We start from the raw sequence: 56,697 nt of genomic DNA, 5'->3' as shown, positions 1-56,697 counted from the left end.
CCTTGAGACGACAAGGAATGAGGATGTCGCGCCCCACGCGGGGCGCGTGGATTGAAACGTCGTGTCGGGCACCGGGCTGTACCAGGTCAGTGGTCGCGCCCCACGCGGGGCGCGTGGATTGAAACTATAACGCCGACGGCAGCATTGCCGCGAATCATGCGTCGCGCCCCACGCGGGGCGCGTGGATTGAAACGCGTGCAGCAAATTGGGGTATGCACCCTTGAAGCGGGTCGCGCCCCACGCGGGGCGCGTGGATTGAAACCATCGCTCGCCTTCCGAAGCCTGCCGACCTGCAGGTCGCGCCCCACGCGGGGCGCGTGGATTGAAACGTCACAGATACTTTCAACATCATTTCGCCCGACGGTCGCGCCCCACGCGGGGCGCGTGGATTGAAACCAGAAAGTCGCTCAGTTTCTCGCTCATTTCCCAGGTCGCGCCCCACGCGGGGCGCGTGGATTGAAACTCGTGATGAACGCAGGCGACCTCGACCGCTTCTGCGTCGCGCCCCACGCGGGGCGCGTGGATTGAAACTGGATGGTCTTGGGTGCAGGTATGGAGTAACTACACGTCGCGCCCCACGCGGGGCGCGTGGATTGAAACCCTCGTTCCCCGTAAGCAATGCGCTCCCGGATGCGGTCGCGCCCCACGCGGGGCGCGTGGATTGAAACGTCAATGCGGTCGAGAGAACGCACGGCGCCGAAGTCGCGCCCCACGCGGGGCGCGTGGATTGAAACCGCTCCGATCATGGCGAGCAGGGAGGATGCGGCGCAGGTCGCGCCCCACGCGGGGCGCGTGGATTGAAACCGATCTTAACGACCGCAGCGCCGCAGCGAACAACGGTCGCGCCCCACGCGGGGCGCGTGGATTGAAACCTCGGATTGACCGGTACGGCTGGGTATGCGGCAGGGTCGCGCCCCACGCGGGGCGCGTGGATTGAAACCGGCACTTGCACAGGGCCACCGCATTCACTGCATGTCGCGCCCCACGCGGGGCGCGTGGATTGAAACACCTCGGCGCTGTTCGCGGTCGCGCGCAAGAACGCGTCGCGCCCCACGCGGGGCGCGTGGATTGAAACTCCGTCATAGTCTCGCAGCCACACAAGTTCGCGGCGTCGCGCCCCACGCGGGGCGCGTGGATTGAAACATGCGCTACTGCGCCGACAACGGCTACACGTACGATGTCGCGCCCCACGCGGGGCGCGTGGATTGAAACTGAGCGTGGCGTGCGCTGGTCGGCCAGGGCGAAGGTCGCGCCCCACGCGGGGCGCGTGGATTGAAACTTCGTAACGGTGGCCAGCCGTTACCGACTAACGGGTCGCGCCCCACGCGGGGCGCGTGGATTGAAACTGTTACCGGACGGCCGCGTAGGTCACCGGTATGCAGTCGCGCCCCACGCGGGGCGCGTGGATTGAAACATGCACTGCGTCACGCGCCCGTTCGTGCGGCAGCTGTCGCGCCCCACGCGGGGCGCGTGGATTGAAACATGCAGGCGGTCGCCAAGATGAACGAGGGAACGGCGGTCGCGCCCCACGCGGGGCGCGTGGATTGAAACATGCACTGCGTCACGCGCCCGTTCGTGCGGCAGCTGTCGCGCCCCACGCGGGGCGCGTGGATTGAAACGCTGCCGACCTGGCCGAGATGCAGGACCAGTTGCCCGTCGCGCCCCACGCGGGGCGCGTGGATTGAAACACTCAGTGCATCCCGGTATCCGCGAAGGCGGGCAGTCGCGCCCCACGCGGGGCGCGTGGATTGAAACCGGCGCAGAGCTTGCGGCCTAGCATCGCGTCCCGGTCGCGCCCCACGCGGGGCGCGTGGATTGAAACTTGTTGCCGCTACTGTCGGCTGGCAGCTTGATCGTCGCGCCCCACGCGGGGCGCGTGGATTGAAACGTTAGGAGCCACTGAGAATGCCGAGCTTTCTGGAGGTCGCGCCCCACGCGGGGCGCGTGGATTGAAACAGCAGGGTGCCGACTTGGATCGGCTTGAGAAGCTGTCGCGCCCCACGCGGGGCGCGTGGATTGAAACAGCCATAGGAGTGACTGCCATGTCATACGCGCCAGCCAGTCGCGCCCCACGCGGGGCGCGTGGATTGAAACGATCTTCGCGAAGCGGCCCGCGTGCAGCTCAAGGGTCGCGCCCCACGCGGGGCGCGTGGATTGAAACGTGCGCAGGGGGGCTTGGTAATGAGCAGCATCACTGTCGCGCCCCACGCGGGGCGCGTGGATTGAAACCTGAACTGGCGAATCGCAATCCGTGCCATCGCCGCGGTCGCGCCCCACGCGGGGCGCGTGGATTGAAACATTCAAGCCGACGCCTTCATCGCGGCGTCGATTGCGTCGCGCCCCACGCGGGGCGCGTGGATTGAAACTTCGGCATTGCTTTGACCGTCTTTGCCACCATCCCAGTCGCGCCCCACGCGGGGCGCGTGGATTGAAACGCGTGCCGCAGCCGCAATACCAGCGGCACGCTGTCGTCGCGCCCCACGCGGGGCGCGTGGATTGAAACCCCCAGGCCCTCGTCCCATATGATCGGATAGACGGGTCGCGCCCCACGCGGGGCGCGTGGATTGAAACTCGCCCTTGGCGCGCTCGGCCTCCAGCGCCTTGGCGTCGCGCCCCACGCGGGGCGCGTGGATTGAAACCACGCCCTCTGGACCAGCACCGGCGGCGACTGGGGTCGCGCCCCACGCGGGGCGCGTGGATTGAAACTGGGCACAACGGCTTGTTGTGCTTGTGCCATTCGGGTCGCGCCCCACGCGGGGCGCGTGGATTGAAACTTCATGTCAGGCCCTAAAAAGGAATCGAATCAAGGTCGCGCCCCACGCGGGGCGCGTGGATTGAAACACCGGCCTGGCAGCCAAGGGCCGCGGCATCGCCCGGTCGCGCCCCACGCGGGGCGCGTGGATTGAAACAACACGACGGGCACGAGTACGAGATCCAGGCGGTTGTCGCGCCCCACGCGGGGCGCGTGGATTGAAACTGCGGAGGGCCGACGAGCGTGCACTGTGTGAGCGCGTCGCGCCCCACGCGGGGCGCGTGGATTGAAACTTCCGTCCAATACTGCCGGATGCGATTCCATGCGGGTCGCGCCCCACGCGGGGCGCGTGGATTGAAACAAGGCCATGGCCCTCGCTGTCGTGGACAAGGGCGAGGTCGCGCCCCACGCGGGGCGCGTGGATTGAAACATGCTGCCCGAATCCTGCGCAGGACGATAGTGATGGTCGCGCCCCACGCGGGGCGCGTGGATTGAAACTTTGCGCAACTTGAGATTGCCGGCAGCAAGATCAGGTCGCGCCCCACGCGGGGCGCGTGGATTGAAACGCGTTTGCCGGCTTACAGGATCACACGGCAGACAGGTCGCGCCCCACGCGGGGCGCGTGGATTGAAACACGCCAGCCTCTGGTCTCGGTCGATGGCTGCCAGGTCGCGCCCCACGCGGGGCGCGTGGATTGAAACGACGTAGTGGACGCGGTGGTGGGCGTCATCGCAATGTCGCGCCCCACGCGGGGCGCGTGGATTGAAACGATTAGTGCCGGCTTGGTCACACCCCGCCGGCGGGTCGCGCCCCACGCGGGGCGCGTGGATTGAAACTTCACCCCGACGCCAGGGGGCTGGACGCAGAAGCGGTCGCGCCCCACGCGGGGCGCGTGGATTGAAACCTCCGCCCGTCTCTTGCACTCGTCCAGGTCCGTAGTCGCGCCCCACGCGGGGCGCGTGGATTGAAACGCCATGTATCGGCTGATCCTGTGTGGGGATCGCGGTCGCGCCCCACGCGGGGCGCGTGGATTGAAACGTGCTCGGTGACCTCGGCATTGAGCGACAGCAGCGCGTCGCGCCCCACGCGGGGCGCGTGGATTGAAACCACAACCCATCCGAGATCCTCACACGCATACGCATGTCGCGCCCCACGCGGGGCGCGTGGATTGAAACTCGCAGACCCCGCACATCGCGCAGGTCTACGTGGGTCGCGCCCCACGCGGGGCGCGTGGATTGAAACGTCTTGAACAGCTCGTCGGCGGTCAGCAGGCCCGTCGCGCCCCACGCGGGGCGCGTGGATTGAAACCATATTGTTGTAAAGGCGGTGGTGGGATGAGCGAGGTCGCGCCCCACGCGGGGCGCGTGGATTGAAACTCTGCCGCCGGGGCTGCCCTTGCCCTTGTCCTGGTCGCGCCCCACGCGGGGCGCGTGGATTGAAACACCTACTACCCGGGCGCTGAGAACTGGGCCAACGTGTCGCGCCCCACGCGGGGCGCGTGGATTGAAACAAGCAAGCCGCGCGCAATCTTGAGATGGCCCTTTCGTCGCGCCCCACGCGGGGCGCGTGGATTGAAACCTGACCACGGCGCAGCTTGCACGGGTCGATGCGCTGTCGCGCCCCACGCGGGGCGCGTGGATTGAAACATCGTCATCCCGCGGGCCCATGTCGCAGCGCTGATGTCGCGCCCCACGCGGGGCGCGTGGATTGAAACGAGAGAGAACAGCACCCACCATTGCCGCACCGCTGGTCGCGCCCCACGCGGGGCGCGTGGATTGAAACCAATTGGTTCGCGGCGGAGCGAACGCCCCGCGCCCAGTCGCGCCCCACGCGGGGCGCGTGGATTGAAACCATGTCCAGCGCCGTGGCCAGCGCCATCACCCGGAGTCGCGCCCCACGCGGGGCGCGTGGATTGAAACCAGTCCTCCGCGGCGACGCGATCCTTGATGTACGCGTCGTGCCCCACGCGGGGCGCGTGGATTGAAATGCCCACAAGATCGCGGGGTTCGAAGCTGAGCGCGCGTGGATTGAAACGGCTTCTACCACGCGCTGGCCGCGGTCGAGTGGCGTCGCGCCCTCACGGGCGCGTGAAACATCTCTGCGACCTTGAGCTACGTGTCCACGGGCGCCAAGCTTGAAACTGACCGAAGAGACCGCGAACCATAGGAGATGATGGTCGCACCCTCATGGCGTTGGCTAAACCCGCGTGCGCTCCGCAATGGCATCGAAGATGGTGCGCCCGGAGGGATTCGAACCCCCGACCAATGGCTTCGGAAGCCACTACTCTATCCGGCTGAGCTACGGGCGCGTAGGACACGCATTCTAGCGGCAAACGCGGCGCAGGTCTGCCCCCGTGGACGAGTCCGGAGGGACTGCTACCCTTTTGCCATGCCCATCCCCTCCGCCCTGCCCGCCGCCCCGCGCTGGCGCCTCTACTGGAAACTGATGCGCGCCGACCGCCCGATCGGCACGTTGCTGCTGCTGTGGCCCACCTGGTGGGCGCTGTGGCTGGCCGCCGACGGGCTGCCGCCGCCGTGGACGCTGTTCGTGTTCACCGCGGGGGTATGGCTGACCCGCTCGGCCGGCTGCGTGGTCAACGACTACGCCGACCGCTGGCTGGATCCGCATGTCGAACGCACGCGCGAACGCCCGCTCGCCACCGGCGCGGTGTCCGGGCGCGAGGCGCTGGCCCTGTTCGCCGCGCTGATGCTGGCGGCATTCGCGCTGGTGCTGACGATGAATGGGCTGACCATCGCGATGAGCGTGGTCGGCTTGTTCCTGGCCGCGAGCTATCCGTACCTGAAGCGCTATACCCACCTGCCCCAGGTGTACCTGGGGATGGCCTTCGGCTGGGCCATCCCGATGGCCTTCGCGGCCGTGCAGGGCCACGTGCCGGCGCTGGGCTGGCTGCTGTACGTGGCCAACATCCTGTGGTCGACCGCCTACGACACCTGGTACGCGATGGTCGATCGCGAGGACGACATCCGCATGGGCTCGCGTTCCACCGCGATCCTGTTCGGCGAGATGGACCTGGTGATCCAGGCGGTGCTGTACGCGCTGGTGCTGCTGGCGCTGGCGCTGGTGGGCCAGCGCGCCAGCCTCGGCCCGGCGTACTGGGCCGGGCTGGTGGTGGCCGCCGTGCTGGTGGCGTGGGAATTCCGCATGGCCCGCCAGCGCCAGCGCGAGGCCTGCTTCCGCGCCTTCCTGCACAACAACTGGGTGGGCATGGCGGTGTTCGCCGGCATCGCCGCGGCGACGATGCTGCGCTGAGCCGCGCCCGGGCCTAGACCAAGGTTCAGCAGACGTCCCCGCGCGCATTGCGCAGAATCCCGGCTTCCGCAACCGGGAGGAGAGACCCATGCAGACCGAAGCACCCAGCGGCAACGGCTGGATGGCGCGCGCGGCATTGCGCTGCGCGGCCTGGGCCGAAAGGTGGTTCCCCGACGCCTACATCTTCGCCGTGCTCGGCGTGGTGATCGTGGCGCTGGCCGCCATGGGGTTCGGCGCCACCCCGGCCGCGACCGCAGACGCCTTCGGCGAGGGCTTCTGGAGCCTGATCCCCTTCACCATGCAGATGGCATTCGTGGTCATCGGCGGCTACGCGGTGGCCACCGCGCCGGTGGTGGCGCGCTTCATCGACCTGCTGGCGCGGGTGCCCCGGACCGGACGCGGCGCGGTGGTGTACGTGGGCCTGGTCAGCATGCTGGCCTCGCTGCTGAGCTGGGGCTTCTCGCTGGTGTTCGGCGGCCTGCTGGTACGGGCGCTGGCGCGGCGCGAGGACCTGCGCATGGACTACCGCGCCGCCGGCGCCGCCGCCTACCTCGGCCTGGGTGCGGTCTGGGCGATGGGCCTGAGTTCCTCGGCCGCGCAGCTGCAGGCCAACCCGGCCAGCATGCCGCCGGGGCTGCTGCCGATCACCGGCGTGCTGCCGTTCACCGAGACCATCTTCCTGTGGCAGTCGATCCTGCTCACCGCGATCCTGATCCTGGTCTCGCTGGCGATCGCCTGGCTGACCGCGCCGAGCGGCAGTGCGGCGCGCACCGCCAGGGACTTCGGCCAGGCGACGGGCGCGGCGGCGGCGCCACCGGCGCGGCGTACCCGCCCGGGCGAATGGCTCGAGTACAGCCCGCTGCTGACCGTGCTGCTGTCGCTGCTGGCCTTCGGCTGGCTGTTCGCCGAGTTCGCGCGCAAGCCGGCGGTCACCGCCATCGCCAGCCTCAACACCTACAACTTCCTGTTCATCTCGCTGGGCCTGCTGCTGCACTGGCGCCCGCGCAGCTTCCTCGACGCGGTGGCCAAGGCAGTGCCGAGCACGACCGGGGTGCTGATCCAGTTCCCGCTGTACGGCGGCATCGCGATGATCCTGACCCACGCCGGCGGCGCCGACGGGGTCACGCTCTCGCACCGGCTGTCCGAGCTGTTCGTCAAGGTGGCCACCACCGACACCTTCGCCCTGGTGATGGGCGTGTACTCGGCGGTGCTGGGCTTCTTCGTGCCCTCCGGCGGCGGCAAGTGGCTGGTGGAGGCGCCCTACGTGATGCAGGCGGCCAACGAGCTGCACGCGCACCTGGGCTGGGCGGTGCAGGTCTACAACGCGGCCGAGGCGCTGCCCAACCTGATCAACCCGTTCTGGATGCTGCCGCTGCTGGGCGTGCTGGGGCTGAAGGCGCGCGACATCGTCGGCTTCACCTTCATGCAGTTGCTGGTGCACATCCCGCTGGTGCTGGGCCTGCTGTGGCTGCTGGGCATGACCCTGACCTACGTGCCGCCGGTGATGCCGGCGATGCCGTAGCCCGGACGGAAGCGGCAAACGAACGAAGGCCCGCGCGGCCAGACCGCGCGGGCCTTCTCATGCGGCAATCGTGCAGGCGGTCTACACCGGCTTGAACAGCTTGCGCACCTTGAAGCCGCCGACGATCTGCAGCACGCCGTAGACCAGCGCGCCGACGCCGATCCAGATCATCATGGTCAGCAGACCGGCGATCGGGAAGACCGCGATCAGCACGCCCAGCACGATGGCCAGCACGCCGGACAGCGCGATCAGCCACTCGCCCTGGATCTCCCGGCGCACGCGGATGGCGAACACGATGCGGAAGATGCCGGCCACCACCAGCCAGGCCGCCAGCAGCAGCAACAGCGCCCCGGCGGTCGCCACCGGGTAGAGCACGGCGAGCACGCCGAACACGATCGACGCCAGCGCATACAGCGCCAGCCAGCCCTTGGACACGCCGGCGTCGCGACTGAACAGCGCGACCACGCTGATCACGCCTTCCACCAGGGCCATGATGCCGAAGGCCCAGGCCAGGGCCACGCCGGCCTGGAACGGCTGGACGATGGCGATCACTCCGAAGATCACCGAAATCACGCCGTACACCACCAGCACCCACCAGCTGCGTCCGACGCTGGCCAGCAATCCCGTACTCATTGGCTCCACTCCTGGTTGGGGGTCATCGCCCCGTCCGCGGCATGATCGCCCCCCGTGGCGTCAACGGGCCGTGCATGGTCACGGCACCCGCGCGCAGACCCAGGCGTCGACCCGGGCGACCCCGGCACGGCGCAGCGCACGGGCGGCGGCGTGGACGGTGGCCCCGGTGGTCATCACGTCGTCGACCAGCGCCACGTGCGCGGGCAGCGGCGCGGCCGCCGCGAAGGCGCCGTGCAGGTTGCCGCGGCGACGGGCGGCATCCAGCCCGGACTGGGCCTCGGTGGCGCGCACCCGCCGCAGCCCCGCCAGGCACGGCAGCGCCAGCGCGCGGGCCAGCGGCCGCGCCAGCTCCAGGGCCTGGTCGTAGCCGCGGGCGCGCAGGCGGCTGCGGTGCAGCGGCATCGGCACCAGTGCCTGCGGGCGCGGCCAGTCGCCGGCGGCCCGGGCCATCGTGGCCGCCAGGGCGCGGCCGGCAGCCAGGTCGCCGTGGAACTTGAAGCGGCGCGCCAGGCGGTCCACCGGGGCGGCATAGACGAACGCGGCCCGCACCGCCTGCAGCGGTGGCGGACGGCGCAGGCACTGGCCGCACGGCACCGTCGCATCGCTCCCGGCCGGCAGCGGCAGCGCGCACTGCGGACAGGCGGGCCCGGACCGCGGCAAGGCGGCCTCGCAGGCCATACACAGGCCCTGCGGCCCGGCGCCGGCGTCGCAGACCACGCAGCGTGGCGGCAGCAGCCAGTGGCCCAGCCGGCCCGCCCATCCGTAAACCTTCATGAAATGCATGTTGTTGACAGGGATCGGCATGCTGTCCAGACTGCCGCGCGCTTCCCGCCGCCGCCGTCAGGAGAACCCCATGCCTGCTGTCATCCGCCACGACTGGCGTGCCGAGGAACTGCACGCGCTGTTCGACCTGCCGCTGACCGAGCTGCTGTACCGCGCCGCCGGCGTGCACCGCGAGCACTTCGACCCGGGCGAGGTGCAGGTCTCCACCCTGCTGTCGGTCAAGACCGGCGGCTGCCCGGAGGACTGCGCCTACTGCCCGCAGGCGCAGCGCTACGACACCGGCGTCGGCGCGCAGAAGCTGATGGAGACCGAGGCGGTGGTGGCCAGGGCGCGCCAGGCCAAGGCCGCCGGCGCCTCGCGCTTCTGCATGGGCGCGGCGTGGCGCTCGCCCAAGGACCGCGACATCCCCAAGGTGGCGGCGATGATCCGCGAGGTGAAGGCGCTGGGCCTGGAGACCTGCGCCACCCTGGGCATGCTCGACGACGGCCAGGCGCGCGCGCTCAAGGACGCCGGGCTGGACTACTACAACCACAACCTCGACACCGCGCCGGACTACTACGACGCGATCATCCACACCCGCCAGTACCAGGACCGGCTGGACACGCTCGAGCGCGTGCGCGATGCCGGGCTGAAGACCTGCTGCGGCGGCATCGTCGGCATGGGCGAGACCCGCGCGCACCGCGTCGGCCTGCTGCTGGCGCTGGCTAACCTGCCGGCGCATCCGGACTCGGTGCCGATCAACCGGCTGGTGCAGGTGGCCGGCACGCCGCTGCACGGCGCCGCCGAGCTGGACCCGTTCGAGTTCGTGCGCATGATCGCGGTGGCGCGCATCGCCATGCCGGCCTCGATGGTGCGGCTGTCGGCCGGGCGCGAGGCGATGAGCGACGAGCTGCAGGCGCTGTGCTTCCTGGCCGGCGCCAACTCGATCTTCTACGGCGAGAAGCTGCTGACCACCGGCAACCCGGACACCGAACGCGACCTGGCGCTGTTCGCGCGCCTGGGCCTGCGGCCGATGCAGGTGACGGTGGACGCCGGCGAGCACGACCACCCGCACACCGTCCACGCCGACATCACCGCCCCCGGTCCCAGCACCCGCGCCGCCTGACCGTCCGTCGCGGCCCCGGTCCGCGCTGCTACGCTACGCGTCCCCCGCCCCGGACAGGACGCCATGGCACGCGCCGATCTGCACGACCGCATCCAGGCCGAACGCCGCCTGCGCACCGCGCTCGGCCGCGCCGGCGCCCCCGCCCCGGTCGAGCGCCGCGACGGCACGCGCGTGCAGGTCGGCGGGCGCTGGCTGGCCGGCTTCAGCGGCCACGACTACCTCGGCCTGGCGCAGCAGTTCGAGGTCGCCGCGGCGCTGCAGGACACCGCCGCGCGCGAAGGCGTCGGCGCCGGGGGAACCCCGGCCGCCGGCATCCGCCACGCGCTGCACGTGCAGCTCGAGCGCGAGATCGCCGACTGGCTGGAATACCCGGCCGCCCTGCTGTTCGCCGATGCGTACCTGGCCAACCTCGCCGTGCAGCAGGCACTGCTGGGCGAGGAAGGCGACGTGTGCGTGCACGACCGCCTCAACCGCCCCAGCCTGTTCGATGCCACGCGCCTGGCCGGATGCCGGCTGCGCCGCTACCCGCATCGCGATCCGGAAGGTGCGCTGCGCCAGCTGGAACTGGCCGGCACCGGGGCCGCGCTGCTGGCCAGCGAGGGCGTGTTCGCCATCGACGGCGAGATCGCGCCGTTGCGCGCGCTGACCCTGGCCGGGCAGATGCAGCGCGCGCTGGTCTACGTGGACGATGCCCACGGCATCGGCGTGCTCGGCCCGCAGGGCCGCGGCAGCGTCGCCGACGCCGGCCTGGGCGTGGCCCAGGTGCCGCTGCTGGGGATCGCGCTGGATACCGCGCTGGGGGGCGCGGGCGCGGTGGTGGTCGGCGAGAGCGCGCTGATCGAGCACCTGGCCGAGACCGCGCGGCCATGGCTGCTCGGCGGCGCCCCCGCGCTGCCGATGGCCGCGGCCATGCGCGTCGCGGTGCGCCTGGCCCGCCGCGACGACTGGCGCCGCGAGCGCCTGGCCGAGCGCATCGCCGGCTTCCGCCGCCATGCCCAGCGCCTGGGCCTGCGGACCGCGGCGGGCGACACCCCGATCCAGCTGCTGGCCTTCGGCGACGAAGCGCGGCCGGACGCGATCGCCGCGCAGCTGGACGAGGCGGGTTACCGCGTCACCGCGATGCGGCCGCCGGCGGTACCCGAAGGGCACGCCCGCCTGCGCATCACCCTGTCCGCCCTGCACACCGAGGAACAGGTGGCGGGCCTGGCGGAGGCGATCGCCCGGGTCCGCGACCGCCTGCCGCTCGCCGCGGCCGGCTGAGCGCGCCGGGATGCACATCCAGGTCACCGGCCGCGGCCCGGCCCTGGTCCTGCTGCACGGCTGGGCCCTCAACGCGGCGGTGTTCGCGCCCCTGGTGGAGCAGCTGTCCGACCGCTTCCAGCTGCACCTGGTCGACCTGCCCGGCCACGGCCACAGCCGCGGCGACCGCCTGCCGCTGGCGCTGGAACCGGTGGTGGCCACGCTCGCGGCGGTGCTGCCGCCGGCACTGTGGCTGGGCTGGTCGCTGGGCGGCCTGTTCGCCCTGCATGCCGCGGCCACGCGCCCACAGCGCGTGCGCGGCCTGGCGATGGTCGCCTCCAGCCCGCGCTTCGTGCGCGGACCGGACTGGACGGACGCGATCGCCCCGCAGCAGCTGCGCCGGTTCGCCGCCGAGCTGGCCGCCGACTTCCCCGCCACGGTGGACCGTTTCGTCGCGCTCGACCTGATGGGCCGGCACGACGGTCCGGCGACGCTGCATACGCTGCGCCACGCCATCGTCGAGCGCGGCGCGCCCACGGCGGCGGCGCTGCGCGACGGCCTGGACCTGCTGGAGACCTGCGACCTGCGCGCGCGCCTGCCGGACATCGCGGCGCCGGCGCTGTGGATCGCCGGCCAGCGCGACCGCCTGGTCCCGGCCGCCGCGATGCGCGTGGCGGCAGCGGCCATGCCCGACGCCGTCGAAACCACCCTGGCAGGCACCGGCCATGCGCCGTTCCTCGCCCGACCCGCCCAGGTGGCCGCCCTGCTCGACGCGCTGCAGGCGCGCACCGCGGGTCAACGGGACTAGCCGCCGCGATGCCGGCGCCGTGGATCGCCGGCCAGCGCGACCGCCTGGTCCCAGCCGCCATGCCCGACGCCGCCGAGGCCACCCTGCCGGGCACCGGCCATGCGCCGTTCCTCTCCCGATCCGCCCAGATGGCCGCCCTGCTCGATGTGCTGCAGGCGCGCGCCGCGGGGCACCGGGACTGCCGCCGCGACGCCGGCGCCATGGATCGCCGGCCAGCGCGACCGCCTGGTCCCAGCCGCCATGCCCGACGCCGCCGAGACCACCCTGCCGGGCACCGGCCATGCGCCGTTCCTCGCCCAACCCGCCCAGATGGCCGCCCTGCTCGACGCGCTGCAGGCGCGCGCCGCGGGACACCGGGACTGGCCGCCGCGACGCCGGCGCCCGATCATGGCCGCCGGTTTCCCACGGGACACGCGACATGGATCTGGGCATCGCCGGACGCTGGGCGCTGGTATGCGGCGCCAGCAAGGGGCTGGGGCTGGGCTGTGCACAGGCGCTGGCCGCCGAGGGCGCGCACGTCGTCATCGCCGCGCGCCACGCGCCGGCGCTGGAACAGGCCGCCGCCCGGCTGCGCGCCCTGCCGGGCGCCGGCCAGGTCCGCGCGGTCGTCGCCGACGTGGCCACCGAGGCCGGGCGCGAAGCCGCGCTGGCGGCCTGCCCGCAAGTGGACATCCTGGTCAACAACGCCGGCGGCCCGCCCCCGGGCGACTTCCGCGACTGGACCCGGCAGGACTGGCTGGCCGCGATCGACGCCAACATGCTCGCCCCGATCGCGCTGATCCGCGCCACGGTGGACGCAATGTGCGCGCGCGGCTTCGGCCGCATCGTCAACATCACCTCCAACTCGGTGAAGGCGCCCATCGACATCCTCGGCCTGTCCAACGGCGCCCGTTCCGGCCTGACCGGCTTCGTCGCCGGGCTGGCTCGCAACCCGCGCATCGCCGGCAGCGGGGTGACCATCAACAACCTGCTGCCCGGGCGCTTCCTCACCGACCGCCTGCGCCAGACCTTCCGCATCCGTGCCGAGGCCGGCGGCGGGGACGAGGCCGCCATCGCCGCCGCGCAGCGGGCCGAGGTGCCGGCCGGGCGCTTCGGCACCGCCGAGGAATTCGGCGCCGCCTGCGCCTTCCTGTGCAGCGCGCACGCCGGCTACGTCACCGGCCAGAACCTGCTGATCGACGGCGGCGCCTACCCCGGCACGTTCTAGGCACGCCGGCGGCCGGGACGCGGAACGCCGGCCGGCATTGCCCGGCGGCCGGCCTGCCTCCGAAGCGTCCGCCGGTGGCCGCGCCGCAAGCCGGGAAGCGGCGCGAACGCAGGCCGCCGCGACATGCCCCTCCGGTCCGACGGGGGCTGCCGCCCACGCGTCGTGGCCCGGCCACCGCGGTTCGCGGTGCCGCCGCCAGGCCGCCGCGCTCGCCGCCGGCCGGCGCAGCCGCGACAATGCACGCATGACCGAGATGTTCGACCTCCGCCAGGTGCGCCGCGCCGCCGACCGCGCCGCGGCCACCTACGACGGCGCTGCCGCGCTGGCCCACGAAGCCCGCACCCATCTGCTCGAATCGCTGGCCTACCTCGACGACCGCGTGCCCCGCGTGGTCCTGGACCTGGGCGCCGGCACCGGCCAGGCCAGCGCGGCGATGAAGAAGCGCTGGCCGACGGCGCAGGTGATCGCCCTGGACCTGTCGCCGGCGATGCTGCGCCAGGCGAAGCGGCACGCCGGCTGGTGGCGCCCGTTCGCGCGCGTGGCCGGCGACGCGCGCGCCGTGCCGCTGGCCGACCACAGCGTGGACGTGGTGTTCGCCAACCTGTGCCTGCCGTGGACCGACGACCTGCCGGCACTGCTGGCCGGCCTGCGCCGGGTGCTGCGCCCGGGCGGCCTGCTGCTGTGCTCCACCTACGGCCCGGAGACGCTGCTCGAACTGCGCGAGGCCTTCGCCGCCGGCGACGACGCGCCGCACGTGCATCCGGCCACACCGATCGCCCAGCTCGGCGACGCCCTGCTGATGGCCGGGTTCCGCGACCCGGTGCTGGACCGCGACCTGTTCACCCTGACCTATGCCGACCTGCCGGCGCTGCTGCGCGAACTGCGCGCCACCGGTGCCGGCAACGCGCTGGCAAGCCGGCGCCGCACGCTGACCGGCAAGGGCCGCCTGGCCGCGGCGACCGCGGCCTACGAACCGTTGCGCCGGGTGGACGGCAAGCTGCCCAGCACCTGGGAGGTGATCTACGCCCAGGCCTGGGCGCCTGAACCGGGGGCACCGATCCGCGACCAGGGCCAGGAGATCGCCGCCGTCCCGCTGGCCTCGATCCCGATCCGCCGGCGGCCCGGCTGAGCCCGCCCGCCGCACCGCTGGCACCGAAGCAACGAGGGTGACCGTACGGAGAAGGCGCGCGACGCAGCCGGAAGCACGCCGGGGGAATAGCCGCGCCCGGCCGTTCCCGTCCCGGACCGGGAACCTGGAACGCCGGCTGGCCTCAGCCGGCCTCGACCTGCGCGATCCAGTCCTGCAGGTTGTAGTGGTCGCTGACCCGGGCGATGCGTCCGTCGCGCACCTCGAAGAACGTGCCGCCGGGCAGCACGTACTGCTGGCCGTGGGCCTTGGGCAGGCCGGACTCGCTGCGCAGATATTCGCCGTGGACCACATGCTCGGCCGCGACGCGGACGCCGTCGTCGCTGGCCATCACCACCACGTCTTCCAGCCGCTCGCGGTAGCTGGCGTCCCTCCGCGCCAGGAACGCGGCGAAGGCATCGCGCCCGCGCTCGCGCGCGCCCTGGTTGAGATCGTGGACCACGTCCCCGGCCAGCAGGCCGAGCATGCCGTCCCAGTCGCCGCGGTTGAAGGCCTCGTAGTAGTCGCGCACCAGGGCGATGGCCTGCTGGCGGGCGTCGGCGGTGTCCTGGCTCATGGTCGCTCCCGGTGTCGTCGAGCGGCCATGATAGCGGCCGCTCAGGTGCTGCCCAGCAGCAGGTCGTGGTGGAAGTAGTAGACCTCCTGCAGCAGGAAGCGCCAGCTGGTGCGCAGGCTGCGGAAGCGCGTGCTCGGCGTGCCCGAGGGCACCGCGGCGATGCCCAGCTCGCGGCACAGGCGCATGGCGCGGGCCATGTGCAGCGGGTCGGAAACGACGATGGCGCTGTGCAGCCCGTGGCGCTGCATCAGCGTGCGCGCCTGCACCAGGTTCTGGCGCGTGGTGCGCGAGGCGGTCTCGATCAGGATCGCGTCGGCCGGCACGCCATGGCGCAGGGCATAGCGCCGCGCCACCTGCGATTCGGAGAAGCGCGCGCCGCTGCCGCCGAAGCCGCCGGTGAAGATCAGCGTCGCGGCATAGCCGCGCCGGTACAGGTCCAGGCCGTGGCGGATGCGTTCCTCGAACACCGGCGAAGGCCGCGCATCGTAGGCAGCCGCGCCGAGCACGATGATCGCGTCGGCCGGCGCGGCCTGGTCGCGCCAGCCTTCCCAGAAGATCCAGCCGACCACGCCGGCCAGCCACAACACCACCGCCACGCACAGCCAGGCCAGCCAGCGCCAGCGCGGGCGGACGTGCGCCGCGCTCATCCCACGGGCGTCCAGGGCAGGGCATCGATGTCGATGTTGCCGCCGGACAGCAGCAGGCCCACGCGGTGGCCGGCGAAGCGCGCCGGCTCGGCCAGCACCGCGGCCAGGACCGTGGCCGAGGACGGCTCCACGGTCTGCTTGAGTACCTGCCAGAGCAGGCGCATGGCCGCCACCACGGCGGCATCGTCCACCACGATCACCTCGGCGGCATCGCGCAGCAGGGCGAAGTTGGGTTCGCCCAGGGTGCCGCGCAGGCCGTCGCAAATCGTGTCCGGGACGAAGTCCACCAGGCGCCGGCCCGCGGCCAGCGAGCGTGCGGTGTCGGCCGCTCCGGCCGGCTCGGCCAGCACCAGCCGGCTGTCCGGCGCCGCCCCGCGCAGCGCCAGCAGGGTGCCGGCAGCCAGGCCGCCGCCGCCGACCGGCACCACCAGGGTGTCCAGGCCGGGCTGCTGGCCGAGCAGTTCCAGCGCCGCGGTGCCCTGCCCGGCGATCACCGCCGCGTCGGCGTAGGGATGCACCAGCACCGCGCCGGTGCTGGCCTGCACCTGGGCGCACATGGCCTCGCGCGCGGCGATGTTCGGCGCGCAGCGCCACAAGGTGGCGCCATGGCGGGTGATGTTGGCCAGCTTGGCCGCCACCGCGCCCTCGGGCACCACCACGTGGCAGGCGATGCCGCGGGTGCGCGCGGCCAGCGCCAGCGCCGCGCCGTGGTTGCCGGAGGAATGGGTCACCACCCCGCGCGCCGCCTGTTCCGGGGGCAGCGACCACACCGCGTTGCAGGCGCCGCGGAACTTGAAGGCGCCGCTGCGCTGCAGGTGCTCGGCCTTGAAATGCAGCTCGGCCCCGGCGAGGGCGTCGAGGCTGTGCGAATGCAGGACCGGCGTGACGTGGGCATGGGGCGCGATGCGCACCGCCGCCGCCAGCACGTCGTCGTGGCTGGGCAGGGAGGAAGCTTCCATGATGCAAAGGGTAGCGCAGCGCCCCGCCGTCCGAGCACCATGGCGTATCGCCGGCGCGTGCCGGGGCGAATCCGGTCCAATTAAGGACGGATTCAATGCCCGGCGCCGAAGCTGGCCACATGCACGGAGAGGGGGCCCGATGAAAAAGCACCTGATGATCGCCCTGGCGGCCGCTGCCCTGTTGGGCGGTTGCGCCACCTACGACTACACCGGCGCCGGCGGCGGTTACTACCGCGGCACCGGTGGCGGCACCTATTACCGCTACGACGGCTACTACGGCGGTTACGGTGGCTGGGACGGCTACACGCCGTTTTACTACGGCTACCCGTACTACGACTACGGCGGCCGCCGCTATTACCGCCAGCCGCCGCCGCCCCGGCCGCGCCCGCCCGACGGCCATCCGTACCCGCCGCATGCCGGCCCGGGCCCGGGGCAACGTCCGCCGCAGATGGGCAACGGGCCGCGCCCGAACCGGCCGCCGCCGCAGCAGCGCCCCACGCCGCCGTCGGGCAGGCCCACCGCGCCGTGGCGCAACATGGGCCGGATGCGTTCGGGGGATACCGACAAGTGACGGGTTGGGCAAAACCGGACGCGGTACTTGCACAACGGCGCGCATGCCTGCATCCTGCGTCTCCGGAATGACCCATCGCGTCCAAAAGTGACACGTTCCGGTCGGCCACGCTTTCTATGCCGATGTCCGGCGGGATATCTGGATCCCCCCTGTTCCGGCCCTGGCGGGCATCGGCACCCATCCAGCAAAAAGCCCCGCGATCGCGGGGCTTTTTGCTGGGCGCCTGTGCGGGGAGATGCCCGCCGATGGCCCATGATCGGCGGCAGGTGCTTCCCCGGGGTGCGCCATGGCCGTCCCCTGTTCCAATGCCGGCCCGCGCACTGCGCGCGGCCACCCCGGGTGCAAGGGATTATCTGCATGAACCGTGCCAACGTCGGCCGCCGGGCCGGCCGGCATAGAATCCCCACCTCGCCGAGTCCCGCGGACGCCGCCATGTCCTGTTTGCCGTTCCTCCCCATTGCGCCTCGCGCCCGGTCCCCGCGGCCGGTACCTGCCCCCGCCAGGCGCGCTGCCGGCGACAACGACGCCATGGCCGGCAGCCGGCGACAGACCGTCGCCCGGGCGGGCGTTTGCCGGAACCTGCCGCGATGAACCACGCCTTCCACCGCTACGACGTGATCGTGATCGGCGGCGGCCATGCCGGCACCGAGGCCGCGCTGGCGTCCGCGCGCGCCGGGGCGCGCACGCTGCTGCTCACCCACAACATCGAGACGGTCGGGGCGATGAGCTGCAACCCGGCCATCGGCGGCATCGGCAAGGGCCACCTGGTCAGGGAGATCGATGCCCTCGGCGGGGCGATGGCGCACGCGGCCGACCTGGCCGGCATCCAGTGGCGCACGCTCAACGCCAGCAAGGGCCCGGCGGTGCGCGCCACCCGCTGCCAGGCCGACCGCGGCCTGTACCGCAGCGCAATCCGCCGCATCGTCGAGCACCAGCCCGGCCTGACCGTGTTCCAGGCGGCGGTGGATGACCTGGTGATCGAGGGCGATGCCGTGCGCGGGGCGATCACCAACACCGGGCTGCGCTTCGAGGCCGCGGCGGTGGTGCTGACCGCCGGCACCTTCCTGGCCGGCAAGATCCACATCGGCCCCACCCAGTACACCGCCGGGCGCATGGGCGACCCGCCGGCGACCACGCTGGCCGCGCGCCTGCGCGAGCGCCCGTTCGCCATCGACCGGCTCAAGACCGGCACGCCGCCGCGCATCGACGGGCGCACGCTGGACTACGCGGCGATGCAGGAGCAGCCCGGCGACGATCCGCTGCCGGTGATGTCGTTCATGGGCGAGGTGGCCGAGCATCCGCGCCAGGTCAGCTGCTGGATCACCCACACCACCCAGCGCACCCACGACATCATCCGCGCCGCGCTGGACCGCTCGCCGCTGTACACCGGCCAGATCGAGGGCATCGGCCCGCGCTACTGCCCGTCGATCGAGGACAAGGTGGTGCGCTTCGCCGAGAAGGCCAGCCACCAGATCTTCGTCGAGCCCGAAGGGCTGGACGTGGCCGAGATCTACCCCAACGGCATCTCCACCTCGCTGCCGTTCGACGTGCAGCTGGAACTGGTGCGCAGCATCGCCGGCTTCGAGCACGCCCACATCACCCGTCCCGGCTACGCCATCGAGTACGACTTCTTCGACCCGCGCGGGCTCAAGGCCACGCTGGAGACCAAGCTGGTCGAGGGCCTATTCTTCGCCGGCCAGATCAACGGCACCACCGGTTACGAGGAGGCCGCCGCGCAGGGCCTGCTGGCCGGCCTCAACGCCGCGCGCTTCGTGCATGGCCGCGAGGGCTGGTCGCCGCGCCGCGACCAGGCCTACCTGGGCGTGCTGGTGGACGACCTGATCACCCACGGCACCAGCGAGCCGTACCGCATGTTCACCAGCCGCGCCGAATACCGGCTGCAGCTGCGCGAGGACAACGCCGACGCGCGCCTGACCGCCATCGGCCGCGAGTTGGGCGTGGTGGACGATGCGCGCTGGACGCGCTTTGCCGCCAAGCAGGAGGCGGTGGAACGCGAGACCCAGCGCCTGCGTGGCCTGTGGGCGACGCCAGGCAACGCGCTGGGGCGCGAGGTGGAAGCCACGCTGGGCGTGGCGGTCAGCCGCGAGACCAACGCGCTGGACCTGATCAAGCGCCCGGAGCTGGACTACGCCAAGCTCGCGTCGGTGCCCGGCATCGGCCCCGGCGTGGACGATGCACAGGTGGCCGAGCAGGTCGAGATCGGCATCAAGTACGCCGGCTACCTGGACCGCCAGCGCGAGGAGATCGCGCGCCAGCAGCGCCACGAGGGCACGCCGATCCCCGCGGAATTCGACTACGCGTCGGTGCGCGGGCTGTCGGCCGAGGTGCAGCAGAAGCTCGAGCGCGTGCGCCCGCAGACCGTGGGCCAGGCCCAGCGCATCCCCGGCATGACCCCGGCGGCGATCTCGCTGCTGCTGGTGCACCTGGAGCGCGCGCGCCGCAGCCGGGTGGCGTAACGACTGGCCCGGTCGGGCAAGCGTGGCCCAGGCAAGCACAGCGCCCCGGGACACTGGATGGCATGCGACTGCCCCGTGAAGGCCTTTGGCCTGGCCGGGGTTGCACGTTGAATCGCGCCCGGCGCAGCCAAGGACAGGGATACTTCGGCTCTTTCCTTCCTCCCTTGCGAAGCAGGGGGCGAGTACGAGCGCCTGCAAGCCACTGGCTTGCGCTCGCCGCAGCGACCACTGGCTGCGCCGGGGTCCGGTCAGTCGGGGAGGGGTGCCGTTGCTGTCGCCTGGGCTTTCGACCTATCCGCTTGTTGATGGGCTACCGACGATCAGGCAATCAAGAGCAAAAGCACCCCTCCCCTGCGCTGCGCGCAAGGGAGGGGGAGAAGATCAATCGTTCTCTTCGGCCGCCTCGCGCCCCTGCTGGCGGATGAGCGCCTCCTGGCGCGCATCCTCGATCGAGGCCTGCACCGCGCGCACGTCGGCGCGATGGGTGTCGAACACGAAGCGGCCGGTCAGCGCCGTATCGGCGCGCAGCTCGCCCTTCTCGAACAGAGCCCACATCTCCTCGCCGTGGTGCAGTTCGGCCAGTGCCGGGGCGAAGCCGGCCAGGTAGTCGCGGATGCGGTGCACGTCGTGCAGCAGCAGCGCGCGCGCGGAATTGTTGCCGGCGGCGCTGACCACCTGCGGGAAGTCGATGATCACCGGCCCGTCCGGCGCCACCAGCACGTTGTATTCGGACAGGTCGCCATGCACCAGGCCGAGGCTGAGCATGCGCACCACGTCGGCGACCAGCGCGGCGTAGTACGCCTCGGCCTGGGCCGGTTCCAGCTCGATCTCGCCCAGCCGCGGCGCGCTGTGGCCGTCGGCATCGGTCACCAGCGCCATCAGCAGCACGCCGTGGAAATAGCCGTGCGGCCGCGGCACGTGCACGCCGGCATCGGCCAGCTGGTAGAGCGTGGTGGCCTCGATGTCCTTCCACGCCTCCTCCTGCTCGCGGCGGCCGAACTTGCTGGCCTTGCCGATCGCCCGCGCCTGGCGGCTGCCGCGCACCTTGCGGCCTTCCTGGTAGACCACGCGCGCCTGGAAGCTGCGCTGCGCCATGTCCTTGTAGAGCTTGGCGCACAGCACTTCCTCGCCGGCGCGCACCACGTAGACGGACGCTTCCTTGCCGCTCTTGAGCGGTCGCAGCACCTCGTCGATCAGGCCATCGTCGATCAGCGGCTGCAGGCCCTGGGGAGTTCTCATGGAAAAAGCGTTGGCGGGAGGAAAGGAAGTATGACCCAACGCCACCAAAACCCGCCGTGACCGGCGCACCGCCGCCGTCCGGCGGGGGCGTACAGTGGCCTGGACGGCCCGCGACGGCGCCGTCGCACGTTCCCACCGATCCACCACGCAGGCGAGGGTGTCATGAGCAAGGGAATGAACCAGAAGAAGGGCGAGAAGAAGCAGCCGACCAAGACGCTCAAGGAAAAGCGCGCGGCCAAGCAGGAAAAGAAGAAGCAGTCATGATCGGCAGGTGGCCGTGCCGGTATCGGCGCGGCCACTGACGGCGTCCACGCCCGTCACCGTGACCGGACAGGGACGGTTCCGCGGCCGTCACCCCTCGCTCCCGGCAACTGCGGAACGCAGCCTCGCCGTCCGGCCCCGCGTCCTCGCAAGATCAAGACAGGACGGCGCCGGCAAGGGCGACGCCGACCGCGAAAACGGCCAGCCGCCCGCGCCGGCGCCGATCCCTCAGCGGGCCGGCACGGCCGGTCCGCGTGCACGCTGCAGGAAATCCACCACCGACTGCACCCAGGCGGCATGGGTGTCCTCCACGTGGGCGACATGGTCGGCGGCCGGCAGCGTCACCCAGCTGCGGTCCTCGGTGCCCAGGCGCAGGTACAGGTGGTCGTTCTCCTCCTGGGTGGCCAGCGGGTCGCGCGCGCCGCGCAGCAGCAGCACCGGCACGCGTACCTGCTCGGGCACATAGCGGAATTCGGTGGAGGCGCGCCAGTCGGTCCTGACCGGATCGGCCGCCAGCGCCTGGGCCACGTAGGCCTCGCGCACCGCCGCCGGTGCCGCGCCGGCGACGACGAAGTCCGAGGCCGCCGCCTCGGCGGTGGTGCGCAGGCGCGGCGGTTGCGGGGCGTCCGAGCCCGGCTCGGGGGCCACCGGCACCGGCAGGGCGACGTCGTCGGGAAAGCCGTACAGCACCGCCGCCGAGATCGGGGCGCCGGGGCGCTGCGCCGCCAGCAGCGCCAGTCGCGCGCCGTTGGAATAGCCCAGCAGCGCCGGCGGCGGCAGCCCCGGATGGCGGCGGGCGATCCAGTCAAGCACGGCGTCCACGTCCGCCAGCGCGCGTGCCGGCGTGTCCCAGCCGCTGGCATCGCGCGGGGTGGCGCCGTAGCCGCGCAGGTCCACGGCGTACGCGGCATAGCCGGCCCGGGCCAGCGCCGCGAGCACCGAACGCGAATCGGCCGGCTCGCCCGGCACCTGCAGGTCGAAGTTGGGCCGCGCGCTCCACGTCCGCCCGTGCACCAGCAGGACGGTGCCGCGCGGATGCGCCGGCGCGCGCGCCCACAGCGCCAGCGGCAGGCCATCGTCGGCGGTGACGGTGAAGCGCTGGGTCGCCGGTACCACCGGCCGCGCCGGCGCGGCGAAGGCCGGCACCAGGGCCAGGCACAGCAAGAGGCGCAACAGTCGCGACATGCGCGTACTCCGGTCGGGGACCGGGGCATCTTCGCGCGGAAACGGCACCGACGTCATGATCGTCGGGCATATGGGCCGGTCGCCCGTGTCGCGATGCAACCTCGCCGCGGCAGGCCGCGGCCGGATATCGCCGGACTTACAATCCGGCGACCCACGCGAGATGCCCGCCATGACCCCGTTCCCCGACGACACCGCGCTGGTCGTGGTCGACCTGCAGCCGGACTTCATGCCCGGCGGCGCCCTGCCCTGCCACGACGGCGACGCGATCGTGCCGGCGATCGACGCGCTGCTGCGCGCGCGCCGCTACCGCACGGTGGTGGCCACCCAGGACTGGCACCCGGCCGACCATGCCTCCTTCGCTTCGCAACACCCCGGCCACGCGCCGTTCGAACGGATCGACCTGCATGGCCAGCCGCAGACGCTGTGGCCGGACCACTGCGTCCAGGGCACGCCCGGCGCCGCGCTCGCTCCGGGCGTGGACTGGGACGCCGCCGACCTGATCCTGCGCAAGGGCACGCACCGGCAGGTCGATTCCTACAGCGCCTTCCGCGAGACCCTCGGCCCGGACGGCACCCGCCCCGCCACCGGGCTGGCCGGCTGGCTGCGCGAGCGCGGCATCGCCGAGGTCCACGTGTGCGGGCTGGCGCGCGACTACTGCGTGCTGTGGACCGCGCAGGACGCGGCGGCCGCGGGCCTGCGCGTGCGCTTCCTGTGGGAGCTCACCCGACCGGTCACGCCCGACGGCGATGCCGCCACGCGCACCGCACTGGAAGCGGCCGGCATCGCCCCGGGCTGAGGGCGCCGTCGCCTCGGGGAGACCCGGCGGCCAGGCAGGGGCCATCGTCTCAGGTGCCCTGCCCGATCACGTCACGCCCCGCCATGGGGCTTGCCGGCCTGCTGGCCTGCGGCGAGGCTGGATGTGTCCGCGCCATCCCCGCCGCACGGCGACCGTGGCACCGGCCACGGTTCGGCGCCCGGCCGGTTCCCTCAACGCGCCGCGTCCACGGGTGCCGTCGTGCCCGACTGCGCGTCGGCACCGCCGCCGAGCACCTTGTACAGCGTCACCCGGTTGCTGGCCTCGCTCAGGCGCAGGGTGATCAGGTCCTGCTGCGCGGTGTACAGCGAACGCTGCGAATCCAGCGCGTCGAGGTAGCTGTCCACGCCGTTGCGGTAGCGCGCCTCGGCCAGGGTGTAGCTGCGCTGGGTGACCTCGACCAGGGCGCGCTGCGCATCGAGCTGCTCGTCGATGTTGGCGCGCGCGGCCAGTGCATCGGCGACCTCGCTGAAGGCGGTCTGGATCGCCTGCTCGTACTGCGCCACGGTGATGTCCTTCTCGATCCTGGCCGCGTCCAGCGAGGCCTTGAGCGCGCCGGCGTGGAAGATCGGCAGGGTGATGCTGGGCACGAACGACCAGGTGCGGGTGCCGGCGTCGAACAGGCTGGACAGCTGGTCGCTGCTGCGCCCGGTCGAGGCGGTCAGCGCGATGGTCGGGAAGAACGCCGCGCGCGCCGCGCCGATGTCGGCATTGGCGGCCTTGAGCGTGTGCTCGGCGTAGAGCACGTCCGGGCGCTGCAGCAGCACGGTGGAGGACAGGTCCGCCGGCAGCGGCGCCAGCGCGACCGCATCGCCGGTCGCATCGGTGCCGGGCAGCAGGGTATCGGCCACCGGCGCGCCGACCACCAGCTGCAGCGCGTTGCGCGCCTGCGCCAGCGCGGTGGTGTAGGCGGCCACGTCGGCGCGCGCGCTCTCCACGCTGCTCTGCACCTGCGCCAGGTCGACGCCGGAGACCACGCCCTGCGCGTGCCGGGCCTCGGTCAGCTTGAGCGTCTCGCGCTGGCTGGCCAGGGTCTGCTGCGCCAGCGCCAGCCGCTGCCGGTAGGCGCCGACGGTCAGCCAGTCGCCGGCGACCTCCGCGACCAGGCTCATGCGCGTGTCGCGCTGGGTCTGCGCGGTGGCCAGCCAGGTCTCCAGCGCCTCGTTCTTCAGGCTGCGGATGCGCCCGAACAGGTCCAGCTCCCAGCTGCTGACGCCGACCTCGGCCGAGAGGCTGCGGCTGACCTGCGAGGTGCCGCTGCTGCTGGTGGCGGCGCTGCTGCGCGCGGCGCTGTGGCTGGCGCTGGCGTCCACGCTGGGCAGCAGGTCGGCGCGCTGGATGCGGTAGCTGGCGCGCGCCTTCTCGATGTTGAGCATGGCCACGCGCAGGTCGCGGTTGTTGTCCAGCGCCAGCGCGATCACCTGCTGCAGCTGCGGGTCCAGGAATACCTGGCGCCAGTCCAGCTCGGCCACCGGCACCGCGGCCGCATCGGCCGCCGGCAGCGCGCCGAAATCCTGCGGCACCGGCGCGTCGGGCCGCGCGTAGCGCGGTGCCATGCTGGCGCAGCCGGACAGCACGGCCAGGCAGGCCGCGGCCAGCACGGCCCGCGCGACTGTGGGACGACGGCTCATGGGGTCACCTCGGGGGCGGGGGCCGCCGGCGCGCGGCGGCGACCGGGGAACAGGCTGCGCACGATCACGTAGAACAGCGGGACGAAGAAGATGCCCAGCAGGGTCGAGACCAGGGTGCCGCCGAACACGCCGGTGCCCAGCGAATGGCGCCCGCCCGAGCCGGCGCCGCTGCTGACCACCAGCGGCAGCACGCCGAGCAGGAACGCCATCGAGGTCATCAGGATCGGCCGCAGGCGCATGCGCGCGGCGTGCAGCACCGCCTCGACCAGCGGCTGGCCCTTTTCCTCCAGTTCCTGGGCGAACTCGACGATCAGGATGCCGTTCTTGGCCGCCAGGCCCACGGTGGTGAGCAGGCCGACCTGGAAGTAGACGTCGTTGTTGAGCCCGCGCAGGGTGGTCAGCAGCAGCGCGCCGACGATGCCGATCGGCACCGCCAGCATCACCGAGAACGGGATCGACCAGCTCTCGTACAGCGCCGCCAGGCACAGGAACACGAACAGCAGCGACACCGCGTAGAGGAACGGCGCCTGGTTGCCCGACAGCCGCTCCTGGTAGGACAGGCCGGCCCATGAATAGCCCATGCCGTTGGGCAGGTCCGCGACCAGCTTCTCCATCGCGGCCATCGCGGTACCCGAGCTGGTGCCGCTGGCCGCCTCGCCGCTGATCTCCATCGAGGCGCTGCCATTGAAGCGGGTCAGGGTGGCCGGCGCGTAGCTCCACTGGCTGCTGGAGAAGGACGAGAACGGCACCATCTGCCCGTCGCTGTTGCGCACCGACCAGCGGCCGATGTCGTCGGGCAGCATGCGCGCGGCGGCCTCGCCCTGCACGTAGACCTTCTTGACCCGGCCGCGGTTGATGAAGTCGTTGACGTAGGTGCCGCCCATCGCGGTGGACAGGGTGGCGTTGATGTCGCTGGTGGCCAGGTCCAGCGCGCCGGCCTTGGCGTCGTCGATCTGCACCTGGAAGCTGGGCGCGTCCTCGACCGCGGAATAGCGCACCTTGGACAGGGCCGGGTTCTGGTTGGCCAGCTGCAGCAGTTGCTGGCGCGCGGCGACCAGCGCATCGTGGCCGGCACCGCCCAGGTCCTGTAGCTCGAAGGTGAAGCCGCCGGTCTGGCCCATGCCGGGGATGCCCGAGGGCGTCACCGCGAAGATCTGCGCATCGGGGATGCCGGCCATGGCCTTGGTGATGCGGGTGCCGACCTCCTGCGCGCTGGCCTTGCGCTGCGACCAGTCCTTGAGCCGGATGAAGGCCTGGCCGCCGCTCTGCGAGCTGTTGCCGCCACCGCCGCCGGAACCGGCGTTGGCCATGATCGTGGACACCTCCGGCTGCGCCATCGCGTAGCGGGTGAGCTGGTCCATCGCCGCCTGGGTGCGCTGCATCGTGGTGCCGGCGGGCAACTTGATCTGCACGATCAGCGTGCCCTGGTCCTCCTCGGGCAGGAACGAGGTCGGCAGGCGCCAGAACAGCAGGCCCATCAACGCGATCAGCACCAGGTAGAAGGCCAGGCCCAGGCCGCGCCGGCCGAGCAGGCGCTGCACGCCGTGGTGGTAGCGCTCGGTGCTGCGGTCGAACAGGCGGTTGAAGCCGGCGAAGAAGCGCCCCAGCGCGCCGCGGTGCACGGCATGGCCGTCCGGGCCCGGCGGCCGCAGCAGGCTGGCGCACAGCGCCGGGGTCAGGGTCATGGCCACCAGCACCGACAGGATCATCGAGGCGGCGACGGTCACCGAGAACTGGCGATAGATCATGCCGGTGGAACCGCCGAAGAACGCCATCGGCACGAACACCGCGGTCAGCACCAGCACGATGCCCACCAGCGCGCCGGTGATCTGGTCCATCGACTTGCGCGTGGCCTCGCGCGGCGACAGGTGTTCCTCGCTCATCACCCGCTCGACGTTCTCCACCACCACGATGGCGTCGTCCACCAGCAGGCCGATGGCCAGCACCATGCCGAACATGGTCAGGGTATTGATCGAGTAGCCCATCACCGCGAGCACGCCGAAGGTGCCCATCAGCACCACCGGCACGGCGATGGCCGGGATCAGCGTGGCGCGCCAGCTCTGCAGGAACAGGTACATGATCAGCACGACCAGCACGATCGCCTCGATCAGGGTCTTGACTACCTCCTCGATCGAGATCTTCACGAACGGGGTGGTGTCCATCGCCACCTGGTACTGCAGCCCGGTCGGGAAGAACGGCTTGAGCTGCTCCAGCCGCGCCTGCACCGCCTCGGACACCTGCATGGCGTTGGCGCCGCTGGCCAGTTCCACGCCCATGCCGGCGGCCGGCTTGCCGTTGAAGGTGGAGTTGACGTTGTAGTTCTCCCCGCCCAGCTCGACCTTGGCCACGTCGGACAGGTGCACCACCGCGCCGGCGGCATCGGACTTGACCACGATCGCCCGGAACTGGTCCGGCGTCTGCAGCCGGCTGCGCGCGGTCACGGTGACGTTCAGCGCCTGGCCGTCCACCGCCGGCAGCGCGCCGAGCTGGCCGGAGGACACGTCGTTGTTCTGCGCGGTGATCGCGCTGGTGACGTCGGAAGGCATCAGCGAGTAGGTGCGCAGCTTCTCCGGGTCCAGCCAGATGCGCATGGCGTACTGCGCGCCCATCACCTGGACGTTGCCCACGCCGTCCACGCGGCTGATCGGGTCCTGGATCGAGGACACCATGTAGTCGGCGATGTCGGTCTTGGCCATCGAGCCATCGCTGGAGCTGAAGGCCAGCATCATGAAGATGTTGCCCGAGGACTTGGTCACGGTGACGCCGGTGCTCTGCACCGTGTCCGGCAGCTTGGACTGGGCCTGCTGCAGCTTGTTCTGCACCTGCATCTGGGCGGTATCCGGATCGGTGCCCGAGGTGAAGGTCAGGGTGACCGAGGCGGCACCGGAGGAGGTGCTGCTCGAGGACATGTACATCAGGTTGTCCAGCCCGGTCATGCTCTGCTCGATGACCTGGGTGACCGAGTTCTCCACGGTCTGGGCCGAGGCGCCGGTGTAGGTGGCGCGGATCGACACCGAGGGCGGGGCGATGTCCGGGTACTGCTCCAGCGGCAGCGTGCTGATCGACAGCAGGCCGGCCAGGGTGATGACGATGGCGATGACCCAGGCGAAGATGGGCCGGTCGATGAAGAAGCGGGCCATGGCGGTTCCTTACTTCGCCTGGCCGCCGGCCGCAGGCGCCTGCGCCTGCGCCTGGCCGGTCGCCACGTCCTGGACCTCGACCGTATCCCCGGCCTTGACCTTGCTGCCGCCCTGGACGATCAGCTTCTCGCCGGCCTTCAGCCCGGCGCCGATCACCCACTGGTCCTTGAGCGCGGTGTCGGCCTGGACCACGCGCTGCTCGACCTTGTTGTCCGCCCCGACCAGCAGCACCGTGGCCTCGCCCTTGGTGTTGCGGGTGACCGCGCTCTGCGGCACCAGGATGGCGTTGTCGTCCACCGCCATCGGCAGCACCGCGCGCACGTAGGTGCCGGGCAGCAGCAGGGCGTCCGGATTGGGCACCACCGCGCGCAGGACGACGTTGCCGGTGCCGGTATCCACCGAGGTGCCGACGAACTCCAGCGTGCCCGGATGGGCGTAGGTGCTGCCGTCCTCGAGCACGATCTGCACCTGGGCCTTGCCGTCGATGGCCTTGAGCGCGCCGCTGGCCAGCTGCTTGCGCAGCGCCAGCAGCTGGGCGCTGGTCTGGGTGACGTCCACGTAGATCGGGTCGAGCTGCTGGATGGTGGTCAGCGCGGTGTCCTGGCCGGCGGTCACCAGCGCGCCCGGGGTGTAGGCCGAGGTGCCGATGCGCCCGGAGATCGGCGCGCTGATGCGGGTGTAGTCCAGGTTGATCTTCGCGCTCTGCAGCGCGGCGCGGGCCGCCAGCACCGCCGCCTCGTTCTGGCGCAGGGTGGACACCGCGTTGTCGGCGTCCTGCTTGCTCACCGCGTCGAGCTTGACCAGGGCGTCGTAGCGCTGCACCTGCGGCCGCGAGGCCAGCACCGCCGCCTCGGCCTCGGCCAGCTGGCCCTTGGCGCTGTCGTAGGCGGCCTGGTAGGTGGCCGGATCGATCTGGTAGAGCACCTGCCCGGCCTTGACCTCCTGGCCCTCGGTGAACAGGCGCTTCTGGATGATGCCGCCGACCTGCGGGCGCACCTCCGAGACCATGTGGGCCACGGTGCGCCCGGCCAGGGTCTGCTGCTTCTCAAGGCGCTGGGTGGCGACGGTCTGCACGCCGACCACGGCCGGGGTGGCGGTTTGTTCGGCGTGGCGGGAACAGGCGGCCAGCGCCACCAGCAGGGCCAGCGCGCAGCCGCGGGCAGGCAGGGAATAGGGGCGGGAAACAGGCATGGGGGGCGACCGCTTCGGTTCTCCGGAGGCCGCCATGCTCGGCGGCGAATGTGCAGCAAATTTGAAGATTACACGTGACGGCCGGTTTGCCCTTGCCTTGCGCCCCCGCCTGGACCGCTAATGATGCCTTCTTCCACCTGCCCCGGGCCCGCGGATGAAACCCGGTCTGACCGCCAAACTGTTCCTGGCCGTGCTCGCCGCCTGCGCGCTGGTGCTGCTGGTCAACGGCGTGGCCGCGCGCATGTTCTTCCAGCGCGCGTTCTTCGGCTACCTCAACGACCAGGGCGTGGAGCGCATGCAGGAGGTGCTGCCGCGGCTGGGCGCGGAGTATGCCACCCACGGCAGCTGGGACTTCGTCCGCGACAACCCCTCGGCCTGGTTCGCGCTGATGCGCCCGGAACGGCGCGCGGACGCACGCCCGCGGGCGCCCTCGATCTCCGACCAGACCGGCGCGGTGCCGCGCTTCGCCGTGCTCGACCGCGACTACCGGGTGCTGGTCGGCAATCCCGCCGCCGGCCGCGATTCCATCCTGCGCCCGATCGATGCCGGTGGGCGCGTGGTCGGCTGGATGGCGATGGTGCCGTTCCAGCGCGCGCTCGGCGCCGGCGACGCCCGCTTCTTCGCAGCCCAGGTGCACGCCTGGTGGATGATCGGCAGCGCCTCGGTGCTGGTGGCCGCGCTGCTGGCCTGGCTGCTCTCGCGCACCCTGCTGCGGCGCATGCGCGGGCTGGCGCTGGCCACCCACCGCCTGGCCGCCGGCGACTACACCATCCGCATCGATGCCGGCGGCCACGACGAGCTCGGCCAGCTGGCGCGCGACTTCAACCAGCTCGCCGCCGCGCTCGAGCACAACGAGCGTGCCCGGCGCGGCTTCATGGCCGACATCTCGCACGAGCTGCGCACCCCGCTGGCGGTGCTGCGCGCCGAGCTGGAGGCGATGCAGGACGGTATCCGCCAGCCGACCGCCGACACTCTGGCGGCGCTGGACCAGCAGGTGCGCCAGCTCGGCAAGCTGGTGGACGACCTGCACGACCTGTCGCTGACCGACGTCGGCGCGCTGGCCTACCGGCGCACGCCGATCGACCTGGCCACGGTGCTGGAGACCGCCGTGTCGGGCATGCGCGGGCGCTTCGCCGATGCCGGCCTGGTGCTGCAGGCCAATGCCGGCGGCGGCCCGTTGCCGGTGCTCGGCGACGAGCGCCGCCTGCACCAGCTGTTCGCCAACCTGCTGGAGAACGCGCTGCGCTACACCGACGCGCCGGGCCGGGTGCACGTGGGCTGGCGCCGCCAGGACGGCCAGGCCGACGTGCGGGTCGAGGACACCGCGCCGGGCGTGGAGCCGGCGCGGCTGCCGCACCTGTTCCAGCGCTTCTACCGCGCCGAGGACTCGCGCAACCGCGCCAGCGGCGGCAGCGGGCTGGGGCTGGCGATCGGCCGCAACATCGTCGAGGCGCACGGCGGCCGCATCGACGCGACGCCCTCGCCGCTGGGCGGGCTGCGCATCACCGTGCACCTGCCGCTGCGGGAGACGCCATGAGCGTGGACGACGCCGGCCGGGTGCTGATCGTGGAGGACGAGCCGCGCCTGGCCGCGGTGCTCGGCGAGTACCTGCAGGCGGCCGGCTACCGCCACGACTGGATCGACGACGGCGCCCGCGCGGTGGAGGCGGTACGCACGCTGCGGCCGGACCTGGTGCTGCTGGACCTGATGCTGCCGCACCGCGACGGCGTGGAGATCTGCCGCGAGCTGCGCGGCTTCAGCGACGTGCCGGTGATCATGGTCACCGCGCGCGCCGACGAGGTGGACCGCCTGCTCGGCCTGGAGATCGGCGCCGACGACTACGTGTGCAAGCCGTTCAGCCCGCGCGAGGTGATCGCCCGGGTCAACGCGGTGCTGCGCCGCCACCGCCATGCCCCCGGCATGGCGCCCATGGCCGGCCTGCGCATCGACGAGGACGCCTTCCGCGCCAGCGTCGACGGCCGCGACCTGGACCTGACCCTGGTCGAGTTCCGCCTGCTGCGCACCCTGGCCGCCACCCCGGGCCGGGTGTATTCGCGCGAGCAGCTGATGGACCGGCTCTACGCCGACCACCGCATCGTCACCGACCGCACCGTGGACAGCCACATCAAGAACCTGCGCCACAAGCTGGCCGCGGCCGGCGGCGAGGACTGGATCCGCTCGGTGTACGGCGTCGGCTACCGCTTCGACGCCTGACGCCTGACGCCGGCCGCGCGGGCCGATAGGCTAGGCGCACGGCCGTCGTCCCGCCGCGGCCCTCCCTCCCCTATCCGTCGCCCTCACCCATGAAATTCGCAGGCACTTCCCGCTACGTCGCCACGCCCGACCTGATGCAGGCGGTCAACGCCGCCATCGCCCTGCAGCGCCCGCTGCTGATCAAGGGCGAGCCCGGCACCGGCAAGACCCTGCTGGCCGAGGAGATGGCCGCCGCGCTCGACGCGCCGCTGCTGACCTGGCACGTCAAGTCCACCACCCAGGCCCAGCACGGCCTGTACGAGTACGACGCCGTCAGCCGCCTGCGCGACTCCCAGCTCGGCGACCCGCGGGTGCACGACATCGCCCACTACATCCGCAAGGGCAAGCTGTGGGAGGCGTTCGAGAGCGAGCGCCGCGCGGTGCTGCTGATCGACGAGATCGACAAGGCCGACATCGAGTTCCCCAACGACCTGCTGCACGAGCTGGATCGCATGGCCTTCGACGTGCACGAGACCGGGCAGACCGTGGCCGCCGTGCACCGGCCGGTGATCGTGATCACCTCCAACAACGAGAAGGAGCTGCCGGATGCCTTCCTGCGCCGCTGCTTCTTCCACTACATCGCCTTCCCCGACGCCGACACGCTGCGGCGGATCGTCGACGTGCACTTCCCCCGCATCGACCAGGCCCTGGTGGGCACGGCGCTGCGCGTGTTCTTCGAGCTGCGCGAGGTGCCGGGGCTGAAGAAGAAGCCCTCCACCTCCGAGCTGATCGACTGGCTGCGCCTGCTGATGGCCGACGAACTGGTCGCGCGCCAGCTCGCCGGCGCCGGCGCGTCCAAGGCGCTGCCGCCGCTGGCCGGCGCGCTGATCAAGAACGAGCAGGACCAGCAGCTGTTGGAGCGGCTGCTGTTCCTCGACCGCCGCCAGGGGCGCTGAGGCATGCACGCGCCGGACGGGATCGGGATCGCCTTCGCCAAGGGCGAGAAGGCGCGGCGGGTGCACCGCCAGCAACGCTACTTCGATGCGGAACCGGGCCCGCCGCTGGGCCAGTCCGATGCCGGGTTCCTGCCGGACTGCCTGCCGCGGGAAACGGGCGCGCACGGGTACAACCGCGGCGTGCGCGCCGCGCAGGTGGTGCTGGCGGCGAGGCTGGACGACGTGCAGGACGCGCCGTGCCCGCGAACAGCCCGTGGAGGGCGGCCGGTGCACGCGACCGGCACCGCGCGCGCGGCCATCGCCGCGACGGCCGGCTGAAGGGCGCGCCGCATGTTCCTGCGCCTGTTCCAGGCCCTGCGCGCCGAGCGCGTGCCGGTCACCCCGCGCGAATGGCTGGACCTGCTCGGCGCGCTGCAGGCCGGCATCGCCCCGGCCACGCCCGAGGCGCTACACGCCCTGGCACGCACGGTGCTGGTCAAGGACGAGCGCCACTACGACCGCTTCGACCGCGCCTTCGGCCGCTACCTGCAGGACGTGGCCACCGCCTCGCCGGAGGACCTGAAGGCGGTGATTCCCGAAGACTGGCTGCGCGCCGCGTTCGGCCGCGAACTGAGCGAGGACGACAAGGCGAAGCTGCAGCAGGTCGGCTCGCTCGACGAACTGATGAAGAAGTTCGCCGAGCGCCTGGACGAGCAGCACGAACGCCATGCCGGCGGCAACCGCTGGATCGGCACCGGCGGCACCAGCCCGTTCGGCAACGGCGGCTACCATCCGGGCGGCATCCGCGTCGGCAGGGAGAGCCGCAACCGCAGCGCGGCCAAGGTGTGGGAGCAGCGCGCGTTCCGCGAACTGGACGGCGATGCCGAGCTGTCCCCGCGCAACCTGAAGATGGCGCTGCGGCGGCTGCGCCGCTTCGCCCGCGAGGGCGCGGCCGAGGAGTTCGACCTGGACGGCACCATCGCCGCCACCGCGCGCGAGGGCGGCCTGCTCGACGTGCGCATGCGCCCGCAGCGGCGCAACGCGGTCAGCGTGATCCTGCTGCTGGACGTGGGCGGCTCGATGGACGAGCACGTGCACGCCGCGCAGGCGCTGTTCGGCGCCGCGCGCGCCGAGTTCAAGCGGCTGGAGACGTTCTACTTCCACAACTTCCTTTACGACACGGTGTGGCGCGGCGCGCGCTTCGACCCGGCCGGGCAGGTGCCGACCTGGGACCTGCTGCACCGCTACCGCCCCGACCACCGCGTGATCGTGGTCGGCGACGCCTCCATGCACCCGTGGGAGATCACCCAGCCCGGCGGCGCCACCGACCACTGGAACGCCGAGCCCGGCGCGGCCTGGTTCGGCCGCCTGGCCGCGCAGTTCCCGCACCTGGCCTGGATCAACCCGGTGCCGCGCCAGCGCTGGGACCACACCCTGTCCATCGGCATGGTGCGCGAGCTGGCCGAGGGCCACATGCACCCGCTCACCCCCGACGGGCTGGCCGCGGCGATGACGGCGCTGGCGCGCTGATTGCTCTCCGCCAGGGAAGCGGCGACCAAGCAGGCCCGGCCACCCTGGCGGGCCTTTCCCGCCAGGAGGACCCGGCAGGATCCAGGATCGGGCGTAACCCCCAGCCTATCGGTGCGGACGGAGTTTCCGTCCCGTGCCGGACGCGATGCACGCAGCCGGCCGCAGCGGTCCCTGCCGCGAAGCGTCAGGAAAGGACGAAGAATCCCGTGCCCTCGTCCCGCGGCTCAGCCCGGCAAACCCCGGCCGCCGCCGCCGCAGTCGCGCAGCCCGGCCCGCAGCATCCGCTGCTGCATGAAATCCACGAATACCCGCAACTTGGGCGCCATGTGCCGGCCGGAGGGCCACAGCAGGTGGTAGCTGTTGCAGAAATCCATGCAGTCCTCGAGCACGCTACGCAAGCGTCCGGCGGCCAGCGCCGCGGCGGCCGAGAAGTCCGGCACGCAGGTGATGCCCTGCCCGCGCTCGGCGAAGCACAGCCGGCTCTCGATGTTGTTGCACACCATCGACACCGGCAACGCACACGCCTGGTCTTCGGGCCAACGCAGCGGCCACGGCTCCAACCGGCCGCTGGTAGGAAAGCGGTAGTGCAGACAGCGATGGCCGGCCAGGTCCGCCGGCTGCCGCGGCACGCCGGCCTGGGCCAGGTAGTCCGGCGAGGCCACCAGCAGCAGGCGGAAGTCGCCCAGATGCCGTGCCACAAGCCGCGAATCGCGTGGCGGCCCCAGCCGCACCACCGCGTCGAAGCCCTCCTCGACCACGTCGACCATGCGGTCGCTGAAATCCAGGTCGAGCTGGATCTGCGGATAGGCCGCGGCGAAATCCGACAGCACCGGCAGCACCAGCGAGCTGATCAGCGGCAGGCCGACCCGCAGTCGCCCGCGCGGCGCGCCGGCGCTGCTGCACAACTCGGCCTCCACCTCCTCGATCTGGCCGAGGATGCGGCGGCTGCGTTCCAGCAGCAGCTGGCCCTCGGCGGTCAGCGCCAAACTGCGCGTGCTGCGATGGAACAGCCGCACGCCCAGCCGCTCCTCCAGCCGCGACACGCGCTTGCCGACCGCCGAGGCGGAGGTGCCCAGCAGCCGCCCGGCAGCGGCGAAGCTGCCGGTCTCGGCCACCTGCACGAACACGTTGAAACCGGCCAGGCTGTCCATGATCCTCTCTTGTCAATTGCCGCTGCCGCCAACAGCGCTGCGGGAGCGACCAGTAAGAGCGACTTCCGTCGCGATGGGGCTTTCCCGGTAACGCGCCATCACGACTGAAGTCGCCCCTGCCGGACGGTCCCCCCCATGGGCTCAACTTAGCCTCTGATTGCGGATATTGGCGTCCTGGCAGCCGCAACCTATGCCCATCTTTTTCCGCGATGGCGCAATGCCTAGCTTGGAGATCTCCCGTTCCGCCGAGATCCCCATGTCCGATGTTCCTGCCGCCACCGACGGTTCCCGCCGCCGCTTCCTGCGCGACGCCACGCTCGCTGGCGCCGCGCTGGCCCTTCCGCACGCCGCCGCTGCCGCCGCGCCGATCGATGCCGCGATCGACCGCGCCCTGGCCGAGCGCCGCCTCGTCGGCACCGTGGTCCTGGTCGCCCGCGACGGCCGCACTGTCCATCGCCGCGCCGCCGGCTTGGCCGACCGCGAGGCCGGCACGCCGATGCGCGAGGACACCCCGTTCCGGCTGGCGTCGGTCAGCAAGCCGGTGGTGACCACCGCGGCGATGGCGCTGGTCGCGCAGGGCCGGCTCGAACTGGACGCCCCGGTGACGCGCTGGTTGCCCGGCTTCCGCCCGGCGCTGGCCGACGGCAGCCGCCCGCCGATCAGCCTGCGCCAGTTGCTCAGCCATACCTCCGGGCTCGGCTACCGTTTCCTGGAAGCGGACGCGGCCGGCCCCTACGCCCGCGCCGGCGTCTCCGACGGCCTGGACCTGCCGGGCTTCGACCTGGACGAGAACCTGCGCCGGCTGGCCTCGGTACCGCTGCTGTTCGCCCCCGGCAGCGCATGGCACTACTCGCTCGGCGTGGACGTGGTCGGCGCGGCGATCGAGCGCGCCGCCGATGCGCCGCTGGCGGACGCGGTGCAGGGGCTGGTCGGCGCGCCGCTGGGCTGGCGCGACACCGCGTTCCACGCCCTCGACCCGGCACGGCTGGCGGCGGTGTACGTCAACGACACCCCGGCGCCGCACCGCATGCAGGGACCGGAGACCGTGGCTTTCATGCCCGGCAGCGCCGGCGTCGCCTTCGACCCGGCACGCGCGCTCGACCGCAGCGCCTACCCTTCCGGCGGTGCCGGCATGGTCGGCACCGCCGACGAACTGCTGCGGCTGCTGGAAACCCTGCGCCAGGGCGGCGGCGACGTACTGCCCGCGGCCAGCGTGGCCGAGATGGCGCGCAACCAGACCGGGACGATGGGACCTCCCGACGCCCCCGGCAGCGGCTTCGGCCTGGGCTTCTCGGTGCTGCGCGACCCGGCCGCGGCGGCCTCGCCGGAAGCGCCCGGCAGCTGGCGCTGGGGCGGTGCCTACGGCCATGCCTGGTCCGTCGATCCGGTGCGCCGGATCAGCGTGGTGGCGCTGACCAACACCCTGTTCGAAGGCATGTCCGGCGCCTTCGTCGGCGAACTGCGCGATGCCGTGTACGCACAGCTGGTCGCGACCGGGGAGCGCGCATGAGCAGCCAGGACGGTTGCATGGCGGCCATCCCGGCGGCCGCCACGCGCCTGCCGGTCGCGCGCCTGCTGGTGCTGGCCAGCGGCGCCTTCGTCACCATCCTCACCGAGGCCCTGCCCGCCGGCCTGCTGGCCGACATCGGCGCGGGACTGCAGGTATCGGAGGCGCTGGCCGGGCAACTGGTCAGCGTCTACGCGCTCGGTTCGCTGCTCACCGCGATCCCGCTGGCGCGCGCCACCGCGCACTGGCCGCGCCGGCGCCTACTGCTGCTGGCGCTGGCCGGCTTCACCGTGGTCAATGCGATCACCGCGGTGACCACCAGCTATGCGCTGGCGCTGGTGGTGCGCTTCCTGGCCGGGGTCAGCGCCGGCCTGCTGTGGGCGCTGCTGGCCGGCTACGCCAGCCGCATGGCACCGCCGGCGCTGCAGGGCCGGGCGATCGCGGTGGCCACGGTCGGCACGCCGCTGGCGCTGGCGCTGGGCATCCCGGCCGGCACCGTGCTCGGCCAGGCCGTGGGCTGGCGCTGGACCTTCGGCCTGATGTCGCTGCTCAGCGCCGCGGTGCTGCTGTGGGGACGACTGGCGCTGCCGCCGATGCCGGGCCTGCCCGGTGCGCGCGGCTTCGGCATCGGCCAGGTGTTCCGGCTGCCCGGGGTGCGCCCGGTGCTGGCGGCGATGTTCGCCTTCGTGCTGGCCCACAACCTGCTCTACACCTACATCGTGCCGTTCCTGGACGATGGCCTGGGCGTGCCGGTGGACAAGGCGTTGCTGGCCTTCGGCCTGGCCTCGCTGGCCGGGATCGGCGTGGCCGGCGCCGGCGTGGACCGGCACCTGCGCGCCCTGGTGCTGGGCGGCACCGTGGCCTTCGCCGCGGCCGCACTGGCACTGGCCTGGAACGGTCGCCCGGTCGCGGTGACCTACGCGGCCTGCATCGTCTGGGGCATCGCCTTCGGCGGCGCCGCCACGCTGTACCAGACCGCGCTGCTGCGCGCGGCCGGCGAGGCCGGCGACATCGCCCAGTCGATGACCGTCACCAGCTGGAACCTGGCCATCGCCGGCGGCGGCCTGCTCGGCGGCGTGGCGCTGGCGGCATGGGGCGCCGCATCGCTGCCGTGGACGCTGCTGCTCCTGCTGATGGCCTCGCTGGCGATCGCGGCCGGCGCCCGGCGGTACGGTTTCCCGCCGGACAGACCAGGCAGTGACGCATCGGCGCCTGGGGAGCAACCAAAGGTCGTCTGACGCCGGCTCGCACTTCCAGCAAATACCCACGGGGTGCGGCCACGAACCACCCGGGTCGTCATCGCCGTCGCGACCCGGCTGGCGCGCCCGCGCGGCTGCGCCAATACCTCCATGCCGGCCCCCTTCGCGCATCGGGCGCGCAGCGCCGCCAGCCGGTCGCCCGGCATCCGGCGTGCACGGATACCGCGGCCGCCTGCGCCGCGACGATCACCCCGGCTCGGCCCGGCAAGCCGGAGCAAGACCGGCGCGATCGGGACGGACAGGCCGACGGCGCCGTGAAAGGCTCGCGCCCATCTTGGCGGTGCCCGCGGCAATGGTCGCATCCGCATCCATCCCTTAATTCGGATGAAGCGATGGACTATGCTTGCCGTTCCCCCACGCCACCACGATCGCATGGCCTGCTATCTCGGTATCGATGTCGGCCAGCAGGGCGCCAAGGCCGCCCTGCACGCCGCCGACGGCACGCTGCTGGCCGAAGCCAGCCACGCCCATCCGATCCATTTCCCGCAGCCCGGCTGGGCCGAGATCGAGCCGGAGGACATGCTCGACGGGGTGGTCGCGGCCATCGCCGAGGTGGTGCGCCAGTCCGGCATCGACCCGGCCGAGGTGCGGGCCATCGCCGCCAGCGGCTTCATCTGCACCACGCTGCTGGTCGGTGCCGACGGCCGCGCGGTGGCGCCGTGCCTGCCGGCGGTGGACCAGCGCTCCACCGTGGAACGCGATGAAGTCCGCGCGCTGCTGCGCGAGGCGTGGATCGACCAGAGCGGCAGCTCCACCGTGGACTGCTACGAGATGCCGGTGGCGCTGCGCTGGATCGCCCGCCATCGCCCGGACTGGCTGGAAAAGGCCGAGCGCCTGCTGCCGCCGGCGGTGTACGTCACCTGCCGGCTGGGCGAGTTGGACGCGGCGCACAGCTACATCGAGCCGACCCAGCTGTCGGGCTGGATCTTCGGCTTCGACGCGGCCGCCCGCGGCTACGCGCTGGACCAGCTCGACGCGCTCGGCGTGCCGCGCCGGCTGCTGCCGCGCATCGTCGAGTGCGACACGATCGTCGGCCGGCTCAGCGCCGAGATGGCCGCGCGCACCGGCCTGCGCGCCGGCACCCCGCTGGCCGCCGGCGCCGGCGACATCCAGCAGTCGGCGCTGGCCGCCGGGCTGACCGAACCGGGCTGCGCGGTGGACGTGGCCGGTACCTCCAGCCTGTTCTGCGTCGGCGTGGACGGCATCAACCCGCGCCTGGCGCGCACCGGCGGGCTGCTCAACATGCTGGCCACGCTGCCGGGGCAGTCGTTCTACTTCGGCTACAGCCTCACCGGCGGGCTGGCGCTGCGCTGGTTCCGCGACGAGGTCTGCGAGCACCGCGACGAGCCGCTGTTCTACGCCGAGCTGGACCGGCTGGCCGAGCAGGTGCCGCCGGGGGCCGAAGGGGTGCTGTTCTTCCCGTACCTGGGCGGCTACGGGCCGGAGCTGCCGGGGGCCTCGGGCACCTTCGTCGGCCTGGCCGGCGGCCTGGGCCGGGCGCAGATGTGGCGCGCGGTGCTGGAATCGATCGCCTTCGAGTACCGCCTGTTCACCGAGCAGTTCCGTGCCGCCGGCGTGGAGATCCGCCACGCCAGCGCGGTCGGCGGCGGCGCGGTCAGCCCGGTGTGGAACCGGATCAAGGCCGACGTCGCCGGCCTGCCGTGGCAGACCCTCACCCGCAACGACGGCGCCACCCTGGCCGACGCCGCGCTGGCGATGCTGGCGGTGGGCGACACCGACGACCTGGCCGGCACCGTCTCGCGCTGGTCGCAGGTGCGCCAGCGCTACCTGCCCGAGCCGCAGGCCTGCCACACCTACGCCCGCCTGGCCCGGTTGCGCGGCGCGCTGGTACATGGTCCCCTGCGCGAGACCTTCGCCGCGACGCTGCAGGCGCGCCGGATCTCCCAGGGACAGGAGCAAGCATGATCCAGGCCATCCTCACCGACATCGAGGGCACCACCAGCTCCGACCGCCACGTCAAGACCGGCATGTACGCCTACGCCAGGGCGCGGCTGCCGGCCTACATCGCCGGCCACCGCGACGAGCCGGAGGTCCGGCAACTGCTGGAGCAGACCCGCCGGCTCGGTGAACTGCCCGCCCAGGCCGACGAGCGCGCCCTGTACGAGCAGCTCATGCGCTGGCAGGACGCCGACCTGAAGGTCACCCCGCTCAAGGCCTTCCAGGGCCTGGTCTGGCACCAGGGCTACGAGGAAGGCGCCTTCCAGGGCCACGTCTATCCCGACGTGCCCGATACATTGCAGCGGTGGCGCGAGCGCGGGCTGGCGATCTACGTGTTCTCCTCCGGCTCGGTGTTCGCCCAGACCCAGTTCTTCCGCTTCTCGCCCTGCGGCGACCTGCGCCCGCTGTTCGACGGCCACTTCGACCGCGCCGTCGGCGCCAAGCGCGAGCCGCAGGCCTACGCCCGCATCGCCGCGGCGATCGGCCGGCCGCCGGCGCAGGTGCTGTTCCTGTCGGACGTGGCCGCGGAGCTGGACGCCGCGCGCGGAGCGGGCCTGCGCACCTGCGGGCTGGACCGCGGCGAGGCGCCGCCGCCGCAGGGCCACCCGCGGGTGCAGCGCTTCGACCAGATCGACCTGCAGGCCCTGGCATGAGCGTGCGCCTGGCACGCGACCCGGCCACGGCGCTGGCGCGCGAGTACGACCTGGCCATCGTCGGCGGCGGCATCAGCGGCGTGAGCATCGCCCGCGAAGCGGCCGGGCACGGCCTGCGCGTGCTGCTGCTCGAGCAGGACGATTTCGGCAGCGGCACCAGCGCGGCCACCACCAAGTTCCTGCACGGCGGCATCCGCTACCTCGAGCACGGCGACGTGGCGCTGGTGCGCGAGTGCCTGCGCGAGCGCCGCTACCTGGCCCAGGCCGCGCCGCACCTGGTGCGCCGCGTCGAGCTGATCATGCCGGCCTATGCCGGGCGCGACCCGTCGATGGCCAAGCTGGCGCTGGGCTGCAAGGCCTACGACCTGCTCGGCTGGGACCGCAACCGCGACCTCCCGCCACCGTTGCGGCTGCCGGCCACGCTGCGCCTGGACGCCGACGCCGTGCGCCGCGACGCGCCGTACCTGGACGGGCGCAGCCTGCACGGCGGCTGGGTCACCCACGACTACCAGAACCTGCACCCGGAGCGGCTGCTGCTGGAACTGCTCAAGACCGCGGTGGCCCACGGCGCGGTCGCGCTCAACCACACTCGCGTGCTGGCGCCGTTGCTGGAGGACGCCGGCGGACGCCGGGCGATCGCCGGGCTGGAGGTGGAGGACCGCCTCGACGGCCGCCGCCGCCGCGTGCGCGTGCGCTGCGTGGTCGATGCCGCCGGCCCCTGGACCGGCGAACTGCTGCGCCGGCAGGGCCTGCCGCTGCCGTTCTCCATCCGCCGGGTGAAGGGCATCCACATCCTGGTGCCGCGGCTGGGCGGGGACGACCTGCGCGGCGTGTACACGCGCGTGCCCAGCGGCAAGCACGTGGTCATCGCGCCCTGGCAGGGCATGCATTTCATCGGCCCCACCGACAGCACCTACGACGGCCCGGCCGACGCGCTGCACCCGGTCCAGGCCGACCTGGACGACCTGCTGGCCACGCTCGACGCCGCGCTCAGGCAACCGCTGGATCCGGCCCGGATCCGCAAGATCACCATCGGCGTGCGCCCGCTGATCGACGAACCGGGCCGCGACAGCGCCGCGGTCTCGCGCCGGCACCGCGTCTACGACAGCGCCACGCTGGGCGTGGGCGGCCTGTACGCCGCCGCCGGCGGCAAGTGGAGCGCCTCGCGCGCGCTGGCGGCCGACGTGCTGGCCGCGCTGCGCCGCGAGCCGCGCCTGGGCCATGTCGCCTGGCGCGGCTACGACTCCACCCGCGATGCCATCGCCGACGGCTACGGCTGGGCCTGCGACCCGGCCGACGGCATCGCCACGATGGCGGCCACCCTGCAGGCCGCCGGGCTTGCCGCCGGCACCGCGCAGCGGCTGGCGACGGTCTACGGCCGCGCCGGCCATGCCCTGGCCGCGCTGCTGCATGCCGATCCCGCGCTGGTGCGCACGATCGGTCCGGACTCGCCGGAGATCGCCGCCCAGGTCCGCCACGCGGTGGAGAACGAGGCCGCCCGCCGCCTGGAGGACGTGCTCGACCGGCGCCTGCTGGTCGGCACCCTGGGCACCCCGGAGGTGGACACGGTGCACGCCGTCGCCGCCCAGGCCGGCGACCTGCTCGGCTGGGACGCGGCACGCACCGCGCAGGAGATCCACGACTACCACGCCCGGCGCTGGCTGCCGCCCCTGCCGGCGGCGTAGCCGGCCGGGGCGGGGCATCCGCTTCCGGCCCCTGCCCGGGACCTGCCCGGGAATCGACGAACGTCCACGGCTCCGGCGCCATCTTCCGCCGGCGCCATGCGCCCTACGGCGACGCCGCCGTGGCCACCGCCTCGCGCAGGAAATCGATGAACACCCGCAGCTTCGGCGCCATCTGCGCGCGCGCCGGGTAGTACACGTACCAGCCGGGGAACGGCGCCTGCCAGTCGTCCAGCACCGTGCGCAGGCGGCCGGCCGCCACGTCCTCGCGCACCTGCCAGGCGAACACCTGGCCGAGCACGACGCCGCTGCGCAACGCCGCCAGCCCGACCGCGGTGTCGTTGACCACCAGCCGGCCGTCCACCTCCACCTGGAAGTCGCGGCCGTCGCGGGTGAATTCCCAGGGCTGGATGCGTCCGTCGCTGCGCCGCCAGCGGATGCAATCGTGGCCGACCAGCGCATCCGGCGTCCGCGGCACGCCCTGGCGCGCGAAATAGGCGGGCGTGGCGGCGATCACCTGCCGCTGCGACGGCCCGATCGGCACCGCCACCATGTCGCGCGCCAGGCATTCGCCCAGGCGGATGCCGGCGTCGAAGCCCCCGGCCACGATGTCGGCCAGCGACCGGTCGGCATACAGCTCCACCGTCACCTCCGGGTAGCGCGCCAGGAATCCCGGCAGGTGCGGGCAGACCAGCTGCTCGGCCGCCACTGCCGCCAGGTTGATGCGCACCGTGCCGGCCGGGCGATCGCGCAGGAAATCCAGGTCGGCGAACGCGGCATCGATCTGCTGCAGGCCCGGCGTGATCCGCTGCAGGAAGCGCTCGCCGGGCTCGGTCAGCCCGACCCGGCGGGTGGTGCGGTTGAGCAGGCGCACGCCGAGCTGCACCTCCAGCGCGCGCACCGTCTGCGACAGCGCCGAGGTGGACACGTCGAGCTCGGCGGCGGCGCGGGTGAAACTGCCGTGGCGCGCCACGTGGGCGAAGGCGACCACCGCGGGCAACGGGCTGGGCCGGGTCATGCCGCCTCCCTGCCGGGGCGGCGGCGCGCCGCCGGCGGGACGCGACCGACCGTCCCGGCCGGAAGCCGGGGACGCACGGCGGTTCGGTGCCTGGCGCTCCGGCACAGGCAGGCGCGGGTGCGATCGGCAGGCATCACGGGCACTCCATTGTTTAGCACTTCTTCAAGGTCGATCCCGATCTTACGTATTTATCCACCCTGGCGCCGCCCCTAGCATGGCCTCCCTTCCCTGCGGAGACCTGCGATGCAGCTCGACGACTACCGCCTGCTCGGCCGCTCCGGCCTGCGCGTCAGCCCGATGTCCCTGGGCACGATGACCTTCGGCAAGGACTGGGGCTGGGGCGCGGACGAGGACGACGCGCGCCGCCAGTTCGACCTCTACGTCGATGCCGGCGGCAACTTCATCGACACCGCCAACCTCTACACCAACGGCAATTCCGAGACCCTGCTGGGCAGGTTCGCCGCCGGCCGCCGCGACCGCCTGGTGATCGCCAGCAAGTACACGCTCAACCCGTTCCCCGGCGATCCCAACGGCGGCGGCAACCACCGCAAGAACCTGATGCAGTCGGTCGAGGCCAGCCTCAGGCGCCTGGGCACCGACTACCTGGACCTGCTCTACCTGCACATCTGGGACGGCACCACCCCGGTGGAGGAGATCATGCGCGGCTTCGACGACCTGGTGCGCGCCGGCAAGATCGTCTACGCCGGCATCTCCGACACGCCGGCCTGGCAGGTGGCGCGGATGCAGACCCTGGCCGAGCTGCGCGGCTGGTCGCCGCTGGTGGCGCTGCAGATCGAGTACAGCCTGGCCCAGCGCACGGTCGAGCGCGAGCTGGTGCCGATGGCCGATGCATTGGGGCTGTCGGTGCTGGCGTGGTCGCCGCTGGCGATGGGCATCCTCACCGGCAAGTACACCCGTGCCGACCTGGAGCGTGCCCGCGCCCAGGGCGCCGGCAACGCGCCCGGCGGCGACGGCGGCCGCGGCGCGGTCGCCTATTCGCACGACATGCTCGACGAGCGCACCCTGGGCATCGGCGAGGTGGTCAAGGCGGTCGCGGCCGAGAGCGGCCACTCGCCGGCGCAGGTGGCGCTGGCGTGGCTGCTGCAGCGCCCCGGCGCGCCGATCCCGATCGTCGGCGCGCGCACGCCGGCGCAGTTGCAGGACAACCTCGGCGCGCTGGAGGTCACGCTCGACGCCGCGCAGCTGCAGCGGCTGGAAACGGCCAGCGCGGTGGAGCTGGGCTTCCCGCACGATTTCATGCGCAGCCCGATCCCGCAGCAGCTGGTGTTCGGCGGTACCCGCGTAGAGTCGGCTCGCGCCTGACCCGCGCCACGGCCCGGCCGGCACCGCCTGCCGGGACCCGCAGCCAGCCCCGGCAGGCGCCCGGCCGGTTCCCGGTCCGGGCCATGCGTTCCGCCGTCCCCCTGCACCCCCGTTCCATCGATGAAAGGAGATTCCGCATGAAGACCCGCACCCTCGGCCGCAACGGCCCCGTCGTGTCCGCCCTCGGCCTGGGCTGCATGGGCATGAGCGCGTTCTACGGGCCGGACCAGCGCGACGACGCCGCGTCCATCCGCGTGATCCATCGCGCCCTCGACCTGGGCGTGAGCCTGCTCGACACCTCGGACATGTACGGCCCGCACACCAACGAGGTGCTGGTCGGCAAGGCGATCGCCGGGCGCCGCGACCAGGTGTTCCTGGCCACCAAGTTCGGCATCAAGCTCGATCCGGCCGACCCGTCGGTGCGCGGCGTCGACGGCCGCCCCGAATACGTGCAGGCCGCCTGCGAGGCCAGCCTGAAGCGCCTGGGCGTGGACCACATCGACCTGTACTACCAGCACCGCGTCGATCCCAACGTGCCGATCGAGGACACCGTCGGCGCGATGGCGCGCCTGGTCGAGCAGGGCAAGGTGCGTTTCCTCGGCCTGTCCGAGGCCGCGCCGGACACCATCCGCCGCGCCCACGCGGTGCACCCGGTCACCGCGCTGCAGACCGAGTACTCGCTGTGGACGCGCGACCCGGAGAGCAACGGCGTGCTCGCCACCGTGCGCGAGTACGGCATCGGTTTCGTGCCGTATTCGCCGCTGGGCCGCGGCTTCCTGACCGGCGCGATCCGCACGCCGGACGACTTCGCGGCCGACGACTACCGCCGCCGCTCGCCGCGCTTCCAGGGCGAGAACTTCGCCAGGAACCTGGCGCTGGTCGAGCAGGTCGAGGCGCTGGCCGCGGCCAAGGGCTGCACCCCGGGCCAGCTGGCCCTGGCCTGGGTGCTGGCCCAGGGCGAGGACCTGGTACCGATCCCGGGCACCAAGCGCATCGACCGCCTGGAGGAGAACCTGGGCGCGCTCGACGTGGTGCTGGACAGCGCCGACCTGGAGGCCATCGACGCGGCATTCCCGCCCGATGCCGCCGCCGGCACGCGCTACCCCGAGGCGATGATGGGCTCGGTCAACCGCTGAGCCCGCGGCCGCCGCCGGCCGGGCACGGACGGCGGCGCCTTACACTGGGCGCCGTCTTCCGCCACCGGTCCGCACCGCCATGTCCCAGCCCCTGCGTCCCTACCTCGGCAAGCGCCCCGTGCTGGGCGAGCGCGTCTACCTCGACCCGGCCTGCACCGTCATCGGCGACGTCGTGCTCGGCGACGACGTGTCGATCTGGCCGGCCGCGGTGATCCGCGGCGACGTCAACTTCGTGCGCATCGGCGCGCGCAGCAACATCCAGGACGGCACCATCATCCACGTCAGCCACCACAGCCCGTACAACAAGGCCGGCTACCCGACGATCGTCGGCGAAGACGTCACCGTCGGCCACGGCGCGATCCTGCACGCCTGCACCATCGAGGACGGCTGCCTGATCGGCATGGGCGCCTCGGTGCTCGACGGCGCCACGGTGAAGAAGTACGGCTTCGTCGGCGCCGGCTCGCTGGTGCCGCCGGGCAAGGTGGTGGGCGAGGCCGAGCTGTGGATCGGCAACCCGGCGCGCTTCGTGCGCCGCCTCGACGACAAGGCGATCGAGGGCCTGCTGTACTCGGCCGCGCACTATGTCCAGGTCAAGGACGACTACCTGCGCGCGCCGGCGGGCTGAGCCGGCCGATCATGCCGCCCGCCGCCCGCCGCCGGCATGATCCACGGTCCCGCGGGCGGCAACGCCGGGACCGCATCCTGCTATAGGCTGCGCCGGAGCGGCCGGTTGCATCGCCGGCCTTTCCTCCATCGACCAGGAAGACCGCCATGTCGGCAATCGAACTGACGGAATCGGCATGCTTCGTGCCCGGCCTTGCCGGCCTCGCCGTGGGCTACTCCCGCAACAGCCGCAACCTGCTGCTGGCCTCGGCGCTGCTGGCCATCGCCGGCCTGGGCCTGGGCGATTTCGCCAGCGGGTTCGAGGCTGGCCTGCGCGGCACCCCGCCCGCGGCAGGCGCGCCCGCCCGTTGATCGCGCGGCCGGCGGCTCAGCTCAGGGCCGGGTCGCCGCTTCCAACCCGTCCAGCAGCGCCATCGCCTCCTGGCGCGTGGCGCCGCACATGTCCGCCCCCGGGCGCAGCGAGGCGCACACCTCGGGACGCTCGGGCTGGCCGAACAGGCGGCAGCGCATGGCCGCATCCAGCTGCACGCAGCGCACCCCGGCGGGCTTGCCGAGCACCATGCCGGGGATCGGCGAGCTGATCGAGGGGGCGATGCAGCAGGCGCCGCAGCCGTCGCGGCAGGCGCTCACGGCCACAGGACGATGCCGAACGGCCGGAGCAGGCGCGCGAACAGCGCGAAGCACGCCGCGGTGAACAGCACGCACACGCCCAGCGCGGGCCAGAAGCCCAGCCGCGGCAGCAGCACCGGGAACAGCAGGAACATCGGCAGGGTCGGCAGCACGTACCAGAACGTGTACCAGGCGTGGTTGGCCAGGCGCGCCTGCGGCTGCCGTTCCAGGTGCAGCCACACCAAAGTGAGCAAGGTCACCAGCGGCAGCGCCGCCACCAGCCCGCCGAGCCGGTCGTTGCGGCGCGCGAACTCGGAGACCAGCACCACCACCGCGGCGGTGGCCAGGTATTTGACGATCAGCCAGGCCATCGGTCGGGGCATCCACGGCAGGGAACGCCGATGATGCACGCCGCCCCGGCCCTGCGCACGCGGCTCAGGCGTAGAGCACCGTCGGCGCACCATCCTCGACGATGGCGTGCGGCACGAAGCGGGCGCCGTCGCCGGTGATCGGGCCGTCGTCCTCGCGGATGCCGATGCCGCAGGCCGCATCGCCGACGATCCAGCTGCCGACCAGCGCGTAGCCGCCGTCGAAGCGCGGCAGCGCATGCAGGCGCTGGCGGATGCACGGCCCGGCGTAGGGACCCGCGCTGGCGACCCGGCGACCGTCGTCCAGGCGCATTTCCACGTTGGCGCCCTCGCGCGAGTGCAGCGGCTTGCGCACCCAGCCCGGCGGCAGCTCGCCGCCGTCGTCGAAATGCGCCTCCAGCAGGTTGGGATGGCCCGGATGGCGCTCCCACAGCAGCGGCAGCAGGCCCTTGTCGCTGAGCAGCGCCTTCCACGGCGGCTCCAGCAGGCGCAGGCCGGACCCCGGCAGCGCCTGGCCGAAGTCGTCGGCGAACATGTCCTCCAGCGGGTAGAGCTTGAACAGCGCGCCGATCACGGTGTCGTCCAGCGCGGTGAAGCGCCCGTCCGCGGCCAGGCCGATGTCCTCCAGGGCGATCGCCTGCCCGTGCAGGCCGGCCTGGGCGGCGCAGTCGCGCAGGTAGTCCACGGTGCCCTGGTCCTCGTCCGAATCGCGCGCCGCGGCGAAGTACAGCGGCGGTGGCAGCTGCGCGGCGAGCTGGCCGAAACGCGCCACCAGCGCCTCGTGGATCGAATTGAACTGGTCGGCCCCGGCCGGCAGGCGCCCGGCCTCGCGCTGGTCCTCCAGCCACCGCCATTGGAAGAACGCGGCCTCGAACAGCGAGGTCGGGGTGTCGTAGTTCAGCTCGTACAGCTTGGCCGGCCCGGTCCCGTCGTAGGCCAGGTCCAGGCGCCCGTACAGGTGCGGCTCGCGGTGGCGCCAGCTGTCGGCGATCCAGTCGCGGAACGCCGCCGGGATCGCCAGGCGCTCCATCAGCGCCTCGCGCGCGACGATCTCCTCGACCAGGTCCATCGCCATCGCATGCAGCTCGGCCGACGGATCCTCCAGGTCGTCCTCGACCTGGCGCAGGCCGAAGGCGTAGTAGGCGCGCTCGTCCCAGTAGCGCGTCCCGTCGATGGTGTGGAAGCGGAAGCCGCACTCGGCCGCCTGCGCGCGCCAGTCGCCGCGCTCGACGATGGGAACCCGTTTCATGCCGCCGCGCCGGCCTCAGCCGCCGAAACTGCCGCGCGCCCGGCTGGAACCGCCGAAGCCGCCGCGGCTGACCGTGACCGCGCGATCGGGCACCGCGGTCACCGGCGCCAGCCCGGCCCGGCCGGTGCCGATGCGGCTGGCGGTGTTCAGCCCACCGGTACCCGACGGCGCGGTGGCCCGGCCCCACTGGTCGTTGCGGTCGCGCCACGCCGGCGCCGACTGCGGCGCCAGTCCGGCCGCACCGCCGCCAAGCATGCGCGACATGAAGAAGCCGGCCATCATCGGGCCGATGAAGGAGTGCCCGGCGGAGGTGTGCTGCTGCGCACACTGGCCGGCCGGGTAGTCGCGCTCGCAATCCTCGCGGCTGGCATACTGCGGCGCGCTGTCGGCGGCCTGCGCCTGGGCCTGCGCGGCCGCCTTGCGGCAGCTGTCGATGTCCTGGGTCTGCTCGGCACAGGCCTGCACCGAGGTGAACAGCCCTTCCTGCACCTGCTCCTCGCGCTGGCACGCGGCCAACAGCAGCGGCGCGGTGCCCATCAGCAGCAGGGCGGTCTTCCTGGATCGCTTCATGGCGGCATGTGTCCAAAGATGGCTGGCCATGATAGCGGCCGCGACGGTTGCAGCAGCAACCGCGCAAACGGACCACAATCGCCAGTCCGTACCGCCGCAAGCCACGCGCCAGCGCCACGCCATGCCCGAATACCGCTCCCGCACCTCCACCGCCGGCCGCAACATGGCCGGCGCCCGCGCGCTGTGGCGCGCCACCGGCATGAAGGACGGCGATTTCCATAAGCCGATAGTCGCTATCGCCAACTCGTTCACCCAGTTCGTGCCCGGCCACGTCCACCTGAAGGACCTCGGCCAGCTGGTGGCGCGCGAGATCGAGCGCGTCGGCGGGGTGGCCAAGGAGTTCGACACCATCGCCGTGGACGACGGCATCGCCATGGGCCACGACGGCATGCTGTACTCGCTGCCCAGCCGCGAGATCATCGCCGACTCGGTCGAATACATGGTCAACGCCCACTGCGCCGACGCGCTGGTGTGCATCTCCAACTGCGACAAGATCACCCCGGGCATGCTGATGGCCGCGCTGCGCCTCAACATCCCCACCGTGTTCGTCTCCGGCGGGCCGATGGAGGCCGGCAAGACCCGCCTGGCCGACCACAAGCTCGACCTGATCGACGCGATGATCATGGCCGGCAACCCGGACGTGTCCGACGAGACGGTGGCGGCGGTGGAGCGCAGCGCCTGCCCGACCTGCGGCTCGTGCTCGGGCATGTTCACCGCCAACTCGATGAACTGCCTGACCGAGGCGCTGGGCCTGGCGCTGCCGGGCAACGGCACCGTGGTCGCCACCCATGCCGACCGCGAGCAGATGTTCCTGCAGGCCGGGCGCACCGCGGTGGAACTGTGCCACCGCTGGTACGGCGCCGAGGACGCCGGCGCGCTGCCGCGCGGCATCGCCACCTTCGCCGCGTTCGAGAACGCGATGACCCTGGACATCGCCATGGGCGGCTCGACCAACACCATCCTGCACCTGCTGGCCGCCGCGCAGGAGGCCGAGGTGCCGTTCACCCTGCGCGACATCGACGCGCTCAGCCGGCGCGTGCCGCAGCTGTGCAAGGTCGCCCCGAACACGCAGAAGTACCACATCGAGGACGTGCACCGCGCCGGCGGCATCATGGCCATCCTCGGCGAGCTGGCGCGGGCCGGCCTGGCGCACACCGACGCGGCCACCGTGCATGCGCGCACCCTGGGCGAGGCGATCGCGAAGTGGGACGTGACCGCCACGCCGGACACCGCCGTGCACACCTTCTACCGCGCCGGCCCCGCCGGCATCCCCACCCAGGTGGCCTTCAGCCAGTCCGAGCGCTGGCCGGCGCTGGACACCGACCGCAGCGAAGGCTGCATCCGCGACCTGGCGCACGCCTATTCGCGCGAGGGCGGCCTGGCCGTGCTCCACGGCAACCTCGCCGTGGACGGCTGCGTGGTCAAGACCGCCGGCGTGGACGATTCGATCCTGGTGTTCGAGGGCCCGGCGCGGGTGTACGAGAGCCAGGACGCGGCGGTGAAGGGCATCCTCGGCGACGAGGTGCAGCCCGGCGACGTGGTGGTGATCCGCTACGAAGGCCCCAAGGGCGGCCCCGGCATGCAGGAGATGCTGTACCCGACCTCGTACCTGAAGTCCAAGGGCCTGGGCAAGCAATGCGCCCTGCTCACCGACGGCCGCTTCTCCGGCGGCACCTCGGGCCTGTCCATCGGCCACGCCTCGCCCGAGGCCGCCGCCGGCGGTGCCATCGGCCTGGTGCGCGACGGCGACCCGATCCGCATCGACATCCCGGCGCGCACCATCGAACTGCGGGTGCCCGAGGCCGAACTGGCCGCGCGCCGCGACGCCCAGGACCGCCTCGGCTGGAAGCCCGCGCAGCCGCGCGCGCGCAAGGTCAGCACCGCGCTGAAGGCCTATGCGCTGCTGGCCACCAGCGCCGACAAGGGCGCGGTGCGCAACCGCGAACTGCTCGGGGATTGAGCCGGCGAACGGTTGAGCCCCCTGGCATCGCGGGTCTGCCCGCCGCGCCCTGGCAGGTCACCCAGGCCAATCCGTCGCCACACCCGGTAACCGGTCCAGGGGGCTGGCCACCGCCGAGGCGCCGCGCCCCAGCACATGCGTGTAGATCTGCGTGGTCGCCACATCCTTGTGGCCCAGCAGTTCCTGCACCGTGCGAATGTCATGCCCAGCCTCCAGCAGATGCGTGGCGAAGGAATGCCGCAACGTGTGGCAGGTGGCCGGTTTGACGATGCCGGCCGCCACGCGGGCCGTCCTGACTGCCCGCTGCAGGACTTCCTCGGCCACGTGGTGGCGGCCTTCGCGCCCGCTGCGCGGATCGGTGGAACGGCGCGCAGCGGGGAACAGGTATTGCCATCCGGTTTCGGCATTGGCATTGGGATACTTGCGCGCCAGCGCATGCGGCAGAAAGACCCGGCCGCCACCTTCGCCCAGGTCGGCGGCGTGCAGCAGCAGGGCCCGTTGTCGCTGCCGTTCAAGCGCGCCGCGCAGTCGGGCGGGCAGGGGTACGCGCCGGTCCTTGCCGCCCTTGCCATCGCGCACCACGATCTCGCTGCGTGCGAAATCCACATCCTTGATGCGGAGCCGCAGGCATTCCAGCAACCGCATCCCGGTGCCATACAGCAAGCTGGCCATCAGCCAACAGGGTCCTTCCAGCATGGCGAGCAGGCGCGCCACCTCCTCGTGCGACAGCACCACCGGGATCTTCCGTGCCCGCTTGGCGCGCACCACGTCCTCCATCCATGGCAACTCGATTCCCAGCACCTCCCGGTAGAGGAACAGCAAGGCCGCCAGCGCCTGATTCTGGGTGCCGGCCGAGACCCGGCCACGGGTTGCCAGCGTCGTCAGGAAGGTTTCGACCTCTGTCCGGCCCATCTCGCGCGGATGGCGCTTGCCGTTGGCCACGATGAAGCGGCGAATCCAGCCCACGTAGGCCTGCTCGGTCCGCAGACTGTAGTGACGGAACCGCAGGCGATCGCGCACCTGGTCCAGCAATCTCGGGGAATTGGGTCCCGTTACGCCTCTGTCCGCGCGGGTGTAACCCATACGCCTGCCTTGGTGTCGGATAACACAGGCAGGCTTCGCCTTCCGCAGCATACGAACCATCCGGCAAGGCCATGATCTGCGGTAAGATTTTCCCTATTGGCTGTCGCTTGGCGATGCAGGATACTCGGCACAACACCGCGTTTAGGCGGTCCAATAGGCGTTAGGCGGCACAGGAGAGTTCGCAGGTGAGTACAGCGCTGTTCGTCATTGGGTCAATTGCTCTCATCGCGCTCATTGCATGGGCGAGCAACAATCTTCTTTATCGCGCCGCAAAGCCCCTTTCGCGCGTGGATCATCTAGTTAGCTTTCCGCCGCTAGTCACACTTTCCATTACTCGCAAAGAGGTTCCAGCCCTAGCTCATGCTGGCGTCTATGACTCTGTAGCTGTACAACGCAATCCATACGCACTTGAGTTGCGCCTTACCAATTCAACCGACCCAAAATCGTTAGACCCATTTTCGTTCTACGTACCTTTGGATCAAACCTCATTGCGCCAACTCGCATCGGTTCTAACCAGTGAGGCGGATCGGCTAGACGAGGTTGGTAGTCCATACTGGCGGTAGTGTGCCGCCTAACAATTCATTCAAGCCGACGCCGCTTCGCGGCGCGGCTTAATTCAGGCGTTAGGCCGCTAATCAAACTATGACGAAGACCATCAATTTATCTTGGTCCCGCTTCTGCTTCTGCTTCGCGGCCATCGGTATCTTTCCTGTTCTGCTGATCATCTCTGGCATCAACGACAAAGACTCACCTGATTAGCACGATCTTTCAGCGCAGTCGCAAGTGGTGAGAGCGTTACGCAGCATGTTGGGGTCATCGCTCTCGGGAGATCAGAAGATGGCCATGAACCGTGTGCAGTTCCAGCCGGGCCTGTCGTTGCCGGCGTTCCTCAAGCGCTATGGCAGCGAGCGCCAGTGCGAGCAGGCGCTGGAGGCCTCGCGCTGGCCGCATGGCTTCGTCTGTCCTCGTTGCGCCGGTACGGCGCACAGCCGGTTCCAGCGTCACGGTGCCACGTACTGGCAGTGCACGGCCTGCCACCGCCAGACCAGCCTGCGCTCGGGTACGGTGATGGACAACAGCAAGCTGCCGCTGCGGACCTGGCTGCTGGGCATGTACCTGCTGGGCCAGAGCAAGACCAACCTGTCGGCGCTGGAGCTGATGCGGCACCTGGGCGTGAGCTACCCGGCGGCGTGGCGGATGAAGCACAAGCTGATGCAGGCGATGGCCGAGCGCGAGGCGGGCCGCAAGCTGGGCGGGATCGTGCAACTGGACGATGCCTACCTGGGTGGGGAACGCAACGGCGGCAAGGCCGGCCGTGGCTCGGAGAACAAGCGCCCTTTCGTGATCGCCGTGGAGACCACTGACGACGGTCGCCCACGGCACGCAGCGATCGACCTGGTGCCGGGTTTCACCAAGGCGGCCCTGTCGGACTGGATCGGGCAGCGCTTGCATCCGGGATCGGATGTCTACAGCGACGGACTGGGCGCGTTTCGGGCGCTGGAAGCCGAGCATGCGCACACCGTCATCGAAGGCCATGGCCGCGGCCGCTGTAAGGAAGAGAACGCCCGTTGGGTCAATGTCGTGCTGTCCAACCTCAAGCGCTCGCTGGACGGGGCGTATCACGCCTTCAAGTTCGCCAAGTACGCCCAGCGCTACCTGGCCGAGACGATGTGGCGGTTCAACCGTCGCTTCGACCTGACTCGGCTGGTGCCGAGTCTTTTGGCCACGGCGGCTACTGCAAAGCCTTGGCCGGAGAGAACGTTGCGCGATGTGCCGCTGTTCTCGACTGAAAGTGCGTGCTAATCAGGAAGACTCATGGTCCGCGACAGCGGCAGTCTGTCTCTTTTTCATTTCACTCATGGGCTTCTTCTCACTCGGCTGGGGCCGGCTCCGGCGAGCAAACGCCATCCAGCCAATTTCCATGGCAGAGACTGATCGCATCCTTCAGTTACTTATCGGCCCTATTTTTCCAGCTGTGGCTTGGTTCGTCGGCACTATTTTCGTCATCATTGCTTTCGTGGTCGCATCTACCCTCTATGGGTACGCGGCCTAACAATTCATTCAAGCCGACGCCGCTTCGCGGCGCGGCTTAATTCAGGCGTTAGCACTCATATGCAGGATTTCGACGACCCCGAAGTAGAAGCTCAATGGCTCGCCGAGCGACGCGAGGAAATTCGTAAGTATTTGCGCGGCGAGGGTATTCCTCATGGCTCTGTCGGCGATGTACCTGCCTGGCATGTTTCACCATATGTTTCAGTGTGGGCCGTCGAGTCTTTCGCTAAACCGGGCTTAATTGGTTGGTGGGCAATCTGCGGCGACCTCCCAAACGACTATGTCTCAGCCAATGAAGCAAAGAACCCGCGTGAGGCAGTGCGCGCTATTGCTTCAATTTGGCAGGAGGCAGCACAGTACATGTCCCGTGGCATAAGGCATCCAACTTTTGTCATTGGCTCCGGCGACCGCGATGAAGAGCTTGCCCCGATGCTTGCCTCAAGAGCTGAGTTACTTCTTGATTGGGTTGCTGATGCCGATGCATGGGACACCGATGAGGGCTAACAATTCATTCAAGCCGAACCCGCTTCGCGGGTCGGCTTAATTCAGGCGTTAGGCGGGTGAACAAAGCATGCTTCGTCCACCCAACCTTATAGATCAGCCTTCCGAGCTCGGAATGATCGTGATGCACCCATCAGCAATATTGATGCTCACTTTTTGGCCAACGGCAAAGCCAGCCTGTCGCAACCAGTGGCCACGCAAGCGCAGGTACGGAACGGCCGGCGGTGGCGGTCGGTGATCGCGCTTGAGGGTATACGGGCTGTAGCCGACGGTGAGCACACGACGAGCGGGGAGAGTACGAGCTTGAGCAGCCATGATGGCCTCCTAGTAGTTTGTTCAATACGCCCCTTGTTCAGAGGGGCGGCCGGGTACTTGAACACCGCTACTAGACGGCCCGCAGCTTTTCCCTTTCGGGTCTTGTATGGCTGCGCGCTACCCGGCCATAGTCATAAACTACAGGCACAAAAAAACCGCGATCTTTCGGGTACGGTCAGTCCGCTAGTAGAGGTGTGTTCAGCACCGGTGGTCAACGTAGCGGTTTCAGCGGGCGTCGTCAACCAATGTCGGCGCCCGCCTAACAATTCATTCAAGCCGACGCCGCTTCGCGGCGCGGCTTAACTCAAGCGTTAGGCCGCTAATCAAACTATGACGAAGACCATCAATTTATCTTGGTCCCGCTTCTGCTTCTGCTTCGCGGCCATCGGTATCTTTCCTGTTCTGCTGATCATCTCTGGCATCAACGACAAAGACTCATGGTCCGCGACAGCGGCAGTCTGTCTCTTTTTCATTTCACTCATGGGCTTCTTCTCACTCGGCTGGGGCCGGCTCCGGCGAGCAAACGCCATCCAGCCAATTTCCATGGCAGAGACTGATCGCATCCTTCAGTTACTTATCGGCCCTATTTTTCCAGCTGTGGCTTGGTTCGTCGGCACTATTTTCGTCATCATTGCTTTCGTGGTCGCATCTACCCTCTATGGGTACGCGGCCTAACAATTCATTCAAGCCGACGCCGCTTCGCGGCGCGGCTTAATTCAGCAACTGTCTTCCGACCAGCGGTCAGGCAGGCACTGCGGCTTCCCGCAGCAACTCATCGCGTCGCCGCGCATTGACGATCGTCAGCAGCTTGCGCATGCAGGCGACCAGCGCGACCTTGGCCAGCTTTCCGCGTGCGCGCAGTTGCCTGTAGTGCGCCTTCATCGTTTCGTCCCAGCGCACCGCCGACAGCGTGGCCATGTACAGGGCCACGCGCACCGGAGCCCGCCCACCACGGATCCGGCGTACACCACTGCTCTGGCCACTGTCTCGGTTCATCGGCGCCACGCCGACCAGGCGTGCGATCTGGCGGCGGGTCAACGCGCCCAGCTCCGGCAGCAGCGCCAGGCTGGTGGCCTGGAAGATCGGTCCAAGGCCCTTGCAGGAGCCCAGGGCCGGCGTTGCATGCGTGTCCAGCAGGACCTTCATTTGCTGGTCGATCGCCGCCAGCTCGCGGCGCAGGGCGGTCATGGTCTTCGCCGCCAGCGACCGGATCGGCCCCGGACACATCACCATCTGCTGGCGGTGGGCCTGCAGCGCCGTGACCACCTGGCCGCGTCGGCGCAGCCAGTCCCGAAGCTCGCGTTGCCAGGGCAACGGGGCGCGGTAGCGCTGCAGCCGGTCGGCGAACATGCTTGCCATCAGGCACAGCAGCCGGGCGTCGATGGCGTCGGTCTTGGCCACGTCCCCGGCGGCGCGTGCGAAGTTGCGGGCTTGGCGGGGATTGACCCGGGCCACCCACAGGCCGGCATCGCAGCAGACCTCCAGCAGGGGCTCTTCATAGCCACCGGTGGCCTCGACCATGATACGGGCCTGGTTCAGCCCCGCCAGCTGCCGGACCAGCTTGCGTATGCCTGCCGCGCTGTTGGCCACCCGCACCACCCTGGGCCGGCCCTCGATGGCCACGTCCAGGTTTGCCTTGCCCACATCGATGCCCACTGCCGTCATGCCCGTTCTCCGTTAGAGTTGGCCGGTCGAGAGCATCGCGCCCGAGCCCACGCTTATCAGTTCGAGGGAGACCTCGGTCAACTGTCCGGGCGCAGGGCGCGAGATCCGGCGTGCGGCCCCTGCTGAATTACGGTGCTGCTACACCGAGGCGTTATCGGGCGCGCACGCCGGGCTCTCGGCGCCTAAGCTAGGGGAAAATCAAGACATAAGGCGTTAGG

47 protein-coding genes, 1 tRNA gene, 1 pseudogene and 1 CRISPR repeat array (1 of these 50 only partly in view) are annotated in these 56,697 nt (G+C 71.3%); of the genes and pseudogenes, 29 read left to right on the top strand and 20 right to left on the bottom strand.

The window, feature by feature from the left end; all coding sequences use genetic code 11:
- A CRISPR array of direct repeats spans positions 1-4,739; the repeat unit is 33 nt; unit sequence GTCGCGCCCCACGCGGGGCGCGTGGATTGAAAC (it extends 3,570 nt beyond the left edge of the window).
- 244 nt (positions 4,740-4,983) lie between these two features.
- Positions 4,984-5,060: transfer RNA gene (locus BN3794_RS01530), tRNA-Arg, on the bottom strand.
- Between the two features lie 80 nt (positions 5,061-5,140).
- On the opposite strand from BN3794_RS01530, the gene ubiA reads away from it, so the two are divergent.
- Both ubiA and BN3794_RS01520 read left to right on the top strand, forming a co-directional pair.
- Complete coding sequence (gene ubiA / locus BN3794_RS01525; RefSeq protein ID WP_066092326.1) at positions 5,141-6,022, top strand: 4-hydroxybenzoate octaprenyltransferase; 882 nt, start codon at positions 5,141-5,143, stop codon at positions 6,020-6,022.
- A 121-nt stretch (positions 6,023-6,143) separates the two neighbouring features.
- Positions 6,144-7,544: a short-chain fatty acid transporter gene (locus BN3794_RS01520; protein ID WP_066092491.1), complete on the top strand. Its 1,401-nt coding sequence runs from the start codon at positions 6,144-6,146 to the stop codon at positions 7,542-7,544.
- A gap of 81 nt (positions 7,545-7,625) precedes the next feature.
- On the opposite strand, the gene BN3794_RS01515 is transcribed toward BN3794_RS01520, so the two are convergent.
- Positions 7,626-8,177: an HdeD family acid-resistance protein gene (locus BN3794_RS01515; RefSeq protein WP_066092323.1), complete on the bottom strand. Its 552-nt coding sequence runs from the start codon at positions 8,175-8,177 to the stop codon at positions 7,626-7,628.
- Positions 8,178-8,255: 78 nt separating this feature from the next.
- On the bottom strand, positions 8,256-8,981 hold the full coding sequence (locus BN3794_RS01510) for a double zinc ribbon domain-containing protein (protein ID WP_066092320.1): 726 nt from the start codon (positions 8,979-8,981) through the stop codon (positions 8,256-8,258).
- Between the two features lie 49 nt (positions 8,982-9,030).
- Here BN3794_RS01510 and bioB point away from each other — a divergent pair, with 49 nt between their 5' ends.
- The 6 genes and pseudogenes from bioB (at position 9,031) to bioC (ending at position 14,448) form a co-directional block, all read left to right on the top strand.
- Positions 9,031-10,065, top strand: a complete 1,035-nt coding sequence (bioB, locus tag BN3794_RS01505) for a biotin synthase BioB (protein WP_066092317.1) — start codon at positions 9,031-9,033, stop codon at positions 10,063-10,065.
- 63 nt (positions 10,066-10,128) lie between these two features.
- Positions 10,129-11,325, top strand: coding sequence for an aminotransferase class I/II-fold pyridoxal phosphate-dependent enzyme (locus tag BN3794_RS01500; RefSeq protein WP_066092314.1), 1,197 nt, complete (start codon positions 10,129-10,131; stop codon positions 11,323-11,325).
- Positions 11,326-11,335: 10 nt separating this feature from the next.
- Complete coding sequence (gene bioH / locus BN3794_RS01495; RefSeq protein ID WP_066092312.1) at positions 11,336-12,112, top strand: pimeloyl-ACP methyl ester esterase BioH; 777 nt, start codon at positions 11,336-11,338, stop codon at positions 12,110-12,112.
- Between the two features lie 5 nt (positions 12,113-12,117).
- Positions 12,118-12,255, top strand: a pseudogene (locus BN3794_RS16755) (pimeloyl-ACP methyl ester esterase BioH); the annotation flags it as partial.
- A gap of 275 nt (positions 12,256-12,530) precedes the next feature.
- On the top strand, positions 12,531-13,319 hold the full coding sequence (locus BN3794_RS01490; protein ID WP_066092309.1) for an SDR family oxidoreductase: 789 nt from the start codon (positions 12,531-12,533) through the stop codon (positions 13,317-13,319).
- A gap of 244 nt (positions 13,320-13,563) precedes the next feature.
- A complete protein-coding gene (bioC, locus tag BN3794_RS01485; RefSeq protein WP_066092306.1) occupies positions 13,564-14,448 on the top strand; it encodes a malonyl-ACP O-methyltransferase BioC in 885 nt (294 codons plus the stop codon).
- Positions 14,449-14,590: 142 nt separating this feature from the next.
- Here the strand turns inward: bioC and BN3794_RS01480 are convergent, their stop codons facing one another.
- From BN3794_RS01480 to BN3794_RS01470, 3 genes are read right to left on the bottom strand one after another with little or no spacing between them, the layout of a single operon-like run.
- Positions 14,591-15,022, bottom strand: coding sequence for a ketosteroid isomerase-related protein (locus tag BN3794_RS01480; RefSeq protein WP_066092303.1), 432 nt, complete (start codon positions 15,020-15,022; stop codon positions 14,591-14,593).
- A 41-nt stretch (positions 15,023-15,063) separates the two neighbouring features.
- On the bottom strand, positions 15,064-15,669 hold the full coding sequence (locus BN3794_RS01475) for a YdcF family protein (protein WP_066092300.1): 606 nt from the start codon (positions 15,667-15,669) through the stop codon (positions 15,064-15,066).
- Positions 15,666-16,628, bottom strand: a complete 963-nt coding sequence (locus BN3794_RS01470; RefSeq protein WP_147675611.1) for a pyridoxal-phosphate dependent enzyme — start codon at positions 16,626-16,628, stop codon at positions 15,666-15,668. The genes BN3794_RS01475 and BN3794_RS01470 overlap by 4 nt, the downstream gene beginning before the upstream one ends.
- Positions 16,629-16,767: 139 nt before the next feature.
- On the opposite strand from BN3794_RS01470, the gene BN3794_RS01465 reads away from it, so the two are divergent.
- A complete protein-coding gene (locus BN3794_RS01465; protein WP_066092298.1) occupies positions 16,768-17,199 on the top strand; it encodes a hypothetical protein in 432 nt (143 codons plus the stop codon).
- Positions 17,200-17,786: 587 nt separating this feature from the next.
- Positions 17,787-19,676 (top strand): tRNA uridine-5-carboxymethylaminomethyl(34) synthesis enzyme MnmG, encoded by a 1,890-nt coding sequence (gene mnmG, locus BN3794_RS01460; protein WP_066092295.1) that lies wholly within the window; start codon positions 17,787-17,789, stop codon positions 19,674-19,676.
- Positions 19,677-20,057: 381 nt separating this feature from the next.
- Here mnmG and BN3794_RS01455 read toward each other — a convergent pair whose 3' ends face one another.
- Together BN3794_RS01455 and BN3794_RS01450 are read right to left on the bottom strand one after the other, a co-directional pair.
- A complete protein-coding gene (locus tag BN3794_RS01455) occupies positions 20,058-20,915 on the bottom strand; it encodes a PA4780 family RIO1-like protein kinase (RefSeq protein ID WP_066092292.1) in 858 nt (285 codons plus the stop codon).
- 489 nt (positions 20,916-21,404) lie between these two features.
- Positions 21,405-22,352 (bottom strand): alpha/beta hydrolase, encoded by a 948-nt coding sequence (locus BN3794_RS01450; protein WP_066092484.1) that lies wholly within the window; start codon positions 22,350-22,352, stop codon positions 21,405-21,407.
- Between the two features lie 178 nt (positions 22,353-22,530).
- Between BN3794_RS01450 and BN3794_RS01445 the strand changes: the two genes are divergently transcribed.
- The gene (locus tag BN3794_RS01445; protein WP_066092289.1) at positions 22,531-23,157 is read left to right on the top strand and encodes a nicotinamidase; all 627 of its coding nucleotides are present in this window, start codon (positions 22,531-22,533) and stop codon (positions 23,155-23,157) included.
- A 191-nt stretch (positions 23,158-23,348) separates the two neighbouring features.
- Here the strand turns inward: BN3794_RS01445 and BN3794_RS01440 are convergent, their stop codons facing one another.
- Genes BN3794_RS01440 through BN3794_RS01430 form a run of 3 tightly spaced genes read right to left on the bottom strand, consistent with a single transcriptional unit; the run spans position 23,349 to position 29,137 of the window.
- Positions 23,349-24,806: an efflux transporter outer membrane subunit gene (locus BN3794_RS01440; protein ID WP_066092287.1), complete on the bottom strand. Its 1,458-nt coding sequence runs from the start codon at positions 24,804-24,806 to the stop codon at positions 23,349-23,351.
- Positions 24,803-27,946, bottom strand: a complete 3,144-nt coding sequence (locus BN3794_RS01435; protein WP_066092284.1) for an efflux RND transporter permease subunit — start codon at positions 27,944-27,946, stop codon at positions 24,803-24,805. The genes BN3794_RS01440 and BN3794_RS01435 overlap by 4 nt, the downstream gene beginning before the upstream one ends.
- 9 nt (positions 27,947-27,955) lie before the next feature.
- Positions 27,956-29,137: an efflux RND transporter periplasmic adaptor subunit gene (locus BN3794_RS01430; RefSeq protein WP_066092281.1), complete on the bottom strand. Its 1,182-nt coding sequence runs from the start codon at positions 29,135-29,137 to the stop codon at positions 27,956-27,958.
- A gap of 154 nt (positions 29,138-29,291) precedes the next feature.
- Between BN3794_RS01430 and baeS the strand changes: the two genes are divergently transcribed.
- From baeS to BN3794_RS01405, 5 genes are all read left to right on the top strand, one after another.
- A complete protein-coding gene (gene baeS, locus BN3794_RS01425; RefSeq protein WP_066092278.1) occupies positions 29,292-30,674 on the top strand; it encodes a sensor histidine kinase efflux regulator BaeS in 1,383 nt (460 codons plus the stop codon).
- The gene (locus tag BN3794_RS01420) at positions 30,671-31,351 is read left to right on the top strand and encodes a response regulator (RefSeq protein ID WP_066092275.1); all 681 of its coding nucleotides are present in this window, start codon (positions 30,671-30,673) and stop codon (positions 31,349-31,351) included. Before baeS ends, BN3794_RS01420 begins: the two co-directional genes overlap by 4 nt.
- A gap of 89 nt (positions 31,352-31,440) precedes the next feature.
- Positions 31,441-32,286, top strand: a complete 846-nt coding sequence (locus tag BN3794_RS01415) for an AAA family ATPase (protein ID WP_066092273.1) — start codon at positions 31,441-31,443, stop codon at positions 32,284-32,286.
- A gap of 3 nt (positions 32,287-32,289) precedes the next feature.
- Positions 32,290-32,604 carry a DUF2164 domain-containing protein gene (locus BN3794_RS01410; RefSeq protein WP_066092270.1) on the top strand — a complete coding sequence of 105 codons (315 nt, stop codon included), beginning with the start codon at positions 32,290-32,292 and terminating at the stop codon, positions 32,602-32,604.
- A 12-nt stretch (positions 32,605-32,616) separates the two neighbouring features.
- On the top strand, positions 32,617-33,795 hold the full coding sequence (locus BN3794_RS01405; protein ID WP_066092268.1) for a vWA domain-containing protein: 1,179 nt from the start codon (positions 32,617-32,619) through the stop codon (positions 33,793-33,795).
- A gap of 224 nt (positions 33,796-34,019) precedes the next feature.
- On the opposite strand, the gene BN3794_RS01400 is transcribed toward BN3794_RS01405, so the two are convergent.
- Positions 34,020-34,946, bottom strand: coding sequence for a LysR family transcriptional regulator (locus BN3794_RS01400; protein ID WP_066092265.1), 927 nt, complete (start codon positions 34,944-34,946; stop codon positions 34,020-34,022).
- Positions 34,947-35,202: 256 nt separating this feature from the next.
- On the opposite strand from BN3794_RS01400, the gene BN3794_RS16670 reads away from it, so the two are divergent.
- The 5 genes from BN3794_RS16670 (at position 35,203) to BN3794_RS01375 (ending at position 42,009) form a co-directional block, all read left to right on the top strand.
- Positions 35,203-36,456, top strand: coding sequence for a serine hydrolase domain-containing protein (locus BN3794_RS16670; RefSeq protein ID WP_078059525.1), 1,254 nt, complete (start codon positions 35,203-35,205; stop codon positions 36,454-36,456).
- Positions 36,453-37,691, top strand: a complete 1,239-nt coding sequence (locus BN3794_RS16665; RefSeq protein ID WP_236493136.1) for an MFS transporter — start codon at positions 36,453-36,455, stop codon at positions 37,689-37,691. Before BN3794_RS16670 ends, BN3794_RS16665 begins: the two co-directional genes overlap by 4 nt.
- Positions 37,692-38,084: 393 nt before the next feature.
- Complete coding sequence (locus BN3794_RS01385) at positions 38,085-39,638, top strand: FGGY-family carbohydrate kinase (protein ID WP_066092262.1); 1,554 nt, start codon at positions 38,085-38,087, stop codon at positions 39,636-39,638.
- The gene (gene mtnC, locus BN3794_RS01380; protein ID WP_066092259.1) at positions 39,635-40,324 is read left to right on the top strand and encodes an acireductone synthase; all 690 of its coding nucleotides are present in this window, start codon (positions 39,635-39,637) and stop codon (positions 40,322-40,324) included. The genes BN3794_RS01385 and mtnC overlap by 4 nt, the downstream gene beginning before the upstream one ends.
- Positions 40,321-42,009 carry a glycerol-3-phosphate dehydrogenase/oxidase gene (locus BN3794_RS01375; protein WP_066092256.1) on the top strand — a complete coding sequence of 563 codons (1,689 nt, stop codon included), beginning with the start codon at positions 40,321-40,323 and terminating at the stop codon, positions 42,007-42,009. The genes mtnC and BN3794_RS01375 overlap by 4 nt, the downstream gene beginning before the upstream one ends.
- Before the next feature lie 103 nt (positions 42,010-42,112).
- Here the strand turns inward: BN3794_RS01375 and BN3794_RS01370 are convergent, their stop codons facing one another.
- The gene (locus BN3794_RS01370; protein WP_066092253.1) at positions 42,113-43,024 is read right to left on the bottom strand and encodes a LysR family transcriptional regulator; all 912 of its coding nucleotides are present in this window, start codon (positions 43,022-43,024) and stop codon (positions 42,113-42,115) included.
- Between the two features lie 243 nt (positions 43,025-43,267).
- Here BN3794_RS01370 and BN3794_RS01365 point away from each other — a divergent pair, with 243 nt between their 5' ends.
- The 4 genes from BN3794_RS01365 to BN3794_RS01350 all read left to right on the top strand — a co-directional run bounded on the left by BN3794_RS01365 (position 43,268) and on the right by BN3794_RS01350 (position 46,458).
- A complete protein-coding gene (locus BN3794_RS01365) occupies positions 43,268-44,347 on the top strand; it encodes an aldo/keto reductase (protein WP_066092250.1) in 1,080 nt (359 codons plus the stop codon).
- Between the two features lie 137 nt (positions 44,348-44,484).
- Positions 44,485-45,483 carry an aldo/keto reductase gene (locus BN3794_RS01360; RefSeq protein WP_066092247.1) on the top strand — a complete coding sequence of 333 codons (999 nt, stop codon included), beginning with the start codon at positions 44,485-44,487 and terminating at the stop codon, positions 45,481-45,483.
- Positions 45,484-45,562: 79 nt separating this feature from the next.
- Positions 45,563-46,108 (top strand): gamma carbonic anhydrase family protein, encoded by a 546-nt coding sequence (locus BN3794_RS01355; RefSeq protein WP_066092244.1) that lies wholly within the window; start codon positions 45,563-45,565, stop codon positions 46,106-46,108.
- 146 nt (positions 46,109-46,254) lie between these two features.
- Entirely contained in the window at positions 46,255-46,458 is a 204-nt protein-coding gene (locus BN3794_RS01350) for a hypothetical protein (RefSeq protein WP_066092240.1), read from the top strand.
- A gap of 21 nt (positions 46,459-46,479) precedes the next feature.
- Here the strand turns inward: BN3794_RS01350 and BN3794_RS01345 are convergent, their stop codons facing one another.
- The 4 genes from BN3794_RS01345 to BN3794_RS01330 form a co-directional block, all read right to left on the bottom strand.
- On the bottom strand, positions 46,480-46,737 hold the full coding sequence (locus BN3794_RS01345) for a YkgJ family cysteine cluster protein (RefSeq protein ID WP_425476682.1): 258 nt from the start codon (positions 46,735-46,737) through the stop codon (positions 46,480-46,482).
- Complete coding sequence (locus BN3794_RS01340; protein WP_066092234.1) at positions 46,734-47,087, bottom strand: DUF3147 family protein; 354 nt, start codon at positions 47,085-47,087, stop codon at positions 46,734-46,736. The genes BN3794_RS01345 and BN3794_RS01340 overlap by 4 nt, the downstream gene beginning before the upstream one ends.
- A 64-nt stretch (positions 47,088-47,151) precedes the next feature.
- Positions 47,152-48,333, bottom strand: coding sequence for a glutathionylspermidine synthase family protein (locus BN3794_RS01335; protein ID WP_066092231.1), 1,182 nt, complete (start codon positions 48,331-48,333; stop codon positions 47,152-47,154).
- A 15-nt stretch (positions 48,334-48,348) separates the two neighbouring features.
- The gene (locus BN3794_RS01330) at positions 48,349-48,903 is read right to left on the bottom strand and encodes a DUF1190 domain-containing protein (protein WP_066092228.1); all 555 of its coding nucleotides are present in this window, start codon (positions 48,901-48,903) and stop codon (positions 48,349-48,351) included.
- Positions 48,904-49,024: 121 nt separating this feature from the next.
- Here BN3794_RS01330 and ilvD point away from each other — a divergent pair, with 121 nt between their 5' ends.
- Positions 49,025-50,863, top strand: coding sequence for a dihydroxy-acid dehydratase (ilvD, locus tag BN3794_RS01325; RefSeq protein WP_066092226.1), 1,839 nt, complete (start codon positions 49,025-49,027; stop codon positions 50,861-50,863).
- 57 nt (positions 50,864-50,920) lie between these two features.
- Here the strand turns inward: ilvD and BN3794_RS01320 are convergent, their stop codons facing one another.
- The gene (locus tag BN3794_RS01320) at positions 50,921-51,946 is read right to left on the bottom strand and encodes an integron integrase (RefSeq protein WP_066092221.1); all 1,026 of its coding nucleotides are present in this window, start codon (positions 51,944-51,946) and stop codon (positions 50,921-50,923) included.
- An 837-nt stretch (positions 51,947-52,783) separates the two neighbouring features.
- On the opposite strand from BN3794_RS01320, the gene BN3794_RS01315 reads away from it, so the two are divergent.
- Positions 52,784-53,749: an IS1595 family transposase gene (locus BN3794_RS01315; RefSeq protein WP_147675608.1), complete on the top strand. Its 966-nt coding sequence runs from the start codon at positions 52,784-52,786 to the stop codon at positions 53,747-53,749.
- Positions 53,750-54,058: 309 nt separating this feature from the next.
- On the top strand, positions 54,059-54,502 hold the full coding sequence (locus BN3794_RS15695) for a DUF4826 family protein (RefSeq protein ID WP_078059512.1): 444 nt from the start codon (positions 54,059-54,061) through the stop codon (positions 54,500-54,502).
- Between the two features lie 93 nt (positions 54,503-54,595).
- Here BN3794_RS15695 and BN3794_RS15690 read toward each other — a convergent pair whose 3' ends face one another.
- A complete protein-coding gene (locus BN3794_RS15690) occupies positions 54,596-54,814 on the bottom strand; it encodes a SymE family type I addiction module toxin (RefSeq protein ID WP_078059511.1) in 219 nt (72 codons plus the stop codon).
- Between the two features lie 330 nt (positions 54,815-55,144).
- Between BN3794_RS15690 and BN3794_RS01305 the strand changes: the two genes are divergently transcribed.
- Complete coding sequence (locus tag BN3794_RS01305) at positions 55,145-55,489, top strand: hypothetical protein (RefSeq protein ID WP_066092214.1); 345 nt, start codon at positions 55,145-55,147, stop codon at positions 55,487-55,489.
- A gap of 66 nt (positions 55,490-55,555) precedes the next feature.
- On the opposite strand, the gene BN3794_RS01300 is transcribed toward BN3794_RS01305, so the two are convergent.
- The gene (locus BN3794_RS01300) at positions 55,556-56,479 is read right to left on the bottom strand and encodes an IS110 family RNA-guided transposase (protein ID WP_066092200.1); all 924 of its coding nucleotides are present in this window, start codon (positions 56,477-56,479) and stop codon (positions 55,556-55,558) included.
- Between the last annotated feature and the right edge of the window lie 218 nt (positions 56,480-56,697).

It is taken from the genome of Xanthomonas massiliensis (genome assembly GCF_900018785.1).
Lineage (GTDB): Bacteria > Pseudomonadota > Gammaproteobacteria > Xanthomonadales > Xanthomonadaceae > Xanthomonas_B > Xanthomonas_B massiliensis.
This window is presented reverse-complemented; position numbering and strand designations above follow the sequence as displayed.

Coding starts and splice junctions, on each gene's coding strand:
- ubiA (WP_066092326.1), top strand. CDS start 5,141: ATGCCCATCCCCTCCGCCCTGCCCGCCGCCCCGCGCTGGCGCCTCTAC.
- BN3794_RS01520 (WP_066092491.1), top strand. CDS start 6,144: ATGGCGCGCGCGGCATTGCGCTGCGCGGCCTGGGCCGAAAGGTGGTTC.
- BN3794_RS01515 (WP_066092323.1), bottom strand. CDS start 8,177: ATGAGTACGGGATTGCTGGCCAGCGTCGGACGCAGCTGGTGGGTGCTG.
- BN3794_RS01510 (WP_066092320.1), bottom strand. CDS start 8,981: ATGCCGATCCCTGTCAACAACATGCATTTCATGAAGGTTTACGGATGG.
- bioB (WP_066092317.1), top strand. CDS start 9,031: ATGCCTGCTGTCATCCGCCACGACTGGCGTGCCGAGGAACTGCACGCG.
- BN3794_RS01500 (WP_066092314.1), top strand. CDS start 10,129: ATGGCACGCGCCGATCTGCACGACCGCATCCAGGCCGAACGCCGCCTG.
- bioH (WP_066092312.1), top strand. CDS start 11,336: ATGCACATCCAGGTCACCGGCCGCGGCCCGGCCCTGGTCCTGCTGCAC.
- BN3794_RS01490 (WP_066092309.1), top strand. CDS start 12,531: ATGGATCTGGGCATCGCCGGACGCTGGGCGCTGGTATGCGGCGCCAGC.
- bioC (WP_066092306.1), top strand. CDS start 13,564: ATGACCGAGATGTTCGACCTCCGCCAGGTGCGCCGCGCCGCCGACCGC.
- BN3794_RS01480 (WP_066092303.1), bottom strand. CDS start 15,022: ATGAGCCAGGACACCGCCGACGCCCGCCAGCAGGCCATCGCCCTGGTG.
- BN3794_RS01475 (WP_066092300.1), bottom strand. CDS start 15,669: ATGAGCGCGGCGCACGTCCGCCCGCGCTGGCGCTGGCTGGCCTGGCTG.
- BN3794_RS01470 (WP_147675611.1), bottom strand. CDS start 16,628: ATGGAAGCTTCCTCCCTGCCCAGCCACGACGACGTGCTGGCGGCGGCG.
- BN3794_RS01465 (WP_066092298.1), top strand. CDS start 16,768: ATGAAAAAGCACCTGATGATCGCCCTGGCGGCCGCTGCCCTGTTGGGC.
- mnmG (WP_066092295.1), top strand. CDS start 17,787: ATGAACCACGCCTTCCACCGCTACGACGTGATCGTGATCGGCGGCGGC.
- BN3794_RS01455 (WP_066092292.1), bottom strand. CDS start 20,915: ATGAGAACTCCCCAGGGCCTGCAGCCGCTGATCGACGATGGCCTGATC.
- BN3794_RS01445 (WP_066092289.1), top strand. CDS start 22,531: ATGACCCCGTTCCCCGACGACACCGCGCTGGTCGTGGTCGACCTGCAG.
- BN3794_RS01440 (WP_066092287.1), bottom strand. CDS start 24,806: ATGAGCCGTCGTCCCACAGTCGCGCGGGCCGTGCTGGCCGCGGCCTGC.
- BN3794_RS01435 (WP_066092284.1), bottom strand. CDS start 27,946: ATGGCCCGCTTCTTCATCGACCGGCCCATCTTCGCCTGGGTCATCGCC.
- BN3794_RS01430 (WP_066092281.1), bottom strand. CDS start 29,137: ATGCCTGTTTCCCGCCCCTATTCCCTGCCTGCCCGCGGCTGCGCGCTG.
- baeS (WP_066092278.1), top strand. CDS start 29,292: ATGAAACCCGGTCTGACCGCCAAACTGTTCCTGGCCGTGCTCGCCGCC.
- BN3794_RS01420 (WP_066092275.1), top strand. CDS start 30,671: ATGAGCGTGGACGACGCCGGCCGGGTGCTGATCGTGGAGGACGAGCCG.
- BN3794_RS01415 (WP_066092273.1), top strand. CDS start 31,441: ATGAAATTCGCAGGCACTTCCCGCTACGTCGCCACGCCCGACCTGATG.
- BN3794_RS01410 (WP_066092270.1), top strand. CDS start 32,290: ATGCACGCGCCGGACGGGATCGGGATCGCCTTCGCCAAGGGCGAGAAG.
- BN3794_RS01405 (WP_066092268.1), top strand. CDS start 32,617: ATGTTCCTGCGCCTGTTCCAGGCCCTGCGCGCCGAGCGCGTGCCGGTC.
- BN3794_RS01400 (WP_066092265.1), bottom strand. CDS start 34,946: ATGGACAGCCTGGCCGGTTTCAACGTGTTCGTGCAGGTGGCCGAGACC.
- BN3794_RS16670 (WP_078059525.1), top strand. CDS start 35,203: ATGTCCGATGTTCCTGCCGCCACCGACGGTTCCCGCCGCCGCTTCCTG.
- BN3794_RS16665 (WP_236493136.1), top strand. CDS start 36,453: ATGAGCAGCCAGGACGGTTGCATGGCGGCCATCCCGGCGGCCGCCACG.
- BN3794_RS01385 (WP_066092262.1), top strand. CDS start 38,085: ATGGCCTGCTATCTCGGTATCGATGTCGGCCAGCAGGGCGCCAAGGCC.
- mtnC (WP_066092259.1), top strand. CDS start 39,635: ATGATCCAGGCCATCCTCACCGACATCGAGGGCACCACCAGCTCCGAC.
- BN3794_RS01375 (WP_066092256.1), top strand. CDS start 40,321: ATGAGCGTGCGCCTGGCACGCGACCCGGCCACGGCGCTGGCGCGCGAG.
- BN3794_RS01370 (WP_066092253.1), bottom strand. CDS start 43,024: ATGACCCGGCCCAGCCCGTTGCCCGCGGTGGTCGCCTTCGCCCACGTG.
- BN3794_RS01365 (WP_066092250.1), top strand. CDS start 43,268: ATGCAGCTCGACGACTACCGCCTGCTCGGCCGCTCCGGCCTGCGCGTC.
- BN3794_RS01360 (WP_066092247.1), top strand. CDS start 44,485: ATGAAGACCCGCACCCTCGGCCGCAACGGCCCCGTCGTGTCCGCCCTC.
- BN3794_RS01355 (WP_066092244.1), top strand. CDS start 45,563: ATGTCCCAGCCCCTGCGTCCCTACCTCGGCAAGCGCCCCGTGCTGGGC.
- BN3794_RS01350 (WP_066092240.1), top strand. CDS start 46,255: ATGTCGGCAATCGAACTGACGGAATCGGCATGCTTCGTGCCCGGCCTT.
- BN3794_RS01340 (WP_066092234.1), bottom strand. CDS start 47,087: ATGGCCTGGCTGATCGTCAAATACCTGGCCACCGCCGCGGTGGTGGTG.
- BN3794_RS01335 (WP_066092231.1), bottom strand. CDS start 48,333: ATGAAACGGGTTCCCATCGTCGAGCGCGGCGACTGGCGCGCGCAGGCG.
- BN3794_RS01330 (WP_066092228.1), bottom strand. CDS start 48,903: ATGAAGCGATCCAGGAAGACCGCCCTGCTGCTGATGGGCACCGCGCCG.
- ilvD (WP_066092226.1), top strand. CDS start 49,025: ATGCCCGAATACCGCTCCCGCACCTCCACCGCCGGCCGCAACATGGCC.
- BN3794_RS01320 (WP_066092221.1), bottom strand. CDS start 51,946: ATGGGTTACACCCGCGCGGACAGAGGCGTAACGGGACCCAATTCCCCG.
- BN3794_RS01315 (WP_147675608.1), top strand. CDS start 52,784: ATGGCCATGAACCGTGTGCAGTTCCAGCCGGGCCTGTCGTTGCCGGCG.
- BN3794_RS15695 (WP_078059512.1), top strand. CDS start 54,059: ATGCAGGATTTCGACGACCCCGAAGTAGAAGCTCAATGGCTCGCCGAG.
- BN3794_RS15690 (WP_078059511.1), bottom strand. CDS start 54,814: ATGGCTGCTCAAGCTCGTACTCTCCCCGCTCGTCGTGTGCTCACCGTC.
- BN3794_RS01305 (WP_066092214.1), top strand. CDS start 55,145: ATGACGAAGACCATCAATTTATCTTGGTCCCGCTTCTGCTTCTGCTTC.
- BN3794_RS01300 (WP_066092200.1), bottom strand. CDS start 56,479: ATGACGGCAGTGGGCATCGATGTGGGCAAGGCAAACCTGGACGTGGCC.